Here is a 57,671-nt window from a genome sequence, read left to right as displayed (position 1 = left end):
TCGAGATCGTAGACGACGGAACCCCCGTCGTCGTCGCCGGGTTCCCCGGCGGACGCTCGTGTCATCTTGGTACGCCGTTTGGGGGTGGCCGCGTATAACCCTTGTCAAGACGTGATGCTGGTTCGGTCCGAGAACGGACCCATGCCGCTTCCGAACGGACCCATACTGCTTCCGGAACGTTTAGCAACCGCAGGCCCGGAAAGGGTACTATGGGGCTGCTCGACGCGCTGTTTCGCTCGAACGAAATCCTCGGCATCGCCGAGGAAACCCTCGAGTTCGCCATCGAATCTTCGGAGGCGAGCCATCCGTCCGAGTACATGGGGTTCCTTCGCGGAACCGAGGCACGCCGACTCGGAATGGAACGGGACGGACTCGTCATCACCGACGTGCTGGTGGTGCCGGGCACCGAGTCCAACAGCGTCAGCGCGACCGTCAAGACGAGCCAAATTCCGAACGACGTGAAGGCACTCGGCAGCGTCCACTCCCATCCGAACGGCGTGATCAAACCGAGCGACGCCGACCTCGAGACGTTCGGGCGAGGGAGCGTCCACGTCATCATCGGTGCACCGTACAGACGCACCGACTGGAAGGCCTTCGACTCGCAGGGTCGGCCGACGAACCTGAACGTAATCGACGTCGACCTTCCGGACAGCGAGGACTTCTTCGACTTTACGCAAGCCGATATCGACGAGGAACTTCGAGGATGACCGCGACGAGAACGCCGGCGACGAGGACAGAACCCACGAGCGACGGACCGAACACATGACACGAACAGTTATCGCACAGGGAACGTTCGACATACTCCATCCCGGCCACGTCCACTACCTGGAGGAAGCCGCCGAGATGGGAGACCAACTGTACGTTATCGTCGCGCGTGCGACGAACGTCGATCACAAGGAAGCACCCATCTGCCCCGCCACGCAGCGACGAGACGTCGTCGGAGCGCTCGAGGCAGTCGACGAGGCTATCCTCGGCCACCGGGAGGACATCTTCGTCCCGATCGAGGAGATCGATCCGGACGTGATCGCCCTCGGCCACGACCAGTATCACGACGAGACGGCCATCGAATCCGAACTCGAGCGCCGGGGAATCGACTGTACGGTCCAGCGTGCAAGCGCTCGCGAGCCCACGGACGATCGGGAACTTCTCTCGACGCGTCTGATCGTCGACCGCGTGCTCGAGCGACGTCGGTAGCCGCCGATCCGACGTTTCGGCCCGAACCGGCGACGTAGTACTCGGCAATATTTTCCTCAAGTTGGCGGATAATAACCCCCAGAATACCGGGCGTGTGAATATAGCGGTGGATCTGCTGAGGGGGCAACCAGAGCCGGCACAAATATTGCCTCTATCTACCGGAAGTGCCAAATTTGGCTTCGTGACGGCCTGAAACCCGCAAACTTTTGAGTGGGTAGTTCGGATTAACTCGATATGAAGTCAGATTCGACTCGCAGGAAATTCCTGGTGGGAAGTGCGGCTGCTGGCGCGATCGGCATCGCTGGCTGTACCAGTGGTGAAGAGGACCCGAGCGAAGAAACCGACGACGGTACCGACGACGGTACCGGCGACGAGCCCGAACCCGAAGACGACGGCGAAGAGACCGAACCCGAGGAGGAACCGGAGGACGAACCCGAACGGTACGAAATCTGGGCGCTCGATCAGGGGCGGGACAACATTCACCTCTACGAGCCCGGCGAAGGAGACGGCGAGTTCGACAACACCGACACGATCGACCTCAACGAACTCGAGGGCGTCCCCGAGGACGGCGTCGTCCCGCACATGATCGATTACAGCTCCGACTATGAGTACGCCGCCATCGCCTGTACTGGCGGCGCGCGGACGCTCGTCTTCCGAACCGAGGATCACGAACTCGTCGGTAACGTCGAAACCGGTCCGGCGTCGCACTTCGCCGGCTTCTCGCCCGACGACGAGTACATCCACGTCGACGTTATCGGCGACGAAAAGATCGTTCGCCTCGACGCCGATCTCGAGGCCGAGGAGTTCGAGATCGACGACTACATCGAGATTCACGAAAACGAGACGGTCGCCGACGCCGGTATCGACTCGGGAGCGCCGATCTGTCACCAGTACGCCCAGGACGGCCGTTCGCTGCACACGATCGGCCCGAGTTACCACGACGGTGCGCTCGTGATCGTCGACCACGAGGACTTCTCGGTCGACCGCGCGTACTCCGGCGACGAACTGCCGACCAACTGCGGCACGATGCCCCACCCGTCCGACGAGAAGTTCTATCTCACCGCCGGCCTCCCCTCGAGCGACGGGGAGGGCGTCGGGGACTACTACGTCTACGACACCGCCGAGGACGAGGTCGTCGTCGACGGCGCGAGCACCGAGGGCAACGACGCACACGGCTTCTGGTTCACTCCGGACGGCGAGGAACTGTGGGTCCTCAACCGCGAGACCAACGACGGCGTCGTCCTCGACCCCGAGACGGACGACGTCATCACGGAGATCGACGCCTACGGTCCCGACCAGTCCGACGACCCGAGCGAACGAGACGCCCCGGACATCATGTGGTCCTCGCCGGACGGCGAGTACATGTTCGTCACGCTCCGTGGTCCATCGCCACAGTCGGGTGACCCCCACGCCGCGACCGGCGTGACGCCCGGCTTCTCCGTCCTCGACGTCGAAACGCGGGATATCGTCACCGTCGTCGAACCCGACCCGATCGCGGACTACTCCGAAGACGACCTCGAAGACGACGACGTCTCGACGCCCGACTTCCACGGCATCGGCGTCCGACCGATCGACGACTTCGACACCGGGATCCCGACCTCGCCGCCGTTCTAACCCGAACTCTCGAGGGCGACCGGCGGCGGCAGTCGGAGCGATTCGACCGCGTGTCCCGTTTCGACGAAGTGTTCAATCGCCGTTTCCGACGCCTCCTGTTCCGTGTAGCCGTTGTCCGTACTGATCTTCCACCCGCACTCGAGGCAGTAGATATACATTCGTCTCGACTGGCAGTCAGTGGTAGCTGCGGGAAAGTCTCGTGCAGGACATCGAAGGGGAGTGCGATCGAAACGTAGATTCCGGCCCATCGAAGCCCATCGCCGTCGTCCATAATTCGACGCCGTGTATCTGCGAAATCGTCAAAGCCGCCGACCTCGAGTTCGTCGGAGCCGGACGACCGCGCCGTGAAACGTCAGCGCTTCCATACGGTTTACTGTACGTCGTTACCGGAGCGCCCGGGCTCCGTCTCGCGGTCGCTCCGGTACACAGGTACAGCAATCCGTATCAGTTTCACCGGGTCGGCTCGTCCCGAACGGCACCGGGGTTGGTCACTGCGCCGTTGGCCGCGGAGTCGAACGCCCGGCCGTACTTCGCCAGGACGCCGCTGTCGTAGGCGGGTTCGGGATCGTACTCCTCGAGTCGGGCCTCGATCTCTTCGTCGGTCAGGTCCACCGACAGCTCGAGTGCGTCGATGTCGATGGTCACGGTGTCGCCGTCCTCGAGGGCGGCGATCGGGCCGCCGACGTACGCTTCGGGGGCGACGTGACCGATGGAAAATCCGCGGGTCGCACCGGAGAATCGCCCGTCCGTGAACAACGCGACGTCCTCGGCGTGTCCCTGCCCGGCGACGGCCGACGTAACTCCGAGCATCTCGCGCATTCCGGGTCCGCCACGGGGGCCTTCGTTACGGATACAGAGGACGTCACCGGCATCGACGTGGCCCTCCTGAACGTAGGCCATCGCGTCTTTTTCCTCCTCGAAGACCCTGACCGGCCCCTCGTGATGAAGGTGATCCTCGCCGGTGATCTTGATGACAGCGCCGTCGGGTGCGAGGTTGCCCGTAAGGATGCGGATCGCGCCACGCTCGTGGATCGGATCGTCCACCGTGTGCAGGAAGTCCGCCTCGAGGTCGGCGATTCGCGGCGGATCGATCCGTTCGATCGCCTCGGCCATCGTCTCCCCGGTGACGGTCAGCGCGTCGCCGGCGAGCAGGTCCGCCTCGAGGAGTTCTCGAAGAACGACCGGGACGCCGCCGACTTCGTGGAGGTCGTTCATCACTCTCTCGCCGCCGGGCTGGAGGTCGGCGATCTTCGGGGTCCGTGCGCTGACGTCGTTAAAGTCCTCGATATCGAGGTCGACACCTGCCTCCGCGGCCATCGCCAGGAGGTGAAGCACGGCGTTCGTCGAGCCGCCGACGGCCACCTGGAGCGCGATGGCGTTCTCGAAGGAGGCTCGCGAGAGGAAATCGGAAGGGGTGCGTCGCTCCTGGACGATCTCGACGGCGAGTTCGCCACTCTCGCGGGCGATCTCGTACCGGTCTTCGTCCTCGGCGGGCGGGGAGGCCGAACCGAGCGGTGCGAATCCGATCGCCTCGGAGATAGAAGACATCGTGTTCGCGGTGAACATCCCGCCACACGAGCCCGCGCCCGGGCAGGCGTTTCGCTCCATCTCGTCGAGTTCGTCGTTGCTCATCTCGCCTTCCGCGACGGCACCGACGCCCTCGAAGACGTTCTGGATGGTGATCTCCCGTCCGCCGTGCTCGCCCGGCATGATCGAACCGCCGTAGAGGAAGACACTTGGCAGGTCCGACCGGATGGCCGCCATCATCATTCCCGGCATATTTTTGTCACAGCCGCCGATGGTCACCAGTCCGTCCATGCGCTCGCCGAACGCGACCAGTTCCACGGAGTCGGCGATGACTTCACGCGAGATCAACGAGGCTTTCATTCCCTCGGTCCCCATCGAAATCGCGTCGGAGATCGTTATCGTTCCGAACTCGATCGGCATGCCGCCGTTCTCGTCGACCCCCTCGAGCGCGGCCTCGGCGACGTCGTCCAGGTGAACGTTACACGGCGTGATGTCGGCTGCCGGGTTCGCCACGCCGATCATCGGGGACGACAGATCGTCGTCGTCGAACCCCATCGCACGGAACATCGCACGGTGGGGGGCTTTCTCCGCACCCTGTGTCACCTCGCGACTCGGGAGTCGTTCGTCTTTACCGTAATCGAACTCGTCGCTGCTCATAGTCGGATCTTGCGTCGGGCCACCATAAGTCACCCTTTCCCGGTCGATGGCTCCGGACCGGAGCAAAGTGGCGAACATGTTCCCCTTCGTGGCCGGGATAGTCGTTCGTCGGATACCGCGGTCTATTGCGAAATTTATACTAAAGCGGCGCTAATTCTCGCGGTCTTATCGTTTCCCGAGCAAGAAAGCTTATACCGGAACACCCGGGTCATCGAATTATGGCACGCGACGATCCGGTACACAGCCAGACAGCATCGAACGAAGACGATCCCTTACCGAACCTCGTAACCGTCGTGGGACGCGGTGTTCCCTCGTCGTTCGAGATCGCCGTCGACGGCGAACTCGAGATGGTCGCCGACGACCCGCTCGAGGACGCGACGATCGTTTCGAAACAGGTCGCCGAAGGGACGATCGACGTCGGCGTGAGGCGATTCCGATTCTCCGGACAGATGGCGAACGTCAACCTCGTGGACTGGAACGGCGTTCCCGCCCCCGAGTCTCCGAGTACGCCAACCGTCCACGTCGAGTACGGCGCTGCTAATCGGTAGTTCTTGCAGGCCGTCGAGCTCCGTGCTGGAGCAGACGACGGGCGCTCAGACGGGCGACTGTCCGTCAGTGTTGCTGTCGCTTGGAGTCGTATCTCATCGGTGCCAGTGCGGAGCGAACCCGATCCCGACAGTCGTTGCCAGCGTCGAAACCCCCTTCCCTCGAGCGACCCAATCGACGATAGCAATGCCGTCGGTCACCGTCAGCGCGGGTGCGCGCCTCCACGTCGGGTTCCAGAACCTCTCGCTCGCCAGGAGACGACTGTACGGCGGCATCGGAATCGGGCTCGAGGAACCTCGAGTGACGGTCAGTGCCCATCCTGCGGACGAAATCAGCACCGACGACCCACTCGTCCACGAGTATGCGACTCGGGCCACCGAGATACTCGCCATTCCCGGCGTCGAGGTCAGCCTCGATGAGCGCCTGCCACGACACGTCGGGCTCGGGAGCGGAACGCAACTCGCGCTATCGGTCCTCGCCGCGACGGCGCGTGCATACGACGTCGACCCCCGAATCCGTGAGTACGCCCCCGCGATGGGCCGGGGCGGCCGTAGCGGCGTCGGCGTCGGAACATTCGAAGACGGCGGCTTCGTCGTCGACGCCGGCCACCCCACCACTCGCTTTACGACCGAACCGCCGGCCGAAGGTGACTGGACGGTTCCGCCCGTGGTCTCGCGACACGCCCTTCCGCCGGAGTGGCGATTCCTCGTCGTCGTTCCCGACGCTGAACCGGGTCGGAGCGGCGAGGGCGAAGACGAGAGTATGCGAGCCGTCGTCGAGCGGGCGGATCCCGCGGTCGCCGACGAGATCGCCGGCGTCGTGACACGGAAGCTGCTTCCGGCGGCTGCAGAGGGTCGGCTCGACGAGTTCGGCGACGCAGTCGCCGAGATCGGCCACAAAAACGGCAGCTGGTACACCGACGCACAGGGCGGGATCTTTCGACCCCCTGCCGGCAAACTCGTCGAATCCCTCGAGTCCTGTCACGTCCTCTCGGGTGTCGGTCAGTCGTCGTGGGGGCCGGTCGTCTACGGCGTGACCGACGGTAACCACGCCGACGAAGCGGCGACGGCAGCCGAAGACGCGCTCGACGAACACGACCTCGACGGTCGCGTCGTCCTCTCGAGCGCCGCGATCGACGGGGCTCGAGTCCGAACCGAAGGCCACGGGAAAGCGACTACCGAAGCCCGAACAGATTGAAACGATGACGTGTTCGGAAATGATTAACTCGATTCCGTATTAGGGTAGGTTTAGGTAGGTGGGTCTCGAACACACGATCGATGCCCGAAGTCACGATCTCGGAACGCCTGTACGAAAAACTCGAGGAACAGACCGACGATAGCGTCGAGGACGCGCTGTGGGAGCTTATGTATCACTCCCACCGCGACTACTAACTCCCGGTAGTCGACCGCCGACGGCAGTCGCCGTCCGAGCTCGAAACCCGCTTTGCAGGGGGTTGTCGAACGTATCGATCGCGACCGTTTTCCCGAAACTCCCTTCGAAAGACGACACCGCCCCGGTTCCCGCGTCAACGAGTTACCGCCACCGAACGAGCGATAAGCCCTACGACCGATCGATTACACTGTCGCGAACCGACTCGCTTCCATCGCGCGAGAGTTCACTGCGGGATCCCCTCGATCAGATCCCGCGTGGCCTCCCTCGAGAACGCCTTGAGGGTTTCCGAACTGACGTTGCCCTCTTCGGTGACCGAGAGGATCGCCTGTGTGGCGGTTTCGTCGTCGGGGAACTCGCTGATGGTGATCGTATCGTACCGCCCCATCAGCATGTGAAACTCCCGCAGTTCGCCGCCCATCTCGGCGAACTGGTCTTCTATCCGGTCGATCCGCTTCGGACTCTCCCTGATGGTCTGTGCGCCACGCTGGGTGTACTGCCACAGAGTCACATATGTTGGCATAGCAAGACGACCTGCCCACGACGGTCGTTATAAAACTCACAGGCGGGATCAGAGGTGTGGGATATTGCGTATCGTCGATCCGGGTTCTCTTCGGACTCGAGTCGGCAGTTATTGCTCGCGTCGCAAGGGCTGGCGCTCGCCGTAGGTGAGCGTCCGCCAGACCCACTCGACGGGGCCGAATCGGTACCGGTTCAGCCAGGCGACCGACAGCGGCACCTGGATCGCCCAGATCAGGACCACCACGCCGAGCAACTCGAGTCTACTCAGTTGTGCGAACAGGCCGAGACCGTGGCCGTAAAAAATCGTCGTCGCGAGCACCGTTTGCAGGAGGTAATTCGAGAAGGCGGTTCGTCCGACGGCAGAGAGCGCATCGGTGACGTATCCACCGGCCGCAGTCCGACAGATGAGCATGATCCCCGAGACGTACGCGAGCGCGAGCAACAGCGCCCCCCAGTAGTTGAACTGACTGGCGAGCAACAGCACGCGGCCGGTCTCCCAGTCGACCAGTTCGCGATAGGCGACACCGGAGAGGATCAACGCGAGCCCCGACAGCGCGCCGACGACGAACAGCCGTCGATAGAACTGCGTGCTCCGCTCGTTCGAGAGGACGCCCCACTTGTAAAGCGCCATTCCGACGACCATCAGCCCTCCGAACTGCCAGAACGACTCGAACGCGAAGCCGAACGTCTGTGCCATGAAGACGACCGACGCGCGGTGTTCGATCTGGTCGAACCAGCTACCCTGGTAGGCGGCAATCTCCTCGTCTACGGCACCCCCCTCTGCGCCGTATCCCGCGAGTAACTGGGATTCGATCTCGGCCTGTGCGTTCGCGTCTACCATCACGTAGCCGGCCCCCGCTGCGAGGTAGATTAGCGACGGGAGCGCGAACATGACCAGCCCGAGCGCGAGCAGCCGTTTCGGCCGCCAGTTGCGCACGAACACGAGGATGAATCCACAGAGAGCGTACGCGACCAGAATGTCGCCGTACCACAGCAGATAGGCGTGTCCGAGTCCGATCGCGAGCAGCCAGAACCCGCGTCGGAAGTGCAATCGAAGCGCGGGTTGGCCCTTCCGCTCTTTCGACTCGACGAACAGGACGATACCGGCTCCGAACAGAAACGTAAACAACGTGACGAACTTCCGCTCGAAGAAGACGTGGCTGAGGAACCAGGCGACGTAATTCCCACCCGAGAGATCCCCGAACTGCGTCGGATCGAGCCAGCCGATCGTCGGCAGCGCGAACAGCCAGATGTTGATGACGAGGATCCCGAGCAGGGCAAATCCCCTGAGGACGTCGAGGCTCAGTATGCGGTCGGCGGGATCGGTCGGTCCCGCCCGATCCGTAGACTCGAGATCGGTCGTATTCGTCTCGGTCGCGTTCGGAGTGGTCCCATCAGCAGTGGAGGGTGATTCGGATGTCATACGTGGCTCTGAAGGCTGCGTGTGCTCTCTCTCGCACCCTATCAGTTAAAAAGCGCGAAAGTATTTCTAGCCGACAGATAGTGGCTGTCGAATCGAAAGCTCCTCGAGGCGGCCGACTACGGCTCCTCAAAGCCGGAATATCACCGTGTACGGTGTCCGGACCAACTATTCGTTTCTCCGCTCAGTCGTACTTCCGAAAGCCGATATCCCGAGCCATCTCTCGAAACGACTGTCGACACAGCCAGATATCGTACTTGCCGATCAGACCCTGTTCGCGACCAGTGTCTCTGCAGACGTGTCGGGTCCCGGTTCGCGAACTGTCGGCGCTGGCAGCGGCGGTCGATTCGTTCGAATCGTCGCCCGACTCACGCGCTGTCACGCCAACTCCTCCGCTCGCCGTCTCAATGACGGTTCGATCGTCGTATCATCACCGAGTTCCTCGAGAGCCGCGTCGGCGTTGCAGTCGGCTAACCCGTTGAGGGCGTGACGACGGAACTCACCGCGGAGTCCGCCCATACGGACGAGAATCGCGAGGTTCGTCGTCTCGTCTCCCTGGACGAGTGCGTCGATGGCTCCGTAGCGTTGCATCCGTGAAACGTTTTTCTTGACTGCCGTTTGGAACGTCGTGGACATCGTTCGATAGATTTCGTTGATTACCCGTCGATCTCTTCGAATGGCTCGAGCGTCGGAAACCGGTCGCCGATTACCTCCCAGTCGACGGTTCGTCGGTGAGCAGGCAGTGACCGATGTGACCCGGGGAGGACCGTCGCGGGGATGGCCGTCTCACCCTCACGGTACCAACATAGAGTCCCAATGTAATATATATTATTATCTAATCCAAAGTTTTTATTATACTCGGGAGATTGTCTTCGAACGCCGAAGCGACGTATTTCGTATGAAGACACGCGATTCAACACAGAAATTCGGCTGTATCATCGTCGGGGGCGGGATCCACGGGACGTACCTCGCCCAGCGTCTCCTCGAGGACGCACCGTTCGACAGGTCTGACGTGCTAATCGTCGATCCCCGCGATCGATTGCTGGCGTCGTTTCGTGAGAAGGCAAGCGCCTGCGGGATGGAGTCCCTCCGGTCGGCGTTCGTTCACCACATTGGAACCGAGCCGTTCGATCTCGAGAGCTTTGCCGAAGCGAACGATCGTGAAGACGAACTCGTTTCGACGGTCGACTACCCGTCGCGGCCGTCCCTCGATCTCTTTCTGGACTACTCGGCGTCCGTCATCGAACGGAAGGACCTCGAGTCGCTTCACCGACGGGCCGCCGTCGACGCGATTTGTGAACTCCCCGCCGGGACGGGTCTCCGGCTCGAGACCACCGATGGTCCCCTCGAGGCCGATCACTGCGTCATGGCGATCGGACACGGCGGTCGGTATCGCTGGCCGGACTGGGCGACCGGTCTCGACGGGGTCGAACACGTCTGGGAGGGGTTCGACCCGGACGCGCCTGTAGATCGAACCATCGTCGTCGGCGGCGGAATCACGGCCGCCCAACTCGCGTGTGAGTTGAGCGAAACGCAGTCGGTGGCAATGCTCTCACGGCACGCACTCGAGTGGGAGGTGTCCGAAGCGGATCCGCCGTGGATCAACTGGTCGCATATCGAACGGAACCTCCACGTCCACCCGCCGGGATCGAAGGAGCGGTACGAGATGATTTCGAAGGCACGAAACACTGCAACGGTTCCACCGTACCTCTACGACGAACTCGAGAAGCGAATCGACGAGGGGGCGCTCACGCTCGCACAGGGTTCGGTCGAGTCGGCGACGACCGAAGACGAGTCGGTTCGACTCTCTCTGGACCACGGGCTGGAGTTACTGGCCGATCGCGTCGTCCTCGCGACCGGATTCGAACCGGTGTTCGAGCACCCGTTCGTCGATCGAGTCGCCGACGAACTCGAGCTGTCTCGAGGCTATCGAGGGATGCCCGTTCTCGACGACGACACGCTGGCCTGGGAGCGTGAGGACGGGCGTTTCGTTCCGCTGTACGTCTCCGGGGCACTCGCGCTCGAATCGGCCGGGCCGTACGCGCCGAACGTTCCGGGAGCCAGGCGCGCCGGTGATCGGATCACCGCCGCCATTACACGGCGGCGTCCTGGGACGAACAGTCCGACCAAATCGACCCGCGGTACGGAAGTGTCCGATTGATCCGGCGGACGACTGTCAGTCAGTGCCGGCGTATCCGCAACCGGGGATGCGCTGTCGCCGGCTGACCGGTACGGGCGTGTTCTCGGCTGGACGGTACCCCGTCGATCGACGTTCGCTACGTCGGGATCGAACCGTTCGGTTTCGAGTCTCTGACACGGGATCAAAGAGAAAGCCCGCGACCCAGTCGCGGGTGGATATCAGTCTTGGGGACGGTACTCGACTCCAGTCAGGTCCATGTTCCGCGGCGGTTGCGGGTCGTACCCGTCGACGCTCGCCCGGGAGCCGTGTAGGTGGGAGTTGTAGGTGAGATAACAAAGCGGTGCGTCCTCGGTGACGGTCCGCTGGATCTCGGCGTATATCTCCCGACGTTCGGACGGATCGAGCGTCTGCCGCCCCTCCATGACGAGGTCGTCGATCCGCTCGTTGTCGTATCCGCTCGAGAGGTCGGTATCCGAAGAGTGGAAGTACCGTATCATCGTGTCGATGTCGCCACCCATGTTCGACGACCACGACTCCATGCTGAAATCGAACTCGCCGGCCTCTTTGGCCTCGCCGAGGGGCTGATACTCCGTGACGCGGATATCGATATCGAAGCCGACAGCCGCGAGTTGCTGCTGGATCGCCTCGGCAAGCCTGTCGAACTCGTGGGCCGTGTACGTCCAGAGTTTCACCTCCCGATCGTCGTCCCAGTCTGATTCGTCCAGCAACGCCTCCGCTCGTTCTGGGTCGTGACTGTAGCCATCGACGTCGCCGGCCGCCCAGCGATCGAGCGATGGGGGAATGGGACCGTCAGTGGCCGCCGTTGGAATTCCTTCCAGGAGGTCGACGATCGCCGACCGATCGGTCGCGTAACTGACCGCCTGCCGGACGCGGCGGTCGTCGAACGGCGGGGACGTGGTGTTGAACACCAGAAATCGCACGGAGTAGGTTTCGTGGACGTGGGGCTCGAGGTCGTCGTCGGCTTCGAGTGTCTCGAGTGACGATGCGGGCAGCCGGTGGGCGATCTCCGCGTCGCCGTTCTCGAGGCGAAACGATCGCGTCTGGTTGTCGGTCACAACGTTGTACACCACGCGTTCGACGCTCGGCTCCCGGCCGTGGTAATCGTCGAACCGGGACACGGTCAACGAGTCGCCCGGCTCCCAGGCCTCGAATTCGAACGGGCCAGTACCGATCGGCTCGACGACGTCGCCGTCCTCTATCGAGGCGCGGCTGATGATCGCCGCGTCGACGCGGGTCAGGTACGCCAGCATCGGTGCGAACGGCTCCGTCGTGTTGATCGCAACCCGCTCGTCGTCGAGTTCCTCGACCGACTCGAACGGAACTGCCGCGAGATTCGCCGACGCGTCGAACGACCGCTCGAGCGACCAGACGACGTCCTCGGCCGTCACGGGATCGCCGTCGTGAAAGGTCGCCTCCGAGTCGAGATCGAAGGTCCACGTCGTATCGTCTGTCGGTTCCCAACTGGTTGCGAGTGCCGGTTCGAAGTTGGCATCGGCCGTCACGTCGACCAGCGGTTCGAACAGTTGAATACCCGCATCGAGATCCACTGCCGGATCGAGGGAATCGAGATAATTCCAGTGGAGTGCGACCTCGAGCGTGTCATCGGCGTCGCTACCGCTGAGACAGCCTGCGAGCGTGAGTGCGCCAGCGCCGGCTAAACTGGTCAGGGCCTGTCGTCGGCTCAGGTGCATACTTACTGTATCCTCTCCCCCATATTAATAATCCAATGATATAGATTAATAGAACTTATTACCTGTCGGTTATTATCTATGGTGGTATGCGAAAACGAACGCTTTCACGGCGGGCACTGATCGGAGCGTCGGGCACGGTTGGCACTGTGGCGATCGCTGGTTGCCTCGGGAGTGACGAAACCACGGACACGTTCCGTGTGGGTTCTCCGTGGACGCCGGATTCGCTCGATCCGCTCACTGCCGGTTCGTTTCTCAAACGAATCGGTATTACCGAGACGCTCGCCAGTACGAACTACGATACCGAGGTCGCGCCGGGGCTTGCGGCCTCGTGGGAGACTGACGACGCAATCACGTGGACCTTCGACCTCGAGTCGGACGTCACCTTCCACGATGGATCGATACTCGACGCCGACGTCGTCACCGCCTCGCTCCGGCGCGTCGTCGACAGTTCGGAGTTGTCCGAGGTGCCGATTTCGGAGGTCGATCCGGTGGCCGACGACCGGGTCGAAATCGAGCTCGAACGGCCGTTTGCACCCCTGCCGGCGCACTTGACCCGGCCCGAAACGGCGATCGTACGGCCCGACTCGATCGACGGCGAGGAGGTCGTCGAACCGATCGCTACGGGACCGTTCGCCTTCGACAGTTGGACGCCGGAGACGAGCGTGACCGCGGTCAAACACGACGACTACCACGGAACTGAACCCACCCTCGAGACCGTCGTCTACGAGGGGATTCACGAGGCCGAGACGCGTCTGCTCAACCTCCAGAACGGCGATCTCGACATGGCACGGCTCCTCTCCCCGTCCCAGATCGAGACGCTCGAAGCCGACGACGATCTTACCGCACACACGTATCCGATCCCCCGATCGCGGTACGTCGTCTTCGACGTCGACTCCGAACCGTTCGACGACGTACGCGTTCGCCGAGCAGTGCTCCACGCGATCGACCGCGAGGAACTGACCGAAACCGTGCTCGAAGGCGTGACTGACGTCGCACGCGGTCCGTTTCCCGAATCGGTCACCCACTGGGCCAACGAGGGCCTCGAGCCGTACGACCACGACCCAGACACCGCAACGGCGCTGCTTTCTGACGCTGCCTGGGAACTCGACGATGACGTGCGCGAACGGGATGGAACGTCGGTTTCGATCGACCTGTGGACCTACTCCTCCCGACCGGTATTACCACAGATCGCGACCGTCCTGCAGGACCAGCTCGGAGCGGTCGGGATCGACGTCGACGTGACCACGATGGAAACCGGCGCAATCACCGAGCGAACCCAGACCGAGGATTTCGACGCGTTCATCTGGTCGAATTCGGTCCTCTGGTACCCGGATCCCGACCGCCTCGCCGATTTCTTCCACTCGACTGAGCAGGTCATGCACAGCGGTTACGACAATGCGGAGGTCGATCGACTCCTCGAGACCGCCAGAGAAACGCTCGATCCAGACGAACGGAAACGGCTGTACGACGAGGTACAGACGATCACGCACGAGGAGTTACCGATCGCGTTTCTCACCGATTACACGAACGTTCACGGGCTGGCAGCGAACGTCGAGGGGTACGACCCCCATCCGATCGAGTCGACGTACGGGCTGCAACACGTCACCACGTGAGCCAGGACGCCCGATCGGAATCTGCTGGCGTTCCCGAGTGCCGTCACGAGAACGTGTCCGGTGAGATGTGCTCGAGCGGTTCGGAATCGTCGTCCGAGTCGGCCGCGATCTCGCTGGCGAAGTGACACCGAGATCGTGCGTCATCGACGGCCTCCATCGATGGTGTCTCGCTCCGACACTCGGGTTCGGCGAGCGGGCAGCGCATATGGAAGCGACAGCCACTCGGCGGATCGACCGCGCTCGGGACCGATCCCGGTAATGAAGCCGCCGGGGTATCACCGGAGACCGACGGGATTGCGTCGAGGAGAGCGTTGGTATACGGGTGACTGGGTCGGTCGAACAGGGTCTCGGTCGGCCCACGTTCCATCACTTGGCCAGCATACATCACCAGGACCTCGTCGGCGACGTGACCAACGACCGAGAGGTCGTGGGAGACGACGACGTAAGTGAGGCCCAACTGTTCTTGCAGGTCGAGCAGCAGATTGAGGATCTTCGCACGGTTCGAGACGTCCAGCGCGCTGACGGGCTCGTCGAGGACCACCACAGCGGGTTCGAGCGCGAGCGCGCGGGCGATCGCGACCCGCTGGAGCTGCCCGCCGGAGAGCTGGTGGCGACGCCGGTCGGCGTGTGTCGGCGAGAGATCGACCAACTCGAGTAGTTCGTCGACCCGGTCGGTCCGTCGATCGGCGTCCCAGCCGGATTCGAATAGTGGCTCGGCGATCACGTCTCGGACCGTCGCACGCGGATTGATACTGCCGCGGGTGTGCTGGAAGACGACACCCACCTTGGCCAGTTGTTCGGCGGAGCGATCGGCGACAGTTCCAACGGGGTTGCCGTCGAGTTCGACTCGACCACTCGTCGGTGCTTCCAGACCCACGAGCATGTCGACGACTGTCGATTTTCCGCTCCCGCTCTCACCGACGATCCCCAGCGTCTGGCCGCGCTCGACCGAAACGCTGACGTCCTCGACCGCATCGAGGTACCGCCGATTTCCGCGGAGCCTGTCGACCCACGAGTCGGTGGTCTCGAACCGCTTCGAGAGGTTCCTGGCCGCGAGGATTGCCGCTGTGCCGTCGCCGGTTCGCGATGCGCTGGCGACTCGCCGTTCGCGTTCGTTCCCAGGCGGACGATCGGATCCGGCATGGCCATCGGTCGGTTCCGATCGAGTAGAGCGGTTCGCGCCGTCCATCACGTGTGCATCCGGGACGGTCTCGAGTTCACCACAGACGACCCGGTGGTCGGGTCCAGGATCGACGATCGGGGGATCGGACGTCCGACACGCGGCCGTCGCGTAGTCACACCGCGAGGCGAACGGGCAACCGATCTCGTCGAACCGATCGGGGACCGTTCCTTCGATCGTCGAGAGTCGGGTCTGTGGTTCGGCGTCGTCGATCAGACACTCCAGAAGATCACGCGTGTAAGGGTGTTCGGGCGCGGTGAGTACCTGCTCGGTCGGGCCGCTCTCCATCACCTGGCCGCCGTAGAGGACGACGACGCGGTCACAGCGCTCGGCGACGATCCCGAGGTCGTGGGTGACGAGTAAGACGGCCGTCTCCCCGGTCGCTGCCAGCGAGTCCAGTCGCTCGAGAATCGTCGCCTGAGTCGTCGTGTCCAGGGCCGTCGTGGGTTCGTCGGCGATCAGCAGGTCGGGGTCGCCGGCCAGGGCGATCGCGAGCATCGCTCGCTGGGCCATTCCACCGGAGAACTCGTGGGGATAGTCTCCCGCGCGGCTGCCGGGATCGGCGATGTCGACCTGCTCCATCAGTTCGATCGCCCGCTCGCGGTGGTCGCGCCACGCCTGGCGGTCGCTCACGAAGGGAACGTGCATGAAATCCGTCAGACGCTGGCGGTCGACGTCGTGGATTCGGAGGGCTTCGGCGATCTGCTCGCCGACGTCGAAGACGGGATTCAGGGTCGCCGTCGGATCCTGGAATACCATGCCGATCCGATCACCACGGTGTTGCCTGCGGATCCGATCGTCGACGTCGGTCAGATCGGTTCCGTCGAACCGGATCGAGCCGCCGACGATCTCGCCTGGGGATTCGAGACCCACGATCGAGCGGGCCGTGACGGACTTTCCGGAACCGCTCTCGCCGACGAGCCCGACGACCTCTCCTGGATCGACGGTGAAGCTTGCACCATCGACGGCGCGGACCGGTTCGACAGCAGTGTCGAAATGGGTCTCGAGATTTTCGACCGACAGCAATGGGGTGTCACGAGATACCATCGGTCACACCTCCTCGACGCGGGCTTGTTGCTTCGGATCGAGAGCGTCCCGAAGTCCGTCGCCGAGCAAGTTGAACCCGAGCACGGTGAGCATGATTGCGACGCCCGGCGCGTTGACGATCCACCAGGCCGATCGAACGTACTGGCGACCGCCGGCCAGCATCGTGCCCCATTCCGGCGTCGGCGGTTGGGCACCGAGTCCGATAAACGAGAGCCCAGCCGTCGCGAGGACGACTGTGCCGAGGTTCAGCGTCGCGATCACGATGACCGGATTGACGACGCCCGGGAGGAGGTGTCGTCTGAACAGGCGCAGTCGGGGCGTCCCGACGAGTCTAGCCACGTCGACGTACTTCCGCTCTTTGATCGTCAGGACGCTGCCACGCACGACGCGTGCGTAGGTAGTCCACCCAACGACGGCCAGCGCGATCATCACGTTCCGCAGGCTCGGTCCGAGGATGCCGGCGACGACCAGCGCCAGCACGAGCCCCGGGAACGCGAGCTGGACGTCCACGAGCCGCATGAACAACTCGTCGACCCAGCCGCCCGCGTATCCCGCGACCATCCCGACGGTCGTGCCGATGAGGACCCGCAGGGCAGTTACGAGGATGGCGATTCCGAGCGAGACACGTGCGCCGTAAACGAGCCGAGTAGCGACATCGCGGCCGAGCTGATCGGTTCCTAGCGGATGGGCGAGCGACGGCCCTTGCAGCCGGTTCGAGAGGTCTTGGGCAGCCGGCTCGTAGGGAACGATCAACGGGCCGACGATCGCCACGAATCCGAGAACGGCGACGATGAGGGCTCCGACCAACGTCAACCGGTTTGACCGTAGTTCGCTCACTGCCGTCCGGGCGATTGTCGTCAGCCGCTTCGACTCGAGTCGACTCAGCACACCAGCGACTGTACTCACGCGTGCTCACCTCCGAACTGGACCCGTGGGTCGAGCACGCGGTACGAGAGATCGACGAGCAAGTTCGTCACCACGAAGAGCACGGCGACGATGAGAACGACTCCCTGGACGACCGGGAAGTCCCGCGCGAAGATCGCGTCGACCAACATCATTCCTAGCCCCGGGCGCTGGAAGACGATCTCGATGACGACGGCGCCGTTCAGGACGAACCCGAACTGGAGACCGACCACCGTCACGACCGGGATCAAGGCGTTTCGCAGGGCGTGTTTATAGACGACGATGCGTTCGGCCGTCCCCTTCGCGCGGGCGGCGTCGACGTACTCTGCATCCAGAACATCGAGCATCGAGGTCCGGACGAGTCGGGTAACGATCGCGGCCATCCCGGTGCCCAGCGCGATTGCCGGTAACACCAGATGCGAGAGCCCGCCGGTCCCGGAAACGGGTGCGAGCCCGAGGTGGAGCGCAAAGACGATAATCAGGAGGTAGCCGAGCCAGAAGTTCGGCATCGAAACGCCGACGAGGGCAAACAGTTGACTGGCCTGGTCGATCCACGTCCCTCTGTAAACGGCACTGGCGACGCCGGTCGGGATCGCGATGACGAGTGCAACGGCCATCGCGGCAATCGCGAGTTCGATCGTTGCGGGGAGGGCGTCGACGATCATCGTCGATACCGGGCGGCCGGTGCGATAGGACTCGCCGAGATCCCGCTGGACGACGTCGGTGATCCAGTGCCAGTATCTGATCGGGAACGGATCGTCGAAGCCGTGTTCAGCACGGAAGGCGGCGACGGCTTCGGCCGATGGCTGCTGGCCGGTCTGGTGATAGAGGACTGCCCGGGCCGGATCACCCGGCGTGAGATACATCATGCCGAAGGTGAGCACCGAGACGCAGGCCAGTACGGCTGTCGAGGTACCGATCCGGTAGGCCAGATACTCGGCTGAAATCATGAGTATCCGGCGTCACCCCGTCGGCCAGTGGCTGCGTTCACTCGTTCGAGACCAACTATCGTACACCCAATATCCTCCGCTCATCGATCCAGGTCGACGTTCTCGAGATGGAACCCGTACTCGGTCGGATGCTGATCGTACCCCTCCAGATCGGTCGTCTGTGCGACGATCATCTCGTAGTACGTGAGGTAGGTGATCGGAACCTCCTCCATCGTAATCCGCTGGACTTCATCGTACAGTTCCTTCCGGCGCTCCGGGTCGCCGACGGCACGGCGGCCCTCCTCGAGCAGTTCGTCGACGCGCTCGTTGTCGTAGCCGTGGTGGAGCCCACCCTCGGTGGAGTGATAGACGTAGTGGAGACGATCCGGGTCGGCAGGCCAGCCGTAGACGTTCGCCGACCAGATGACGACGTCTGCCGCTTCGGCTGCGCGCTCGTGAATCGCCGACACTTCGATGACCTCGACGTCGACGTCGAAACCCACCTCACCGAGTTGGTCCTGGAGCACTGTCGCGATATCCGGCAACGCCGGCCGGTTCGGATAGGTTACGACCCGGATCTCGAGGGGTTCACCGTCGCGACGTCGGACTCCGTCTTCGGTCGCTTCCCACCCGGCGTCGGCGAGCAGGGAGCGCGCCTGCTCGAGGTCGTGCTCGTAGGGCTCGAGGTCGTCGGCCTCCCACTCGACGACGGAGGGGTAGGGACCGACGGCGGTGTCGGCGATCCCTTCGAGAAGGTCGTTAGCGATACTCTCCCGATCGATCGCGAAGCTGGCGGCCTGCCTCACTCGTTCGTCGTCAAACGGGGCAAATCTGGTGTTGAACTGGGCACAGCGCATCCGTGGGATCTCGTAGACGTCGACCCTGACGTCGTCCCGATCATCGAATCGATCGATCGCCGAGGACGGGAGGACCCGGCCCATTTCGGCGTCGCCGTTCTCGACGGCCAGCGCGCGAGTTTGGTTGTCCGGGATCGAATCGTAGACGACTCCTTCCACCGCGGGAACGGTGCCGTGGTAGTCGTCGAATCGGCTGAGTGCGATCTCTTCTTCCGGAACCAATTCGTCGAACTGAAACGGGCCCGTCGCGTGGGGCGTCACGACGTCCCCGTCCTCGTACGAATCCGGGCCCAGGATCGCAGCTTCGCGCATCGCGGCGTACGCTGGCAGCGGTGCGAACGGTTCCTCCGTTACGATTTCGAGTTCGTACTCGTCCGTTGCCCGCACGGTTTCGAACGGGACGTCAGCGAGCGAACTCGAGGTGAACGCTCGCTCCAGCGATGGAATCGCCGCCTCGGCGTCGAAGTGGGTCCCGTCGTGGAACGTGGCGTCGTTCCGGAGCGAAAACGTCCAGGTGACGTCGTCGTCGGCGACCGACCAGGATTCTGCAAGGGCGGGTGCGAGTTCGGCCTCGAAGTCGACCCTGACGAGACACTCGGTGAGGCCGATCCGCTGGAGGATCGTTCCGTTGTTGAGCGGATCGACCGACGAGATGGTGTTTCGCGACGCAACGCGGACGACCTCGTCCTCGCCGCTATCGGTGAACGCAGTACAGCCCGCGAGCCCGGCAATCGCTCCCCCAGCGGCGAGTTGCGTCAGTCTCCTGCGGGAAAGGGCTGTACGTGACGACTCGTCGGTAGCGGCCGATCGGTTTGGTCTTACCACAGTTATTAGAAATAAATCGTAATTTAATAAGTGTTGTTATCCTATCTTGTCGAGTTAATATGGGCCACACTGTCGACCTGCCGCTCGCCGTCCGGCTCTGCACACACCGAATAGCCACCGTCTGAGACGGCCCGGCGTGAGTCGATCAAGTCCGGGTGTATCGATCGACTCGACGCTTCTCGCCGTCAAGTTCGGACTCGAGGAAGCCGACGATCAGCTCCCCGGCACGTCTCGCACCGATCACGTTCCGAGCGAACGGGCCGAGAACCTGCTGGGCGGCGACGCCCGAAACCGCGATCCGCGATGGAGTTCCGTCGTCGCGCACCCACCGGAGCGTGTCGTCGTCCAGACTGGGCGCTCCGCGATAGCCCGCCTGCAGCGTCGATTTTCGCCGTAGCTGACGGAACAGCGCTCCGTCGTACGGCGATCCGAACCCCGTCGCACAGATCAGTTCGTCGAGGCAGAACGCGCTGCCGTCGCGACAGGTGACGACGACCGTTCCGCCGGCTTCGGTCGCGACCGCGATCTCCGAGCGCTCGAGTTCGACCCGCTCGCGCTCGAGCGCCCGCTTCAGTCGGCGAAACGCGTACGGGGGAATCGTTCCGTCGTACCGAGCCTCGGCGACCAACTCCGCCCGAGCGCGCGACGCCGGTGGGTGTGCGTGGAGCCGCTCGGTAACCCCCGAGAAGTGCATCCAGTCGGTGCTCGCCTCGAGCGTCTCCACGCGAAACGGGCTGCGGGCGAACAGAACCACGTCGCGTCCCGGCTGAGCGAGCGTCGTCGCGAGCTGTGCGGCGGTGATTCCGCCGCCGACGATGCCGACGCTCGCCGTTTCGTCGACCGCGTCGGGGTCGAACCCCTCCCAGACGTGGCTCACCGAATCCGTCGAGACGAGCTCCGTCGCCCACTCCGGGTACGCAACCGAACGGCCGTACCCGACGGCGAGGAGACACCACCGGGAGCTGACGGGTCCGTCGGTCGTCTCGATCTCGACGCAGTTGTGACGATCGACGAGATCCGTGACTCGAGCGTCCAACCGGATCGACTCGAGATCGTACCGATCGCAGAGTCGCCCGGCGTGATCGAAAAACAGCGACGCCGTCGGTCGCTCTGCGCCCACCGTCGTCGAACGAAGTTCGTCCTCGCGCCCGTGCGTTCGGGCGAAATTACGAAGCGAGAACGGGTCGGTGCCGACGTGATGGACGAACGGTGATCTGAACTCGACCATTCCGCACTGGCGACACTTCCGGCGAAACGACTCGAGGAGTCCAGGGGGGTCGACGATACGCAACTCGCTCCGATCCACCAGGCCGCGCTTTAGCAGGCGAACGGCCAGGTGGACGCCGTGAACGCCTCCGCCGACGATCGTGACGAGCGCGTCTGTAGCCGTCTCGCCAGTCCCCGTCCTACGACCCATCGATGGGGGAATCTCGCCCGACTCGAGGTGATGCGGCCGTCATCGACCGTTCACGCCAGCCGTCGGCGCGCCAGCACGTGTCCGTCGTGACACTTGCAGTTACACTCGAAGTAGGCCGCGTGAAATCCGGCAGTTTCGAACGAGTCGACGACCGAGTCGACGTCGGCTCGCTCCGTGACTTCGACGTTGACGATCGAGCGTTCGCCGCACTCGAGCGCCTCGAGCGCACGCTCGGCGGGCTGTCGCTCGGGCTGGAGCGCCTCGATGAGTATCGCTTCGACGGTCCACTCCGAAAGCGACGGGACGCGATCGGCTGCGGTCGCCGTCGAGACGGCCTCGTCGTCGTAGAAATATTCCGCGAGCTCCGGTCCGTCGAACGTCCGAAGTCGATCCCTCTCCGACTCGCGAAACCGGTTGACAACGAGGAAACAGTCGACGTCGTGTCGGTTCGCGCGGCGCTCGTACCTCGCGACGCTCTCGAGCGTTTCCGGCGTCGCGACGATAAACGCCGCGTCCAGCCGTTCGGCTCGCGCACCGATCGCCTCGGCGTCCGGCGGACAGTCGTCGACCGTCCACTCGAGTCCGAGCGCGCCGTCGGTGCCCTCGTCGCGATCGTTCACTAACTGGGCCGCCTCGCCGGTGACGTGTACGCGCGTTCGCTCGGACAGTCTAGCGGCGACGAGGGCGGCGATCGTCGTCTTTCCAGCACCCGCATCGCCGACGAATGCGACGTGACGCGTTCCAGACTCGGGCTCGCTCTCGGTAACTTCGGTCTCCGTTGACGTCGTGGACACAGCTAGTACTAACTGATATCTCTAAGATAATCAAAATTACTATTACTGGTTTGCTTTTTAATATCACTCTAAAAACACGAGGTGCCGGTGAGCGAGCGCGGGCTATAGTAACAACTGAAACGGTTTACACACCGATCGCATAACTCACGGGTCACTTCGTTCCCCGCTCGCCATATCGCGGTTCTCGTTCGTTACACTCACTCGCGGGTCGTTCCTCCCCGCTCGCCATTCCGCGGTTCTCGCTCACTCCGTTCGCTCCGAACCGCGTGCACTCCGAACCGCGCCCTCGTCATGCGATCGGGTGTGCAGTGACGTTCAGTGGCTACTGTAGACTTCGTCGTCGAACCACTCCCGCATCCACGCGCGGCCGTGCTCCTCGCGCGAACGGCGTTCCTCGTGTGAAATCTCCTCGACGCCGACCGGAATCTCCTTATCGTATCCTTCGTAGTAGCCCGCCGGAGCGACCCAGTCGTTGTAAAACGGCGGGATCAGTTCGGAGATCAGGTTCAGCGCGACTCGAGCCCCGTCGCCGGCGCTCACGAGGGCCTGATGGGGGGTGCCGGTAATCCGACCGGCGGCGTAGAGTCCCTCGACGTTCGTCCGGCCCTCCGAATCGGTGACAATCTCGTAAACGGGCCCGCCTTCCTCCTGCTCGGTTTCGACCCCGAGTTCCTCGAGGTAGTCGCTTTTCGACCACGACGCGGCGAGAACCGTCCGGGTGGGGATTCGCTCCCCGTCGACGAACACCTCGAACCCGTCCTCGCACCGTCGAACCGTCTCGACGGTCGCCGATCGGACGAGACACTCGGTCCGTGCGACGTGTTCGCCCATGAGCTCGAGGAGCTCCCGCGGTGCGATTCCCGGCGGAAAGCCGAGGTAGTTTTCGACGTAGGCGCACTTCTGGAGCGTCGAGCGTCCGTTCTCGAGTTGCAGCGTTTGCAGGCCAGCGCGAGCGCAGAACAGACTCGCCGCACACCCGGCGGGTCCGCCGCCGATCACGACGGCGTGATAGCCCTCGTCGGCCGGCGGATCGATCGCGGGCTCGTTCGCCGTTTCTCGCGCCGATTCCGGTGCGGTACAGTTCGTTTCGTCCGTCGATCGTGTGTCGGTCCCAGTCGGTTCAGTCGGATTCGTCGGTGGCATGTGTCGTGTGTGTCCGTGTGTCGGCGGTGGTCTTCGTCCGGGAGTCGGCGGACGACCCGCCGAGCGTCGCGTCGATCAGCGTTCGCGTCTCGGCGTGCGTCGGTTCGGAGAGCAGTTCGCTCGTCGGACCCTCGTCGACGACCCGACCGTCGGCGAGAACGAGCGTTCGGTCGGCCAGCCGTCTCGCGATATCGAAGTCGTGCGTCACGACGAGCATCGACCGGCCGTTCCGTCGGCCGAGCCGTTCGAACAGCGAGCAGAGACGGTGGGTCGTCACCGTATCGAGCGCGCTCGTCGCCTCGTCGAGCACCAGCAGATCCGGCTCCAGCGCGAGCGCGCGAGCCACGGCGATCCGTTGTGCCTCGCCGCCGGACAGTTCTCGCGGATATCGGTCGCCGTACCCCTCGAGGCCCACGTGCTCGAGCAGTTCGCCGACCCGTCGGTCGCGACGCGCTGGGTTCCAGCCGGCCCCCTCGAGTGGTTCGGCGACGCTCTCGGCGACGGTTCGTCGCGGATCGAGACTCGATCGTGGCGACTGGAAGACGTAGCCGACCGCCGCCCGTTGTGCCGGTCGTCGCTCCGCGACCGGACCGACGGGTTCGCCGCGTATCCGAACCGATCCAGCGGAAGGGGCCTCGAGCCCGGCGATCAGCCGGGCGGCCGTCGTCTTGCCGGCGCCGGAGCGACCGACGAGGGCGACGCACTCGCCCTCGCGAACGGCGACCGACGCATCGACGAGCGCGTCCGTCGTCGGTTCGCGCCCGAGGAGGGCGGCGACGAACGACCCCTCGCGGTAGCGCTTGGTCACGGTCTCGAGTTCGGCGACGACCGCGTCGTCGGCGTCCGGGGCCGACGACGTCCCGCCGTCGACGGCCCGCGGGGTCGACCGACGAGCGTCGACGAGCGTCGAGGTGTACGGATGCGTCGGGTTCGAGAGCAACCGATCGGTTGCACCCCGGTCGACGAGTTCGCCCTCGCGCATGACGACGGTTCGATCGCAGCAGTGCTCGACGACGTCGAGGTCGTGGGTGATCAACAGGACGGCGAGATCGCGTTCGCCCATCACTCGCTCGAGGGTCTCCAGCACGTGCGCCTGGGTAACCGCGTCGAGGGAACTCGTGGGCTCGTCGAGCACCAGGACGTCGGGGTCGCCGGCGAGAGCGACCGCCAGCAGCGCGCGCTGGTTCTGCCCGCCCGAACACTCGTGGGGGTACCGATCCGCGAACGCCGGGTCGAGCCCGACGTCCTCGAGCAGACGATTCACGCGCGATTCGTGTCGTCGCCGCCACCGCCGTCGTGTCCCGTCGATGCTCTCGACGATCTGCTCGCCGAGGGTGTACGCGGGGTGGAGGGCGTCGTCGGCGCTCTGGAACGCGAGTCCGACCCGTCGTCTGCGGATCCGTCGGCGCGTCCGCTCGTCGGCGCCGATCAGTTCCGTGTCGCCGATTCGAATCGATCCCGACGCCGCACCGCCGAGGCCGACGAGCGCGAGCCCGAGCGTCGACTTTCCGGCACCGGATTCTCCCACGAGACCGACGAGTTCGCCCCGCTCGAGGAACAACGAGGCGTTTCGAACGGCAGCCGTTTCCCCGTAGCGGACGGTGAGGTTCTCGACGGCGACCGTCGTCCGTTCGTCGCGACGCTCGATCGCGGCCGAGCCGTGTCCGGCGGTCGTCATCGGTTCACCTCCGTCGGATCCGTATCGAGCGCGTCGCGGAGTCCGTCGCCGAGCAGGTTGAACCCGACGACGAGGGCGGCGATCGCGATCCCCGGAACGTTGACCAGCCACGGCGCCGATCGAAGGTAGTCGGCGCCGTCGGCGACCATCGCACCCCACTCCGGTGTCGGCGGCTGCGCGCCCAGCCCGAGAAAGGAGAGGCCGGCTGCGGCGAGGACGACGCCGCCGAGATCGAGCGTCGCGAGCACCACCACGGGGCCGGCGACGTTCGGCACGAAGTGGGTCCAGACCAGTCGCACGCGGGAGATCCCCGCGAGCTTCGCGGCGTCGACGAACGGCTCCTCGCGGACGGACAGGACCGAACTCCTGACGACGCGAGCGTAGCTGCCCCAGCCGACGACCGCCAGCGCCAGCAGGACGTTTCGGAGGCTCGGTCCGAGGACGCCGGCGATGACGAGCGCCAGGACGATGCCGGGAAACGCGAGGAGGAAGTCGACCACGCGCATCAACGCCTCGTCGACGAGTCCGCCGAACAGCCCGGCCACCAGTCCGACGACGAAGCCGATGACGAGCCTGACGAGGGTGATCGCTACGGCGACGGCGAGGGTGATTCTGGCGCCGTGGACCAGCCTCGTCAGGACGTCGCGGCCGAGGGGGTCCGTTCCGAACGGGTGGGCCGCCGACGGCGGCTGGAGCCGATTCGACAGGGCTCCGGCGTTCGGATCGCCGACCAGCGCCGGACCGACGACGGCGACGATCGCGACGACCGCGACGACGATCCCGCCGGCCAGGCTCGCGGGATTGCGTCGGAGCGCCCTCCGGACGCTCGCCCGTGCGACGGGTTCGACACGACCCGGATCGTCGATCGCGCTCATGCGCTCGCCTCCAGATCGATGCGCGGATCGAGGTACCGATACGAGAGGTCGACGAGGAGGTTCGTCACCACGAACAGGACGGCGGTCACCATCACCACGCCCTGGACGACCGGGAAGTCCCGCGCGAAGACCGCGTCGACCAGGAGGGATCCCAGCCCCGGCCGATCGAAGACGACCTCGACGATGACCGCGCCGTTCAGCACGTACGCGAACTGGAGGCCGACGACGGTGACGACCGGGATGAGGGCGCTGCGCAGCGCGTGTCGACAGATGACGACCCGCTCGCGCAACCCCTTCGATCGCGCCGTTCGGACGTACGGCTCCTCGAGCGTCTCGAGCAGCGACGCACGCAACAGCCGGGTGATGACTGCGGCCAGTCCGGTCCCCAGCGTCACCGCCGGCAGGACGAGCTGGGTAACGCTTCCTGCTCCGGACGTCGGAACGGCGCTGAACGGAACCGCGATCACGAGTATCAACAGGTATCCCAGCCAGAAGTTGGGAACCGAGACGCCGAAGAGCGCTCCGGCCTGACTGACGTAATCGAGGGGGGTTCGCCGATACACCGCGCTGGCGATACCCGCCGGAACGGAGATGGCTACCGCGACGACCGTGGCGGCGACGGCGAGTTCTATCGTCGCCGGGAGGTGAGCCGCGATCAGCTCGTGAACCGTCCGGCCGTGAAAGTACGACTGACCGAGATCGCCGGTGACGGCGTCACCGAGCCAGCTGACGTACTGTACGTGAAACGGTTCGTCGAGGCCGTGTTCGGCGCGAAACTGGGCGACCTGCTCGTCGGACGGTTGGGAGTGAAGTTGCTCGCGGAGGATCGTCTCCGCGGGGTCGCCGGGCGCGACCGTCACCAGCGCGTAGGTGACGAGACTCACCGCACCGAGGACGACGACCGAACTCGCGAAGCGTTTCAACAGGTACCGGTACATGTCCGTTACGTCGTGAGCGTGGTCCAGTCGGTCATGTGCGGAATCGCGTGAAGCTCGGGACCGTCGACGTCCGCGCCGGTTCCGATGACGTACTCTTTGTAGTAGATTGGAATCGTCACTCCATCGTCCATCACACGCCGTTGCACCTCGCGGTAGGCCTCGTGTTTGACGTCCTCGTCGAAGGCCGTGTCTCCCCGTTCGATGAGTTCGTCGACCTCCTCGCCGGGGTTGACGACGCCGGTTCCCTCGCTTTCGTACTGGTCAGCGTTGTCTCCACCTTCGGAGTGGTACATCACGAACACGAGGTAGTCGGCTGCGCCGTTTATCGAGCCGAGTTCGACGAACGCGAGATCCGCCTCGCCGCCGGTGTACTCGGAGAAAAACGCCGCCGACTCGACCTGTTCGATCGCGACGTCGATCCCGAGTTCGTCGTACCGGCGTTGCATCTCCTGTGCGATGAGTTGTTGCTCGGACTGGTTCCCATCGATGATGAACCGGAGCTCCTCCCCGTCGTACGCCGACGCCTCGAGGTACTCCCGCGCCCGGTCCGTATCCGTGTGCGCTGACAGTTCGTCGTGAGCCGACCACGGTATCCGCTTCGAGAACGGCGACCGTGCCGGTTCACCGACCCCGTCGAGCACCTCCGCGACGAGTTCCTGCTGGTCGACCCCGTACTGCAGAGCCTTTCTGAGATCCCGATCGCTCGTCGCCTCCCGGTAGCGGTTTACCATCACCATCCCGGTTCGCGGCTCGGTTTCGGTCCGGACCTCGAGGTCGTCGTTCGCGGCGAGTTCCTCGTAACTCCCTCGCGGGAGGTCGAGCGCGACGTCGGTCTCGCCCGACTCGAGACGTAGCGACCGCGTTTGGGGGTCGGAGACACCTTCGAAGACGAGACTCGGTTCCGGGACCGTTTCCCGATACTCGTCGAACCGGACTGCCTCGACGGGCTGGTCGGGAGTGACGCCTTCCGCGACGTACGGGCCGGTCCCGACCGGCTCGTCCGCCTCGGGGTGTTGCAGGCTCATCAGCGGATGCGCGAGGTTTCCGGGGGTCGCCGGCTCCGGCTGTGTCGTCTCGATCTCGAGTTCGTACTCGTCGACGGCCCTGAAACTGTCCGGCGTGAGGCGGGTGAAGCCGATGGGGCGAGCCTCGAGGATCGCCGACAGCGCATCGGCCGCGAGCGACGCGGTCAACTCGCTGCCGTCGTGAAAGGTCACGTCGTCCTGCAGGGAAAACCGCCACGTCGTCTCGTCGAACGCCTCCCAGTCGCTTGCGAGTTGGGGCTCGACAGTTTGGAGGTCCGGGGGAGCGGCCGTCAGTGTTTCGTGAAACGGCGTGTGGTAGGGAACGACGCCTCCGTAGGCCTCCCAGTCACCCTCGGTTGGTTCGCTCCCCAAGCTGATGCGGACCGTCTCATCCGCTGTGTCGCGTGCCGAGAGACACCCGGCAATCGAGGCAATTCCAGCACCGGCTACCCCCGAAATCAGCTGTCGACGGGACATCGAGGCAGCGTCCGACTCGTCTCCGTAAACTCCGGTCGTTGGTCGATGGATCATCTAAGATATACTGGCTCCTGTTGCTAACCTATCTCCATATATTAATAAATAATACGAATTCCGTCTCATAGGGTAATAACTTCCGAAATACTATCGGTGTCGGTACACGCCGATGCATCTGCAAAACGCGTGGGTGATACGACTGTCGTCTCGTATGATATTTCGCGACACACGTTTGTTCGGAGACCGCCATAGGGTTCGACATGAGCACCGGGACCCCAGCGACCACCCCGAACTACCGTGAACTCGAGGACGACGAGTTCGAACGGCGGGTCGACGACCTCCGGAGCCGGTACGCAGACTGTGACCTCTGTGCCTACGATTGTGGCGTCGATCGGACGGCAGGGGACGTCGGCACCTGCCAGGTCGACGACACCGCGTACGTCTCCACGTACTTCCCCCACTTCGGCGAGGAAGAACCTCTGAAGGGCCACAACGGGAGCGGCACGATCTTCCTCGCGAACTGTAACATGAAGTGCGTCTTCTGCCAGAACTTCGAAACCAGCCACGAGGCCGAAGGCGAACCCGCAACGGCCGCTGAAATCGCCGAAATGGCCCTGGAACTCGAGGCGCGGGGCTGTCACAACGTCAACTTCGTCTCGCCGACTCACCACTCACCGCATCTGGTCGAAGCGGTCAAGATCGCACGGGATCGCGGTCTCGAGTTACCGATCGTCTGGAACTGCGGCGGCTACGAGCGCGTCGAGATCCTCGAGCGGTTGGCGGGAATCGTCGACATCTACATGCCCGACGTCAAATGGGGCGACGACGCCGCGGCGGCGAAGTACTCGAAGGCACCCGGCTACTGGTCGAACGTCACCGACTCGCTACGGGAGATGCACCACCAGGTCGGCGACCTCGAGATCGACGACACCGGGCTCGCGACCGGGGGGCTGCTCGTACGCCACCTGGTCATGCCAAACCACGTCGAGAGCGCGAAGCGAGTGCTCGAGTTCGTTGCCGACGAGATTTCGGAGGAGACGTTCGTCGACGTGATGGCCCAGTACCAGCCCTACTACAAGGCCAGAACGGAGGCATTCTACGAGGAGATCGGCCGGCCGATAACCGAAGCCGAGTACCGGGAAGTGGTCGACCACGCGCGAGATATCGGCCTCGAGAACCTCTACCTCGACCAATCGATGCTCGAACGCGGTGGCTCGCTGGGGCTGTTTTGAGCGACGAGGGGCTGATCGAGCGAACCGTGATCACCATTATCACCCAGGCGTCTCAAATCGGTACCCGATGAACGAGGAGCGGGAGTTACCGACGGTGCTGTTCGATCCGGAACTGAACAGGACGATCAACGAGGCCCTCCCCGAATTCGTCGTCGATGCCTTCGGGATTCTGACAATCCTCGGGGACGGTGCGACCCTCGTGACCATCGCCGCCCTATTGTACTGGTTCGGGGGGGAAGCGAATCGACACGATCGGGCGATGGTGCTCGCGGTCGCCGTGACGACGCTCGCCCTCGTCGCCGGCCTGAAAGGGATCCTCGAGATTCCCCGGCCGCTGTACGTCGCCGACCCGGCGTTCGAGTTTGCACCGTCGTCGTATCCGGGCTGGAGTACGCCGAGCGCTCACGCCATGGGTGCCGCGGCAGTTTACGGAGCGCTTGCCGCCGTCATGGATACGGGGACGCGCAGGCAACGGTACGCCGTTGCCGCCTTTCTCATCGTCACGATCCCGTTCTCACGGGTCGTGATCGGCGTCCACTATCTCGGCGACGTCATCATCGGTGCGACACTGGGACTCCTGCTCGTTGCGATCGCGCTGCGGATCACGAAACGATCGATCACGCCGATGTTTGCTCTCTCGCTGGCGATCGCCGTCGCCGCATTCGGTCTCGGATCCGAAGAGTTCACGACGATGGCGATCGGGGCCTCGCTCGGCGGGCTCGTCACCTGGCCGCTCCTCGAGGACCGGGAGGCCGATCCACTGGGGGCGTCCGTCCTGGTGCTCGGATTGCTCGTGCTCCCGCTTTTAATCGTCGTGAGACTCCTCGAGTTACTGATCAGCGTCGAGGGCGGTTTCGTGATCGGCGGGACGACCTCGGTGAGTCTCGCAGCGATTATCGAAACCGTCGGGTTCGCGCTGGCGTTCGGCGGTGCGATCGCCGTTCCGTTCGTCGCTGCCCGGTTCAACGAGACGGACGCCGTCCGACGACTCCAGACTGTCCTGCCGTTTCGCGGTCGCCGCGTCGAACCGGACGCGGCCGGTGACGAGCCGAGTGCGGACGACCGGGGCGAGTTCTGATCCGTCGGTCGCTCGAGGGTTGCCTCGCGGCGGAAGTAGTGGCGCCCCAGTCCTGAACTGATGAGCGAAATCAAGCCGTGGGACCCGACTTCGCTCGTCAGTCGATGCCCGGAGCGGTAGTAGTGGGTTGGACCAGGTGCGAATCTCGCCGAGGCGTTCCGGGTCGCTCACTTCCTTCGCTTCCCGGGTTGGGACTCGTCCGGTCAAATCTGACGTAACGACTTCTCAGCGTTCCTCGTCACATTGTGTGGCTGAAAGTGAGCAGTTTTGAACTGCGGACTTCCTCCGCGGTTCGGTCTCATAGGGATTATCGTCGGAGTTCATATTTTCCCGCTGAAGAACCGAGACACAGCGCCGAAGGCCCGGTTTCGAAACCCCCGGTAGGCTACGACAATCGCTATCAGAACACGCACTGCTCCGTCGATCGAATGATTCTGTGTCACCACTCCAGCGACAGGACGATACCCGCGACGCCGCCGATAACGACGGGAAACCAGTATGCGACGACGCGATAGAGAATGGCGACGGTAATCGCGGTCGCACCGGAGACGGGCGCGAGGATGGACAGTACGACCGCAACGACTGCCTCGACGCCGCCGAGTCCGCCTGGGGTGGGAACCAGAAATCCGATCTTCGAGAGCGCGACCGCGACAATAACCACTGTGAGCGACACGTCCGCGCCGATCGACAGCGCGGTTACGTAAAGCGGGAGCGCAAAGAGAAACCACGCCGCGTGACTGTACGCGAGCACGATTACGATCGACGTGCGGTCCGTCGAGATGAGATCCACCGCTCCGTAGAAGTCGTCGAACCGATCCAGAACGTGTTCGGGATCGAACAGCCGCGCGCTCGCTGGACGGAGGATCGTGACCGCACGATGGATCGGCGAGAGAGCAGCCGCAGTTATCGCTTTCACGGCGTCGCGACGGTACCACACCAGGGCGACGCCGATCAGAAGCGAGCCGGTGGCCGCGAAGAAGGCGGCCAGGTACGTTAGAATCGTTTCGGTGACGGTCCACCCGGCGAGGAGGAACAGAAAACCAACACTGCCGAACGTAAAGTACGGGAGATAGTTGACGACGATGCTCGCCAGAACTGCGGCTAATCCGTCCTCGTAGTCGATTCCCGTGCGATGTTCGATGACGTATGCGATCCCCGGTGGCGCGGCGAACTGGCCGTACGGAGCGACGTACTTCGCGAAGCGCGCGAAGAGATACACTCCCAGGATCGGCGGAAACGCCCCGTCGTATCCGACGGCGTCGAGCAGGCGAAACCAGATTCGCCCTCGTATCACCAGACAGCCCGTCATTAACGCAAAACCGGCGGCGTAGACTGTCAGGTTCGTCTTGGCGGCCGTCCTGTAAACTTCTTCCAATCCGGTTACGACGACTAAAACCCCGAGTAGGGCGACCGCAATGAGAAGCGCCGCAACGACGCGGATAGGGTGGGGCTGATCCATCTCGCTCCCGTGGCTGTGAATCTCCGGAGCAGGAACGTCGGCGGTCCGGAAGGGTATCCGGAGAATGGACACGGATTCCCAAAACGATGATCCCCACGTGTTCCGGGGTGTCTCCGGTAAGCCGACAATTCCTGCACGAGCGATCTTGTCTCGAATGCGATGATCTATCAACAGTATGGCGACGTCGTTTGCTTGCCATTCGCAGCAAAATTAGTGACCGGAACGGATTCGAATAACGGGCGTGTCACTTCCTTTCGAACTCGGTATTTGTGCGATTACAACCACTGAACCCAACAATGGTGCCCCACAATCCGGAACAGCATTTGCTATAGTATCCACTGGACGCCACTGCACACCTGACCGCACGACGAGGGCGCGGTTCGGCGCGTACGCGGTTCGGAGCGGACGCGGTTCGGAGCGAGTGAACCGAGCGAGAACCGCGGAACAGCGAACGGGGAGGAACGACCCGTGAGCGAGTGGAACGAGCGAGAACCGCGGAACAGCGAACGGGGAACGAAGTGACCCGTGAGCTGTGCGATCAGTGTGTCAATAGTTCCAGTGACTACTATAGTGAGGTGCTACGCGTCGGCTAGCGTGAACGAGAACGTCGCACCCTCACCGGGGTCAGACTCGACCCAGATCTCGCCGCCGTGACGTTCGACGATCCGTTCACACAGCGCGAGTCCGATGCCGGTTCCATCGTACTCCTCGCGGGTGTGCAGTCGGTTGAAAACCTCGAAGACACGATCGGCGTCACCGGGGTCGATACCGACTCCCTCGTCGTGTACCGAGATAATCCACTCACCGCTCGCTTTCTCGGCCGAGATGTGAACGCACGGTGGCTCGTCCCCGCTGTACTCGATCGCGTTGTCCAGCAGATTCTGGAACACCTGTCGGAGTTGACTGGCGTCGCCCTCTACTCGCGGGAGCGACTCGGACGTAATGTCGGCATCACTTTCTTCGATCCGTAACTGAAGGTCCGTGATGACCTCGTCGAGTATCGTATCGAGATCGGTCGGTTCGAGCGGATCGCCTGCGGTCTCGATCCGTGAGTACTGGAGCAACCCATCGATCATCTCACGCATTCGGTCGGCTCCATCGACGGCAAACGCAACGAACTCCTCGGCGTCCTCGTCGAACCCGTCACCGTATCGACGCTCGAGCAGTTGCAGGTAACTCGAGACCATCCGAAGTGGTTCCTGGAGGTCGTGAGAGGCGGCGTAGGCGAACTGTTCGAGCCGCTCGTTCGACGCCTCCAGGTCGTCGACTAACTGTTCGAGTCGCTGCTGGTACTGATGGCGTTCGATCGCCTCCGCGAGAATGTTCGCAATACTCTGGACGAAACTCACGTCCTCCTCGGAGTACTCCCGGCGCTCAGTGTCGTGGGTTCCGAGGATACCCCACGGCTCGTCGAACGGTCCGATGATGGTGCTAATGCCGCTCCGGACGTCGTGGCTCGTCAACAACTCGGGGCCGCTAAACCGGGTTTCCGTCTCGAGGTTTTCGACGACGATCGGGTGATCGTTCGCCAGCGTGTACGCGGCCTGGGAGTCCGCTTCGATCGAGGAGACGGTTGCCTCGCCGACGATCCCGTCGTGCCAGCCGACGCCCTGACGGAGCAGGAGTTCCTCGGCGGCTGGATCGAGGTCGAGTACTTTACAATACTCGTTCTCGAGGACGTCTGCTACCTGACACGAGGCTCGGTCCATGAGCTCGTCCAGGTCGTCAGTTTCGAGCGCGAATTGCCCGAGATCGGCCACGATCTGTTGCTGGTTGGCACGGCGCTCGAGTTCACGTTCGCGCTCTTTTTGCTCGGTAATGTCGGCGATGATCCCTTCAATATCGACGAAGTTGGCCTCGTCATCGAAGACACCACGTCCGGAGCTCCTGACCCACCGAACTTCGTCGTCAGCGGTCTTGATCTGGTAGGTCACAGAGAACGATTCTCCGTTGGCGACAGCCTCCTGAATGTCCTCCGTCAACCGCTCGTGATTCTCCTGGATCATCACATCCTTGCCCCACGAGACGTCACCGGATTCGATCGTTTCGGCTTTGTAGCCGGTTATATCCCGACAGGCGTCGCTGACGAACTCCATCGGCCAGTTCGGCTCGTTGCGACACCGATACACCATCCCGGGAACGTTGTCGATCAGCGTCGAGAGCTGACGTTTGCGCTCTTTTCGCTCCGTGATATCGTTTTGAACGGCGACGAAGCGGTCGATCTCACCGTTGTCATCGGTCACCGGAGCGATCGTCTGCTCGGCGTAGTACAACGCACCGTCCTGTCGCCGGTCGACGATCTCTTCTTCCCACACGTCGCCGGAACCAACCGTCTCCCAGAGCGTTTCGTAGTAGTCGTCGGTGTGTTTTCCCGACTGGAGGATGCTCGGTGTCTCTCCCACCGCCTCCTCGGCCGTGTATCCGGTGATCTCTTCGAACGCCGGGTTGACGTAGGTGATCTCGCCCTCGGGATCGGTCATGTAGATCGCGTGACCGGTGGCCTCGACCGCACGCTTGAACCGTGTGAGTTCCCGCTCGCGTTGGACCTCCTGGGTGATTTCGCGGAAATAGACCGACAACCCCGTCTCTGATGGATAGATAGCGTTGTAGAACCACCCGTTTGCCGGCTCGTAGTAATCCTCGAACAGTACGGGCTCCTGGGTTTCGAGGGCTTCGTGCAGTGCGTCTTCGAACGGGTCAGTGAGGAAGACTTCGTCGCGGATATCCGCACTGACGGCGGATTCGTCTACTCCCAGCGTTTCCATTGCCTGCTCGTTCAGGTACCTGAACCGGAGATCGTCGTCGAGGGCGTAGAAGCCGTCCGAGATGCGCTCGAAGATGTCGTCGAGTTCGGTTTCGAGTTCGTCGCGCTGGCGTTTCAGCCGTTCCGTTTGCGCCTCAAGGCGACGTTCGTACTCCCGCTGGTCGGTCATGTCCCGGGTGACTTTCGTATACCCCTCGAGCGTGCCGGCGTCGTCCCGGATCGCGGAGATCGTTACGGTTGCCCAGAACGTCGATCCATCGGCTCTGACCCGCCATCCTTCGTCTTCGACCGCCCCGTGTTGGGCAGCTTCTCTAAGGTTCGCTTCTGGGTTGCCAGCCGCGCGATCGTCGTCAGTATAGAACGTCGAGAAGTGTTTTCCAACGATCTCGTCGGCAGCGTATCCCTTGATCTGTTCGGCACCAGAGTTCCACGTCTGTACATGCCCCTCGGGATCGAGCATGAAAATAGCGTACTCTTCAGTCGCGTCGATAAGCGACTGGAACTGGTCGTCAGAGGTGTTCGGTTCCGTCGTGGCCTGCCGTTGCTCCGCGACTGGCTGCCACCAGACGCGTCCATTGCCACCGACTTTCTTGGTTTCGAGCCGACCGTGATCGACGAGACGTTCCAGGCGTTCGTAGGTGCTTCGACGGCCGAGGTTGATCTGTTCGGCTACCTCGGTTGTCGTCATGGGCGCTCTTCCCTCCTCGAAGAGAGCAAGGGTTTCTCGAAGGACGTCCGTCAACGGTGTGCCGGTCACTACTTCAGATACTCACGGTACCGACAGATAAGCCCCCCGCTGTTGGGGGTGTTCGTGTGGAATATTTACTCGAGTCAGGGAGATCGTTACACCGAGTCTGAACGCGCTGGCCTACCGACGAACTGATCGAACTGAGTATAGTAACAACTGCAACGATTTACACACCGATCGTCGAGACGTCTGGCGATCAGGTGTGACATGACGTGCAGTGGCCACATATACTTCTCCGTCACTCGAGTTGATAGTAGACGAGGAACTGATTCCCGCAGTATCGACAATTGGCCCATACCTTTCCGTTAGCATCCTCTTCCTGTGTGACAATCTTACTGGCCTGTGGGACTATTGCAGTAGCCACGTCGTCACATTCAGAACAGTTGATGTTTTTTCCTGTCGGAGGGTTATTCATACCCTCCTCTTCGGACGGAGGCACAAATGGATTTCTGTACTCCGTATAAGAACTCTACCAAAATAATTTCCACTATCTTCTGTTTTATCCCCCTTAGTTGTGGAAAATCGAAATTAGTGCCGCGATCGGGGACTGGCTGGCTCTCCTGAACGGGACGTGTTTTACGAAATCAGGCCGATGGCACGGCTCGTGTCCTCGGAAACCAAAGATTTCCGGGATGCCGAAAACACGCAGCGTTTTCGAGCACGGTTCCAGTGGGACGACCACGAGTGGTCGGGGAAACCACACCCCACGAAAGTCCCAGAGAAGTGCGCACTAATCCGCAAGTTGCCTCCGTGGTCGTTCGAGGCGGCTTGCCGTCTCGTGATGACGAGAGAGCATCCCTCTCTCGAACCAAATCGGCATCGCCCGAACTCCCAACGGAGGAATCTTCGCGCGTTAACGCGGGGTGGACGTCAATCTATGGCATCCACGCTGCCTTACAGTCGGAATCGCAAAACGAGTGAACGAGCATTTGCCCGTCGTCGATTGTCGTTTCGACTACCGGGGGCCAGTCAGTAAGATCGAGTTCTGCGCCGCAATGGGCACAATATTTCCAAAACTCGTTCCCGTGATTAGCCATCCACGACCTCTACAGTAGTCTGATCACCGGTGGATACGCGGACTTGATAGCCACAGTACTGGAATTCGATCGTCAGTTCGCTCGTCCAATCCCGAACGAGTAAACACAGGGAATCTGGGTCGATCGCTGTGTACAACGGCTGTAACTCGTATACCGACACCCCTTCGATATCAGCGACGGCGCTGACGAGAGCCTCGATTATCCGCTCGAGGTCGTGTCGAGTGGATACGAAGGTCGACCTGTGGAGTGCGTTTTTCACACCGGATCGTGACCATCCGTGTATAAAAACCCCACGTAATTGGCATGGAGTTTTCCCACAATTGATTATAGGGAGTAGAATATCGAACTGGAAAACAAACACTCTGCAATTGTCCACAACAATTAACCCGCCATTTAAGCAATGGGGGTGGTGTATTCGACAATTCCGTGTAGGTAGATACTGGTCCGGAAATGTCGAGGCCAGGGTCGGAAAACCGTGGATAACCGACAGAATCAAAGGTACCGGCCATGACGTTCGGCTGTGACATCGGACCAGCTCGACGAGGTAGACCGGCATTTACTCAATCTGCTTCAGGAGAACGCCCGGCACAGGGCGATCGATTTAGCCGAGGAAATCGGTGTCTCCGACAATACCATCCACAACCGAATGGAACGCCTGGAAGAGGACGGGCTCATCACCGGGTACACGACTGCCGTCGATTACGATCTGACGGGGCTGCGGTTGTTTTTCCACTTCACCTGTACAGCGCGCATTAGCAACCGCTCTACCGTCGCCAAAGAGGCGCTGGCCCTCCCGCAAGTCGTCGAAGTGACGGAGTTGATGACGGGCCACGAAAACATCCACATCAAAGCGGTCGGAGCCGAAGACGAGAACATCACCGCTGTCGCCGAGGAACTCGACGACCTTGCGCTCGAAATCAACGACGAGAACCTCATTCGCGCCGAACGCAAGCATCCGCTTGATTACGTCGAAGTCATGAAACTGGTCGACGAAGCAGAGTGAGCGTCGCATACGGATTCCTGTACCGATGTACCGGCCCACCCGCGACCCCGGGATCGCGGGTGTACCGACAACGACCGACAGTGAACCGTATCAGGACTGATACGGACCGATGTAGATCGGTACCGGTGATTGCTCGGCCGGGTCGCCGATCACCGGTATAGTAACAACTGCAACGATTGACACACCGATCGCACAGCTCACGGGTCACTTCGTTCCCCGTTCGCTGTTCCGCGGTTCTCGCTCGGTTCACTCGCTCACGGGTCGTTCCTCCCCGTTCGCTGTTCCGCGGTTCTCGCTCGGTTCACTCGCTCACGGGTCGTTCCTCCCCGTTCGCTGTTCCGCGGTTCTCGCTCGGTTCACTCGCTCCGAACCGCGTCCGCTCCGAACCGCGTCCGCTCCGAACCGCGTCCGCTCCGAACCGCGTACGCGCCGAACCGCGCCCTCGTCGTGCGATCAGGTGTGCGGTGACGTCCAGTGGCTACTATAAACCGCGACAGCAATCCGGACGAGGCAACGAGGTGTATGCCGTGCAGTGTGTGTGGGTGTCGGCTGTCGTGGTTAATTACTCACTGAGACGACATGCATTAGCAATGACCGAGGGTTTATCCCGTTTAGCGACAACACCGGAGGCATGAGTAATCGGCCGGAGTCGCCAGGATCGGGCTTCTGGAAGGAGGGCGACGATGCCGCCGCTCGTCGTCGCTTTCAGGCGTTCGTCAACACGATCGACGACGGCCTCTACCAACTCGATCCCGACAGACAGTTCGTCGCAGTCAACGACGTGCTCTGCGAGACGACCGGTTATACGCGCGAAGAACTCGTCGGCTCACACGTGTCTCTTCTCGTGAACGAGGCGGACATCGACCGGATCGAACGCGAAGTTCGGACGCAACCGGCAACTGACGGGACTGACGTTCCCACGTTCAGTCTCACGGTAGAGAGATCCGACGGGGACCGCGTTCCATGCGAACTACGAGTCAACGTCCTCGAGGAAGCAGGCGAGTTCGACGGCACGATCGGCGTCGTACGGGACGTCTCCGATCACGCAAGGCGGCAGGAACCCACGTCCTCGGCCCGCGAAACGTACGAGGCGATCACGAGCGTCCTCAACGAGGCCAATATCGGCGTCTTCGTCCTCGACGACGAGCTTACCGTGGCGTTCGCCGACGAAACAATCGAGGAGTACTTCGGTATCGACCGTGACGCCTTGATCGGCCGCGACAAACGGCGTGCACTCGACGGCATCAAAACGCGAATTGCCGATTCTGAAACGTTCGAAGAGACCGTCCAGGCGACCTACGACGACAACAGCTACATCGAACGGTTCGAGTGTCGCGTAACCGCCGACGAAGCGTCGGGGCGAGCCCAACGGTGGCTGGAACACTGGAGCAAGCCCATCGAATCTGGTCGCTACGCTGGCGGTCGCGTAGAGTTCTACTACGACATCACTGATCGGAAACGTTCGAAGGGCGCACTCGAGCAAAGCGAAGCGGAGTTCGCCTCCCTTGTCGACGCCGTCGAGGAGTACGCGATCTTTCGGCTCGACACCAACGGCCACGTCGTCTCCTGGAACGAGGGCGCGAAGAAAATCAAAGGCTACGACCGCGAGGAGATCCTCGGCGAGCACTTCTCGACGTTCTACACTGACGCCGACCGCGCTGGAACCGTCCCAGAGGAAAACCTCAGGAAGGCCGCCGAGGCCGACTACGTCGAGGACGAGGGGTGGCGCGTCCGGAACGACGGCACCTGGTTCTGGGCGAACGTCACGATCACGGCCATCCGCGACGATGACGGTACGTTACAGGGGTACGCGAAAGTTACCCGCGACATGACCGATCGGCGCGAACGCGAACAACGCTTGCAAGAAGAGCGCGATCTGGTCACGCAGATTCTGGAGACGAGCCCGATCGGCATTACGGTCGTAAATCCCGACGGTTCGACGGAACGGGCGAACCAACGGATGGCCGAGATACTGGGCTTTTCGAAGGAAGCCATGGGGTCGTACACCGCCGGCCAACTCGATATGTACGATTCTAACGGCGAGTTCCTCCCGACCGAAGAGCGACCGGCCAGTCGAGCACTCGAAACGGGCGAGCCGGTCACGAACGCGGAGATCCGAATCAACGCTCCGAATGGGCAGTCACGGTGGCTGTCGATCAACGCAGCTCCAGTGATCGGTGACGACGAGGACATCCGCCACGTCGTCGTCGCTGCCGCGGACATCACGCAACTGAAGATCCAGGCCGAACGACTCGAACGACAGCGCGACGATCTGCGAACGGAACTCGATGAGATGTTCGAGCGAATCGACGACGCCTTCTACGCGGTTGATACCGACTGGCAGTTGACGTACGTCAACGACGCGCTGGCTGACCTCGTCGGGACGCCACGGAAAGAGCTCGTCGGGATGAATCTCTGGGAGGTGTTTCCCGAACTGGCCGACACGGAGTTCGCCGAATTCGATCGAGAGGCGATGGAGACCGGCGAGACGATCGAGTACGAACTGTACTACGAACCCAAAGACGCCTGGTTTCAGGTTGCAGTGTACCCCTCGGAGACGGGCCAATCCGTCTACCTGAAGGATATTACGGAGCGAAAGGAAGCCCGGACGAGACTCCAGCGACGGGCGAGACAGCAAGAAACGGTCGCTCAACTCGGCCAGCTCGCCCTCAAAACGGACGATCTGGACGAACTCATGGCCGCAGCCTCGCGGCGCATCGCGGACGTCCTCGACATCGAGTACTGCACGGTTCTCGATCTCGATCAGCAAGCGGACGAACTGTCGTTCCGCCAGGGCGTCGGCTGGCGAGACGGGACGATCGGGGAAGCGACGGTCGCAGCGACCGACGACTCTCAGGCGGGATACACCCTAATTTCCGAGGAGCCGGTTGTCGTTGACGACTTCGATACAGAGACCCGATTTAGCGGCTCCGAATTGTTGGCGAGCCACGACGTCCGGAGCGCCATCAGCACCATCATCGGACCGGACGACGAGCCGTGGGGTATTCTCGGATTGCACGACGTCGACAACCGGGAGTTCACCGAAGAGGACGTCAACTTCGTCCAGAGCGTCGCCAACATTCTCGCGGAAGCGATCGAGCGCACCGAGTATCAGACCGAACTCGAGGCGACGATCGAACGCCTGGAAGAGTCGAACGAGCGGCTCGAACAGTTCGCCTACGCCGCCTCTCACGACCTCCAGGAACCACTCCGGATGGTCTCGAGTTACCTCCAGCTGATCGACCAGCGGTACGGTGACGAACTCGACGAGGATGGTCAGGAGTTCCTCGAGTTCGCAGTAGACGGAGCCGACCGTATGCGGAACATGGTACAGGGGTTGCTGACGTACTCGCGAGTCGATACCCAGGGCGACCCGCTCGAACCGATCGATGCCGAGGAAGCCGTCGAAGACGCGATCGCCGACCTCGAAGTGAAGATTGCCGAGACCGATGCCGAGATAACGGTCGAGTCGTTGCCGAGTGTCCAGGCCGATCCCGACCAACTCCGTCAGGTGTTCCAGAATTTGATCGCGAACGCCCTCTCGTATTCCGGTGACGAACCACCCCGCGTTCACGTCTCGGCCGAACGCGCCGGTCCGAAGTGGCTCATTTCCGTGACGGACAAAGGGATCGGGATCGCGCCGGAGGACCAGGAACGAATTTTCGACGTGTTCAATCAGGGGCATTCCAGAGAAGAGGACACCGGCACCGGGATCGGGCTTGCGATCTGCCAGCGCATCGTCGAGCGTCACGACGGCGACATCTGGGTCGAGTCGGAACCCGGAAGTGAAACGACGTTTTCGTTCACGCTCTCCGGTGTACCGGCCGGCGAGAGCTAATCACCCCCCACCCGCATCTCCGTTTGTCCAAGGTCCCCATCGCGGAGGAAAAAATACCTTCGTGCGGAATCACCCGTGATACGATGTCCCAGAATCAGTGGCTCGAGGTCGTAGAGGGCCTCGATGGTCCGATTCTCGAGAGCGTCGATAGCAATCGCTGAAACGATTCTTCCCGCTCGCACTCAAACGGTTACTGTACGTCATCGCCGGCGCACTCGCGACCCGGCCAGCGGGTGTGGCGGTACATCAGTACAGTAATCCGTACCAAGCGGCCCACCACCAGTGCTGCCCGTTGATTCTCGAGTCGAAGTGCGATGACGGAAAACGACTACTGTAATTCACAGACGGGTCTGGGGTGCGGGACAGATTCGCTATGTTCGTTACCGAATTCAAAATCGGTCTTCACTAACTGGGTTCGAAAAACACCGATTCAGTAGGCTCAGAGTGAGAACCGTGGACCTTCAAGACCGTGTGCAAAGTAGTGGGTTGGGGCAGATTTGAACTGCTAAAAAGACTGACACAAGCCGCGTGTCAGTCTTTTTAACGTTCGTCTCGCTTCGCTCGACTCACTGCCGACTTCCATCAAGGAGGTATACGGTAGCGGACTCGGGCTAAACCCGCAGGGCGGTCGTGACCGCTCCCCTCGCCGCGGGCAGACACAACCATGCCATCAGTGCCAGAAGCTATTGAGAGCTACCTCACAACACGTGAGAGCGAACTCAGTGACTCGTCAGTACAGAACCATCGCTACCAACTCAAACAGTTCCACGGGTGGACTCGGGGCGAGGAACTCGACGGCGTCGCGTCACTCGATCCGATCGACGTTATGCGGTTCCGACGCTACCGGTCGAACGATCTCAACTCGAATACGATGTACAACCAACTGTCAGTCCTCCGCCTGTTTCTGAGGTTTGCACATCGAATGGGGTGGGTCGGTGAAGAGTTACCAGAGTCGATCGTGTTGCCGAAGAGGGACGGAAGCGCTCGGGACCGGTCGATCGACCCGGACCGCGTCGCCGGTCTCCTCGACCAACTCGACACATACCAGTACGCGTCGCGCGAACACGTGATCCTTAGCCTGTTGTGGACCGCGGGGCTTCGGATCGGAGCACTCCGAGCGCTCGATGCCCGCCGGGACGTACACCCCCGGGACCGGTTTATCGACCTCGTCGATCGCCCGGAGACCGGAACCCCCCTCAAGAACGGCGCGGGGTCAGAGAGGGAAGTAAATCTGCACGGCTGGGTCGCCCAGGTCATCGATGACTATCTCGCGGATCGGCGCATCGATACCGTCTGTGAGTACGGGCGTGAACCGCTCATAACGTCAGACAGCGGGCGGTACTCGCGGACTTCAGTTCGACGGACCGTCTACAGTTTGACTGACTGCGGCGGGCTCACCGGCAGTTGTGACTGCTCGGACCGATCCTCGATGTGCGATCGGTCAGTGTCCCCGCACGATATCCGTCGATCCTCGATCTCGGCGTGGCTCGATGACGGGCAAAGCCCGGATTTACTGGCTCAGCGGTTCGATGTATCGACTGATACGATGGACAAACATTACGACATCCGCAGTGAGTCGGATAAGAGAGAGTTGCGGCGCGACGCGTTCGACCTGTAAGTTCACTCAGGGTAACGGTTTCGCGTGTTTTCAGGAGTGGAAATCCCCCATATCGTCTTCCAACTCTTCGAGTTCTGCATCAAGTTCCTCGTCAGTGCGGCCCTCACCGATTTGTTTCTCGGGTTCCTCGGGGGTATCGCGCGCAACCCGAGCTAAACCGGTTAACGGCTTGTCCGTGGGATCGTCCATGTCGTGGATATCCATTGTACTCCCGTGGATTTCAATCCAGTAATCGAAATATGCGAATTCGATGACTTCGGCCGTGTCTGCGACTGCATCGAGGGCATCAGGATCGATCGTCTCCGCCAGCGGGGGTAGTTCTTCAACATCTGTGCCTTCCTTCTCTGCGATGCGTTGAATTATTGTTGTTGAGATACTCATTGTTAGACCCTTGGGGGGTCCGGCCGGGAGCGCTCAACAGCACATCTATATCGCTCGACTCACAATCATCGATCGCTCCCATACGGGAGCCGGCAGCACAGGGGAGAGCGGGCCTGCAAGCTGCGCTCCCCTGCGCTGGCGCACTTTGCGTGCGCGGTTGAGGGTTTCTGTTCGGATTTAAAGAGTGTTCGGGATATCGACGTTCCCGGTGAGCCTCAATCCTCCACACCCGGTAACTCCGCCTGCTCACTCTCTCCCGGACCGACCCGCGACCCGTCTTCCCGTTCCCGACGCTCGCGGCGTTCGCGGCGAGCCTCAATCCTCTGCTGGATGCACCCGGGGCAGGAACCGCATACATGCTCAGCTACTTCGCCCTCCGAGATACCACCGTAGTTGCAGATCTCCCGAATCAGTTCGCCGGTGGCCCGCCACTCCTGCTCTTCAACCTTCACTATGAATCCGCGTTCCCGCAGCTTGCACAGCATCGACCGGTCCAAGTCAACATCGGACCACGACCACCGGCACTCCGGGTCCGGCACTGACCCGGCCAGTGACGCAGCGTTCACCGACATCCACTTAGCGTCTGTATAGTCTAACCCGCCAACTCGATTATCCGCGCTCACGCCTGATCACCTCCCGTCCACTGCATCTTTCCGTACAGGTCTCTGGCGAGTTTGTACGTCGAGTACTCCAACTGGCCGGACTCGTTGTAGTCCAAGTCTTGCACCTCGCAGACACCCTTGAGAGCGATCGTCGGCGGTCGCTCATCGTCCAGATCGGCGTACTTGTCGCGCGCCGCGAGACACACTTTGAGCGCATCCACCGGGTCATCGAGCACGTCCGCGGCATCACCGCAGTCCCTGATACCTTCCATCACAGCGATCAACTGCAACGCTCCGCCCCCGTCGTCGTGCGCCCAGCACTTCCAGCCATCGTGCCGGTCTACGGTGAAGTTCGTGGAGTCTTCATCTGGCGTCGATGTTCCTCCATGGACAGGGTGCGGGCCACGACCGTTGCTCTCGTGAGTGCTGAACGGTGGTTGGTGTGCAATCGGTTCCGGGTCAAGGTCGTAGTACGCCGACCGCGAAGACCCGTTCTCACCGCTCCGAACCCGGGACTTGCGCCGGTCAAACAGCTGTTCCGCCTGCTCTTCATCAGTGAGCATCTCCTCCTCATCCAGCAAATCATCAATCACTGCACCAACCTCGTCTTGATTGTGCGGGACCGCGACCGGTGTCTCGTTAATATGCAGCCAGGTTGTCCCCATTACGCACCCGTTCGCCGGGTACCCGTACACTTCGACGTGCCCGGTATCGAGCTCTTTCAGCACCGTCTTCCCATCCACCTTGCTGGGAACCTGCCCGCGGACGAACACATGCGCTCCTGTCTTCGATGAACTCACCTCGGCATACCCGTCCAGCGACTGGATGATATCCCAGGCTTCACGCGTCATCCGCCCTGTTCCGTCGCCTTGCGGTTCGATCACGTCATCCAGATCAACGAACACGAGTCCCGGTTCGGGGGAGAAGTCGGCGTGTGGAACGATGCACATCGGCCACAGTTCCGTCGGGTCTTCGTCATCATCCCACCACCAGTCATCATCAACGTGCCCGTCGATACAGTGCGCCACATCGCCGTACCGCGCACCGGCGCGGGCATCCATCGACACGGCGTCTCGCCCCCAGGCACACGTTCCGGCGTACCCGTTCTTCGTCATCGGCGCTCGCGGCTGTTTAGTCTCCATGTCCCAGAGGAACCAACTCCGGGCTTCGTTCCCGAACTCGATCAGGTCCTGCGGGATCACCCTGTCCGCGTCTCGAACGTCGTCCGGTAGGTCGAGCACGACGTGCTCGTCGGTGATTTCCAGCACTTCTACCGGTGACTCGATCCCGGTGTCGTCGTCGGGGAACCGGTCTGGGAGACTGTGTGTGGTCATCGGGTCTCCCCTCCGTCTGTGGCGACTGCGTGCCCTGAGCGGGATGCGGCGATTTGCGGGAGATTCTGCGGGAGATGGGGTTGCATCCAGTCGAACCCGCCGAACATCAGGTGAAGCCGCTCGCTCGCACGGGTGAGCGCCACGTACCAGGTGCGGGCTTCATTCTCTTTCGTTCGCTGCGAGCGCTCCATTTCCCGTGAGATCCGGGATGTGATGCCGTCGTACAGCACTACATCGGTCGCCTCTGACCCCTTCGACGCGTGGATTGTGAGCACCCGCGTCTTACTGAGTCCACTGCACAACCCGTCGTTCCGCGAGAGCGCTCGACGCAGCGCCTCCAAGTCGTGATCCTCCAGTTCACCGGCCTTGATCAGGTTCGACACCGACGCCGAAGCGCCGGTGAAGCGCTCCCAGAACGTCGGGGATACGTACTCATCGTTCAGATCTTCAACGCGCATCGGTGTCTCGTCGTCTCGGATCCGGGAGACGAGCCTGTCCCGCCGGTCACTGTCGATTTCCAGCGTTCGCACTGGAGTGTGTTCCAACAACGTTGCTGCTTCCTCTGGAATGAGTCGGATCCGCCCCGGATCCTTCTGTGTCCCGTCGCCGTTGCTGCCGTACCGCTCGATCCCGTGGTGGGTGTCGTGCGCGTAGTCGCGCGGCACACGGTCGAGCTTCCGCATCGCATCGTACAGTGAGACGCGGCGATCGTCCCAGCCGCCGACATCATCCTGCGCATCGTGGATGATGCCAGCCTTGTCGAGCGCCCGGCTGACACCGATTGCTTGCTGCTGCGTCCGGACCAGGATCAGCATCGACCGGTCGGCTTCTCCGTCGATGTGTTCGACCCAGATGGCCGCGGGGCTCCCGGGGATCGATTCGCCCGGCAGCTGCGTCCACTCTCCGGTGTGCGAGTCGTGCGCGAATATCGGGGAATTGTACGGGATGATCTTCCCGTGCCCGTCACGCTCGACCGGTGGTGCGGGGAATTCGGTGCTCAGCATCCGTGACGCGGCGTGCCAGTGCTCTTCAGGCACTCGCCAAGATTTGCCGAGTAGTACCTCGGGCAGGTGGTCGAGTCGCTGTGTGAAGAACCGCGGATCCGCGCCCGCGTAACTGTTGACTACCTGTAACGGATCACCGGCTACGATCACCGTGTCTGCCGCTTCGATCCACCGCTCGGAGACCTTAGCCATGAGCGGCGTGACGTCGTGATACTCGTCAATCACGACGACGTCCGTTGGGGGTAGTTCCCCGACGACCCCGGCTTCGAGCAGCTCGTGGAAGTCTAAGAACCCGTGATCATCCTTCCAATCCTGGTATTCGCCCCAGAGTGTCGGCACACTGACCCCGGGCCATTTGTCCTTCAAATTGTCGTACTGCGGGGCTTTCCGTACGTCTGACCGGTCCGCAGGATCCAAGAGATTGTTTCGCAGCCAACTGAACGTGTCCAGCAGCAGTTCTCCGCGGGCATCTTCCCACGGCAGCCCGGCTTTGTACTGAATTCCCAGTTCCTTCGCGCAGAACACGTACTTTTCGCGGCCGGTTACTGCCGGGCCGAGACGTCCGCCGTCGTTCTTGAAATCACCGTCGAGCACGTTGTTAGCGCGGTTGCAGGCGGCGTGAATCGTCGTCCAGTACTTCAGATCCACATCTTCGCTCAGCACTCCCCATTTCTTCAGTCGGGTCTCGACTTCATTAGCGAGCGCTCGGCGGTATGTGACGAGCGTAATGTCCTCTTCCGGATCGAGATCTTCCTCTTCGATGAGATAGGCGAGGCGGAGGGCTTGCTGCGTGGTTTTCCCGGTTCCCGGCGGCCCGTTCAGTCGGACGGATTCGGTCGGCGGGTGTGTGCCGCCACCGGCGATCTTCGCATCTTCCAGCTCTTCGGGGACGGCTGCTTGCAGCCACTCCGGCAGGTCCATGTGCTCGACGTTCGGGGCGTCGTACCGGTCCGTCACTGTCCGTCACCTCCGTTCTCACCGTCGTCTTCGTCGGGATCGCCGCCGTACTCGCCCATCCGACCGATCGGGTCATCGTCATCCTCGTCATCGTGATCCGCGGCATCTAGATCCCGCTCGACGCGATCAATCGCATCCTCAGGCTCCTCGATGTACTCGTCGGGCTCCGGCCAGAACTCGGCGTCCAGCCGCCACACGGTCTGCATTTGCCCGTTGACTGTGTGCTGCCGGGACACTTGATCACCCGGCAGCCCGTCCGAATCTCCGCCGCGCGCGGCGATTTCGAGTTGCAGCGGCCGGTCCTCTATTTCGTGCCGATTCGTGATCGCCGCCACATCTTCCCGCATCACCCAGATTTCATCGTATTCCGGCGGCTCATCATCGACCCACACACCGCCGAAGTCAACCGCATCACCGGCGTCGGCGTACGCTGTGGCGGTCTTGACCGTGTTCCAGAGCGCGTTCACGGCAGCGGTTCGCTGGCCGGTTTCCGGATTCTCTATTTCCAGCGGCTCGATGAGCTGACCTACCCATTCTGGCCATGCTTGCCCCGGATCGGCCATCTCCGGGTATTTACCTGTCGCTGTGGTGTATCGCTCCCACAGTTTCTGCTGATCGAACAGGACTCCGCGGGCGACCGTCAGCTCCAACCCGTCATCGAATTTCAACGTGTACGTGGCTTCTTCGTCGCTGCTTTGATCCGTCGTAACGGTCTTCACAACTTCTTCTAGCCGGTATTCGATCAACGCGGGGAATACGTCCGGATCGCCGGCATCGAGTGTCTGCCGGCGTTCTTCCTTCTCGATTACGTTGGAAAATTCGGTGCGGACTTGCCCGACGCGGACTGAGTCGTGCTCGTCCGCCAGATCCGTCAGGAACGCGTCCGCCATCGGCTGCACTTGATCTGTCTCGGCGTCGGAGAGTCCAGCTACGACTTCGGCCATGTCGGCGGCGGCGTTCAGGGCGAGTTGCATCGCTTGCCCGCCGTGCTCGGCGTCGCGGATCTCGCCTTCGTATTCGCTGAAGACCTGACTCAATTCGATTGTGGGGTCTGTCTCACCGTCACTATCGGCGTCGTCCTTCAGTTCGATTCCGTCTTCATCTATCCCTCCCGGGTCGTTGGGAGTGTCGTCGGCGCTCATGCCGAGACACCTCCTGCTTGTGTTTTGCGGTGCTGTGCAGCAGTTTTATAGATTCGCGGGTTGTAGTTTCGCGTGGGTTCCATAGGTGTCGTCACCTCACGGCCCTGATGGGACTCGTTCGTGGCGTCGGCCGCGCTCGTACCGCGACCGGCGTCGTTTCTCTGCTGGATCACTGCGTGAGTGATCCGTGAGTCCGAATCCATCGGGGGGACACACATGCCTATGGACCGGTAGTATATAAAGATAATTCTATACCTTATTTCACAAAACCGTATTCCACGGAACCGATCTGACGAGATATGTTAATTAGAGAGAGTAGAGAACAAGGCAAAGAACAGGTGAAAATATATACGGCGATGCGCTAACACACAATCATGCAACTCTCAGACATCGACTTCGACATCCTCGAACTCTGCACCCAAAGACAAACCCCCGCAAATCTCTCCGCACACCTCGATAAATCAAAAAGCTACATGGCCAGCGAACTGTCGAAACTCCGGGAATACGACCTAGCCGAGCAAGTCGGCCCCGCCGAACGCTCCGGGATGAGCACCACGACTGACCTTGGCGAATTCGTACTCAGCAAACGCAGCATCTACGAACACGCACAGGCAGAATTATTCGAACAACTCGTGGACACCGCTGTTGAGTACGCAGGCACGCTGTCTCAAGAGACGGATGACGAGATCACCCCGGACGAGATCATTATCAGCAGCAACGAGGGCTACGAGATGCTCGACACACTCGATCGGACTGGTCGATCAACTCCACGCGAAATCGCAGACCCAGAAGGGCGGAACTTGTTCGCTGTGAGAGGGGTCCTGTATGAACTACTGTTCTTCGGGCTCGTGGATCGGGAGATATCCGAAGACGGGGAAGAGTACCGGATCACTGAGCTCGGTCACAGGGTCTTAGAGGAGACAAGCGGGACCGGGTCTGCGCTCGACATCAACCGCGAATGGCTCGGGATCCCGAAACGGGACGGGGAGTCCGCACAAGAAGTGCTCGGAAACGAGTGACTGGATTCTGTTTCGCGCGCGATAAGTATAAGGGGTCATTTGAGATTTCGACAGCGCTATTCTTGTCAACCACCTCACCATACATACCTACCACAATAGTAAGAGGTATGTATAGACAGAATTTGACAAAACTCGCTCTCTCCGATTTCGAAATGACCCCTAGTACAAGTACGGAAACTGAGATAAATACTCTCCTCGAACCGATCGGCTGAACCACAGAAAACAGACTCACTCCGCGAGCGACTCCTCACGCCCTGTCCGCTCCGCCGCTCGCTCATACACACCTCGCCGCTGCACGATCCGCCACGCCGTCGAGTACGCGACTCCAGTCTCCTTTTCAATCTCTCGATAGCTGAGCCCTTCGTCACGGAGAGCGAGCACAGCCCGCACGTTCTCCCACTCCTCACCGTGGTTCGGCGTAAGTCGTTGCCCGTGCTCGCCTTTCACACCAAATCCGAGCCCGTACGGCGCTGCGCCGTGCCAGTACCCGTTTTCTAACCGGTCTTCAGTGATTTCTTCAGCTTTCTCGATTTCCTTGAGTTTCTCCTCGTGAGCTGCGGCAGCTTGGAGGATCTCGATCGCAGCGTGCATCGGATCAGCTAGGTCGAGTTGCCCGTCCTGCCACGTGTGCAACTCTATGTTGTGTTCGCGGAAGTCCGGGATGAGACGCATCACCTCGTCAATATCCCGAGCGATTCGTCGCTTGTCGTTCATCACGAGTACATCGAGCGTGTCGTCGTTTCGGATTCGTTGCTTGAGTTCCTGGTATTCCTTGCGGGACCCGTCCCAACCAGAGGCTTGTTGGCCGTCATCGCAGATTCGTTCGAGTGACAGATCGTGCTCGTTGCAGTATTCCCGGATGTGCTGCTTCTGATTGCCGATGCTTGTATCGCTCGTCTGGCTGAGGCGAGTGTATCCGACTGCTGTTTGCGCGTTGTGTGCGTGTGCGTTCGTTTTCCGTCATGGGTCGTCGTTTCTGGAGTCTCGTTCGTTGTTCGCGGTAGTTCCGGAGTTGATCCCGTTTGGTGTTCTCTCCGCCGGATCCAGCGTAGTAGCAGCATGTGCCCCGCGTAAGTAAGTGTGCACATCCTAGAGATGATGGCTGCGTTTTGCAGCGGGTTCCCGGGTTCGATCACTCCTTTACAGTCTGTGTGTACAGTTAAGACTGCTCGCTCGTTACTCGTCATCGTCTATTTCGGGTGCCGTGTCCGGTTCTTTGTGGATGCTCGCCAATTCGTGCCGGAAGTCGATGCGTGCGGTTAGCAGGTGTCCGCAACTGGGGGAGCGTGCGACAACCCCCTTCTTTGGTGTGTTGAGATCAGTGTTTACGATGTCGGCGTTCCAGTGACGGCACTCCTCACTCATCGTCATCACCATCAACTGTTTTGAATGAGACAGTTACCTCTCCGGTCTCGTTGATCCGCCAATTCACTTCCACATTTTCATCGACCGGGACTCCTTTGATATTGAGTATCTCCTGCGGCACTGTTGTGGCGTAGCTGTTCTGTGATCGTTGCCAGAGTTTCCGGATGAAGCTAAACCCATTTCCTTGTGTCATACTGTGTGGGGTATCGTATGTAATATGCACATAAAGGGGAAGTCCCGGTATTCTGTGTTTCAGGTCCCCCAGCACCTGAAACACCTAATCCAGATCTTGTACACACTCACCCCATACTCGAATTGAGTACAAGGTAAGAGACGTTCGAGCAACACAAGGGAAGAGGATTATCTAAAGATCAGGAAAGACGTCGAGCTCTCGGGCTTCCCTCGTAATCTCTCGCCGGAACTCATACGGATCAAGCGGGAGTGTAAATCGTTCATCGCTGAACCCATACCCGGCAAACACCGGTACACCATCAATCTCCACTTGAATGTACCCGTTTTCAGTGCTAGTTAGCTCCACAGTGTGTTCCTCGGACCGTGCTGCTTCGCAGATTGGTCCTGAGAGATCAATGCTGTCTGATGCGGTCATACGAGACTGTAAACTCTCGGATTGTAAAACTGACTTCCCGGAATTCTTGAATGTGGGAAAAGCATGTACGCGTATGACCAGCGGGATACAGGACTCAATTGAGCAGATCACTGAGAGCAGGGATACGATCGATGACCTACTGGTAGCGATGTACCGGTTGCAGGATATGGATGAGGATACGAGAGATGTTGAGATCAAGCTACAGACTCTGATAGAACGGGAGTTGCAGCAGATCGATAACGCGACTGATGACATCTCCACCGAGATGGGGCAGGGTTAGTGAAATACTATGTAATGGCAGTTATAACACTTGCAGCATGATTTCGACGGATGTGCTTGTTGCCGGTCTCACACTCATTTCTGTTCTCATCCTACTCTCAAACGTCCTCCTGACGTACATCAACTTCAAAAGTTCAACGTTCGGTGATGCAGCGACTCGTGAGCAAATCATGCGTGACCGGTACGAATCAATGAGTGCAGAAAAAGATCTGATTCCGCATCGAGAAGTCATTGTTTCTGAACCTCGTGTTCGAGACTTTGGATTCAAAGAATGGGTTAAATCATTGCGTCCTGGCGGTGACTACCCAGGGTACACGCACTTCAATGTCTCTATTCGCCACACGAACTGGCCGGATGACTTGATCAAACTCGCACAGATGGAAGACAAATACCGCCCAACTTTTCACTATCCGACCGCTGACGATCTGCGCGAAAACGAGAAACTCCAAGAAATGGGTGTTGTGCAAGTTGAAACGATCCGGGAACCACAATGGGAAGGGAATGGGAAATTCATCATCGTTCCGATCATCACGCACAGAGTCTATATCGGGTCTGCTGACCCAGACGATGTCGAAGTGGTGATGGAGAATGTTCGGAGTGTAATCCGTGAAATGGAGAAAGACGAGACGCTAGTTGAATTCAACGAACCGATCAAAACACGTGCTGATTTGAAAACGGTCCAACGATCGCCCTGAAATGATTGTTGAGGAAGTTAATTATAGACAAACTCAGTCCTGTGAGAAAGATTTTAAACAGGTTTGCGACGATTTCCAGTTGTTCGCTGAGTTATTCCCTGAGATTGTACGTCGGTCACCGCACACTGGACCAATACACCGTACTCCTCAGGAATGTCATACCGGTCGAGGATTGCCCGCACAGAGTCCAGTCCGTGGTGCTCGACGTGACGGTGGATCAGCCGAGGGATTGCGCGGTGAATCCATTTCGCGTCCCGGCCGGGTCGTGCGCCGTCGCTGTGCAAGTAGGAGTGACAGTCCCGGCAGAGTTCAACGCCAGGTGCGTCCACTGGTTCGTCAGGATCTGGGTACTGCCAGTGGTGGAAGTCGAGCTCGGTTCGGGTCTGGCAAACCGGGCATTGCTTCATGTGTTGGTCCTCCGTTTTGATATGGAATGGCCGGTAGCAGCAACTCGCGGGGATCAGGATCTACGCCGGTGACTCCGTCTCTGCTGTGATCGTCACGGCTGGGTACTGCGGGATGATCCCCAAGTTAATTACTACGTCCATTACTTCGCTTGTATTCGCTTCGCTCGGGACAGTGATGTGGTGCCGTACGATCCGCCACACGTCGAGTCCATGACCGCCCCACACGTCTGTCGTTGTCTCACCGTCCATTTCCCTGATTTTCGCGTCTGCGTTCGGATGATCGAGCAAGTGCTCTACGATCGTGTCGCGCACACCCTCCGCCTCTTCCTGGTAGTCACGTTCGATTTCGTCTGCGTTCGCTCGGATCTCTCTCAGCAGGTCTGCGTCGGCCGATGACGGCCACTCAACGTCACCGTTCTCGATTTCGTTGATGAAGCGGTTGAGTTCGCTGCGGTTGATTGTTGTGTTGCACTGTACGTTCACGCATCGGGGGTTAAGGTCGGTTTCTTGCATTGTTTGAGGGGCCCGCCGCGGAATCGAACCGCGGGGCGCGGGGCGCGGCCGCCTGGCCGGGCCTGAGTCCGGGTCCCGGTCGATCACTCGGTCTTGACACCTTCAACCCGTTTCTGCTCGTGACTCTCTATATCGCAGAGCAAGAGCTCTTCCCGATCCTTCGTCTCCACAACCTCGAATAGATCCTCTGCCACCAGTTTGCTGTTGTGCAATCCCCCGAACTCGTGGGTTTGTCGTTTGATTGTGATTTCCTTCTCTGTTCCGTCCTCTAAGAATACCTTCACTTCGTCTCCGGGTTCAGTCTCGTTCAAATCCTTCATGTCCTCCGTAATCGGCCGGGATTGGATTTTCTCTTGTTCGAGTTCCACTGGGGATCGGAATTCACTGAATTCTGGTGTTTCCTGTGACATTTTACTTCTCCTCGATTGAAACCGTAACCTCGGTCAGTTCGCCCGTCTCGATTTGCTCTTCGAGGTATTCTGCGCACACTGCGAATTGTCTCGTCTCCGATGCTACCATCGGCCGACCGGTGGGCCGTGTCCGGATCACCTTGTAGCCTACCCCCTCTCCGATTGATTGAGCAATTCCGATGATCCTGATCAGGTAGTCCAGGTCCTCGTAATGGAGGTGATCCCCGATTCGCTCCTCGTCGGCTGGTTCTTCTCCGGCGAATATGTAGTCGCCTTCCTCGAATTCCGATACCGGTTTCTGCTTGATTTCCTCGAATTCGTCTATTTTCTTAATCTCAACCTCGTGGTATCCGGGTGCAAGATTCTGTTCTCGTGCCATTGCATTCCCATGTAGTGCCCGGAAGTATATAAAAATAATTTTGACCTGTGTTTTAAAACACAGAATAAGATTATAGCCGGTGCCTGGAATTATACGGCCTTCCATGCACACCACACAAGCAACAGAGATTCGGCATGCTCTGAGCTACAAACCACCAACTAAGTAACAAATGTTGGTAGAATTAGTGACGTTCTCTCACTCGATACCTGAGAGCTATCAGAATCAGTACTGATCGAAGAGGGAGACCATCGTAACTAATCTGCGGACAATATTAGTGAGGCCAGCAATATGTTCCACGTATGTAACAGTTAGATTCGGAGGAAATTGAGCACTGGAGTGAAGAATACGCCGCTAATTATGATGGCAAATTACGAGAGATCGAACAGACGCTAAATGAAGTTCTTGCAGAACAGCACTACATCACGCAGGACCAGCTAGAACAGATTATCATCTGGAAATTGGATGCCCAACCGGGACGGCGAGATAAGAACATCGAGAAGATGAACGCGGTTCCAGATCAGTTCATCCGCCAGTTGAGCGGTGCCGCGCTCCTATTGGATGATCCTAAAACAGAATTGGACACGCTAACGTGCATACCTGGAATCGGTAACGCCACCGCAACGTTGGTGCTGGCTTTCTATGATCCGGCGAACTACGCCATTGGTGATCGGTACATCGTCGATGCACTCCTTGGTGAAGGTCACGGGATGAGGCTCACCGACTATCCAAAGATTCTCAAGGAACTCCTGATCGAAATCCTGGTGGATTCGATATTCGGACCGTTGAGAGGGCATACTATCAGAAATATCGGCACGAGCAGAACGTAGGTCGGTGGTAGCGCCTTCGTTAAGTGATATATATCTGTCTGTTCAAATATTCATAGTGTGCTAGTTTTCACCAATATGGAACAGAGACACTGTTGAAACCCTATTATTCATATGTGTTTTAGTCTGAGACAATTGTTCACTGAGGCCTATGGCTGTACGACTAGTTTTGTATGACCATCCGTTAGCGGCCTTTCTGTAGAATATTATTGCAGGGTTGCCACCACACGCGTCCGGGACCAACTTTCTTCGTTCGGAATTCGCCAAGGGCTTCAAGATCTTGAAGATAATTGCGAGCGGTATTGCGGTGAATATCGGATTGGAGTTGTTCAGCGATCTGTGGGGCTGTAAATGGCTCGTACTTGTCAGCGTTATCTTCAAAGATTGCTAATACGTCGTCTTTTTATGTTATACTGGCACATACGTCGAGAAGAATACGCTGCTATGAGTGATTGTAGAGGCTCAGCCAATCCGCCACAAAGTACGAAAGTCGTTGAGGCCGTTGCCGACGAACTGGATGTTGACCCGACGGATTTGGAGATTCCCCTTACTGAAGTGATTGATTCGGATGCCTTAGACGCTCTTTTAAAGGGCCAGGACCGCTCCAGTTCGATTCGCTTTTCGTACTATGGCTATCAAGTCGTCGTGAAGGGGAATGGTCAAGTTGTTCTTACCGAAAACACTTAAGCAGCTCTTTTTATTTCTCTACCAAAACCGACAATTAAACCATTCATCAAGTATATCGCTTGTATTGACTTCAGTCAGGCCAGGTTGTGTCATCAACTTATGATTTTAACAGAGCCGAGACAGTATATATTCAGCCCATGTACGAACTAATCATGTGATCTGTGTGCACGTCCTGCAACAATCTTACAAGATAACATAATATATCTCCGTTTAGTCACCTCAAACAGACATCCATGAGGAGATATTGGATTGGTCATCACAATGGTCTCACTACGCTCGGAACAATAGGGAATGGAGCGATCTCAGGCTATGTCGGGTCCGATTCGGTGAATCCCGATGATCAACGTATCCTCTGTGGCAACCAGATCGAAGGATTGAACGGACAATACCCATCTGTGACTGGTGAATGTGTGATGATGTGCCGGTAAGTGACTACATCGGGGCGACCGGGACGTGATGCCAATGTTCGAGCACACGCCAACACGACGAGATGTACTGCATACAACCGCTACTCTCTCAGTTGCAGCGGGTACACTCCCAATTGCCGCTGCAGAGGAGAGTGAGGGTGGCGAGTTTGTACCTGGAGAGCGGATCTGGAGTTATTCGGCTGATGGTGCAGTTGAGTCGGGACCAACCGTCGTAAACAAGACAGTATATTTCGGATGCCATGACGGCACCGTCTACGCTATTGATGCTGAGAATGGTGATCGTGAATGGGTATTCGAGACAGACGACCCGCCAGCAGATCAGCGATACGATCACGCTGGTGTGTGGGGCGAACCGAAGGTGATCGACGGCACGGTCTTTATCGGTGCACTCGACAATCACCTGTACGCCCTTGATGCTGATACCGGGGAAGAGGAATGGCGATTTGACACGGGAAAATTCGTCTGGGGATCACCAGCCGTTTCGAACGGGACTGTATACGTTCCATCACGGAACCACTGGGTATTTGCAGTCGATGCTGAGTCTGGTGAGGAACAATGGCGTGGGAATGTTGAGCACCCAGCTGGTGGGGGTGTTTCAGTTGTTGATGGTCGCGTACACGTTGGTTCGTATGGTGAGGTGAATCTCCACACGTTCGATGCAGAGTCCGGTGAGTTACTCTGGAAGAAGGAAATGAATGCCGAGCAGTGTGCTGCCCCAGCCGTCTACGATGAGACGGTGTATACGATGTTCGCCGGAGAACCACTGTACGCGTTCGATGCCGAAACGGGCGAGGAGCAGTGGCGGTTCGGTGAAGAGATTGGCTTCGGTATTAACGAAGTTCCGACAGTATGGAGCGGGACTGTATACCTCCCGAACTCTAGTGGCCTGTACGCTGTTGATGCCGATACCGGGGAACTACAGTGGGATTTCGATGGTCGGTTCGTGAAGATGTCACCAACCATCGCTGATGGAGTGCTATTCCTCGGCAGCCACAGTGAGACGTACTTATTCGCCATTGATGCAACTACTGGCGAAGAGCTGTGGCGGTCGCAGGTCTACGCGAATATCCATTCTAACCCGACGGTCGTTGATGGCGTCGCGTTTTTTGGATCTCATGATGGGTATATGCACGCGGTATCCGTCTTTAGCTAAGCGTGAAACCACGTGACAGCGACAGCTTATCGTGGATACTTTTCGGAAGGAATGAGGAGGTATCGAGTGTGCACAACGAAACCTCCTCATCTCGGATTATGCGTCGGCTCACTACATTGTTTCCCTCCGAGTTCCTCGAAGAGCACGCCGAGGAACTCGGCGTGGTCGAACGCGACCGCAAGCTCCAGATTCCCGCATTCGTCTGGGCATTCGTGTTCGGTTTCGCCGCAGGCGAAAGCCGAACACTCGCTGGCTTCAGACGCAGCTACAACTCGACAGCTGATGAGAC

General features: G+C 60.7%; 51 protein-coding genes and 3 pseudogenes (1 of these 54 running past the window's edge). 20 read left to right on the top strand and 34 right to left on the bottom strand.

What is annotated here, in order from left to right:
- A protein-coding gene (locus EA473_RS06235) for a DHH family phosphoesterase (protein WP_124194807.1) crosses the window boundary here: on the bottom strand, positions 1–65 show its 5' portion. It extends 1,840 nt beyond the left edge of the window; the window shows 65 of its 1,905 coding nt (coding positions 1–65); the start codon lies at positions 63–65; the stop codon falls past the left edge of the window.
- A 144-nt stretch (positions 66–209) separates the two neighbouring features.
- Between EA473_RS06235 and EA473_RS06230 the strand changes: the two genes are divergently transcribed.
- The 3 genes from EA473_RS06230 (at position 210) to EA473_RS06220 (ending at position 2,808) form a co-directional block, all read left to right on the top strand.
- Positions 210–707, top strand: coding sequence for a Mov34/MPN/PAD-1 family protein (locus tag EA473_RS06230; RefSeq protein ID WP_124194806.1), 498 nt, complete (start codon positions 210–212; stop codon positions 705–707).
- 55 nt (positions 708–762) lie between these two features.
- Positions 763–1,194, top strand: a complete 432-nt coding sequence (locus tag EA473_RS06225; protein ID WP_124194805.1) for an adenylyltransferase/cytidyltransferase family protein — start codon at positions 763–765, stop codon at positions 1,192–1,194.
- 234 nt (positions 1,195–1,428) lie between these two features.
- Positions 1,429–2,808: a cell surface protein gene (locus tag EA473_RS06220; RefSeq protein WP_124194804.1), complete on the top strand. Its 1,380-nt coding sequence runs from the start codon at positions 1,429–1,431 to the stop codon at positions 2,806–2,808.
- Here the strand turns inward: EA473_RS06220 and EA473_RS22205 are convergent.
- The gene (locus EA473_RS22205) at positions 2,805–2,966 is read right to left on the bottom strand and encodes a hypothetical protein (RefSeq protein ID WP_165875216.1); all 162 of its coding nucleotides are present in this window, start codon (positions 2,964–2,966) and stop codon (positions 2,805–2,807) included. The two genes, EA473_RS06220 and EA473_RS22205, sit on opposite strands and share 4 nt — an antisense overlap.
- Positions 2,967–3,258: 292 nt before the next feature.
- The gene (gene ilvD / locus EA473_RS06215; RefSeq protein ID WP_124194803.1) at positions 3,259–4,992 is read right to left on the bottom strand and encodes a dihydroxy-acid dehydratase; all 1,734 of its coding nucleotides are present in this window, start codon (positions 4,990–4,992) and stop codon (positions 3,259–3,261) included.
- Between the two features lie 218 nt (positions 4,993–5,210).
- On the opposite strand from ilvD, the gene EA473_RS06210 reads away from it, so the two are divergent.
- Together EA473_RS06210 and EA473_RS06205 are read left to right on the top strand one after the other, a co-directional pair.
- Positions 5,211–5,540: a hypothetical protein gene (locus tag EA473_RS06210; protein WP_124194802.1), complete on the top strand. Its 330-nt coding sequence runs from the start codon at positions 5,211–5,213 to the stop codon at positions 5,538–5,540.
- Between the two features lie 184 nt (positions 5,541–5,724).
- Positions 5,725–6,735, top strand: a complete 1,011-nt coding sequence (locus EA473_RS06205; protein WP_124194801.1) for a beta-ribofuranosylaminobenzene 5'-phosphate synthase family protein — start codon at positions 5,725–5,727, stop codon at positions 6,733–6,735.
- Positions 6,736–7,153: 418 nt separating this feature from the next.
- Here the strand turns inward: EA473_RS06205 and EA473_RS06200 are convergent, their stop codons facing one another.
- The 4 genes from EA473_RS06200 to EA473_RS06185 all read right to left on the bottom strand — a co-directional run bounded on the left by EA473_RS06200 (position 7,154) and on the right by EA473_RS06185 (position 9,505).
- Positions 7,154–7,450, bottom strand: a complete 297-nt coding sequence (locus tag EA473_RS06200; RefSeq protein WP_124194800.1) for a GYD domain-containing protein — start codon at positions 7,448–7,450, stop codon at positions 7,154–7,156.
- A gap of 108 nt (positions 7,451–7,558) precedes the next feature.
- Entirely contained in the window at positions 7,559–8,872 is a 1,314-nt protein-coding gene (locus EA473_RS06195; protein WP_124194799.1) for a DUF418 domain-containing protein, read from the bottom strand.
- Between the two features lie 181 nt (positions 8,873–9,053).
- A complete protein-coding gene (locus EA473_RS06190) occupies positions 9,054–9,251 on the bottom strand; it encodes a 30S ribosomal protein S14 (protein ID WP_124194798.1) in 198 nt (65 codons plus the stop codon).
- Positions 9,248–9,505 (bottom strand): hypothetical protein, encoded by a 258-nt coding sequence (locus EA473_RS06185; RefSeq protein ID WP_124194797.1) that lies wholly within the window; start codon positions 9,503–9,505, stop codon positions 9,248–9,250. Before EA473_RS06185 ends, EA473_RS06190 begins: the two co-directional genes overlap by 4 nt.
- 262 nt (positions 9,506–9,767) lie before the next feature.
- On the opposite strand from EA473_RS06185, the gene EA473_RS06180 reads away from it, so the two are divergent.
- The gene (locus EA473_RS06180; RefSeq protein WP_124194796.1) at positions 9,768–11,030 is read left to right on the top strand and encodes an FAD/NAD(P)-binding protein; all 1,263 of its coding nucleotides are present in this window, start codon (positions 9,768–9,770) and stop codon (positions 11,028–11,030) included.
- Between the two features lie 197 nt (positions 11,031–11,227).
- On the opposite strand, the gene EA473_RS06175 is transcribed toward EA473_RS06180, so the two are convergent.
- On the bottom strand, positions 11,228–12,721 hold the full coding sequence (locus EA473_RS06175; protein WP_124194795.1) for an ABC transporter substrate-binding protein: 1,494 nt from the start codon (positions 12,719–12,721) through the stop codon (positions 11,228–11,230).
- 86 nt (positions 12,722–12,807) lie between these two features.
- Between EA473_RS06175 and EA473_RS06170 the strand changes: the two genes are divergently transcribed.
- A complete protein-coding gene (locus tag EA473_RS06170) occupies positions 12,808–14,334 on the top strand; it encodes an ABC transporter substrate-binding protein (protein ID WP_124194794.1) in 1,527 nt (508 codons plus the stop codon).
- Positions 14,335–14,377: 43 nt separating this feature from the next.
- On the opposite strand, the gene EA473_RS06165 is transcribed toward EA473_RS06170, so the two are convergent.
- From EA473_RS06165 to EA473_RS06115, 11 genes are all read right to left on the bottom strand, one after another.
- Positions 14,378–16,561, bottom strand: a complete 2,184-nt coding sequence (locus EA473_RS06165) for a dipeptide ABC transporter ATP-binding protein (RefSeq protein ID WP_124194793.1) — start codon at positions 16,559–16,561, stop codon at positions 14,378–14,380.
- Between the two features lie 3 nt (positions 16,562–16,564).
- The gene (gene nikC, locus EA473_RS06160) at positions 16,565–17,422 is read right to left on the bottom strand and encodes a nickel transporter permease (RefSeq protein WP_243645205.1); all 858 of its coding nucleotides are present in this window, start codon (positions 17,420–17,422) and stop codon (positions 16,565–16,567) included.
- 41 nt (positions 17,423–17,463) lie between these two features.
- Positions 17,464–18,414 (bottom strand): nickel ABC transporter permease, encoded by a 951-nt coding sequence (nikB, locus tag EA473_RS06155; RefSeq protein ID WP_124194791.1) that lies wholly within the window; start codon positions 18,412–18,414, stop codon positions 17,464–17,466.
- Positions 18,415–18,494: 80 nt separating this feature from the next.
- The gene (locus EA473_RS06150) at positions 18,495–20,075 is read right to left on the bottom strand and encodes an ABC transporter substrate-binding protein (RefSeq protein ID WP_165875215.1); all 1,581 of its coding nucleotides are present in this window, start codon (positions 20,073–20,075) and stop codon (positions 18,495–18,497) included.
- Positions 20,076–20,220: 145 nt separating this feature from the next.
- A complete protein-coding gene (locus EA473_RS06145; protein WP_124194789.1) occupies positions 20,221–21,492 on the bottom strand; it encodes an FAD/NAD(P)-binding protein in 1,272 nt (423 codons plus the stop codon).
- A gap of 50 nt (positions 21,493–21,542) precedes the next feature.
- Positions 21,543–22,286 carry an ATP-binding protein gene (locus EA473_RS06140; protein WP_124194788.1) on the bottom strand — a complete coding sequence of 248 codons (744 nt, stop codon included), beginning with the start codon at positions 22,284–22,286 and terminating at the stop codon, positions 21,543–21,545.
- Positions 22,287–22,601: 315 nt separating this feature from the next.
- Entirely contained in the window at positions 22,602–23,429 is an 828-nt protein-coding gene (locus EA473_RS06135) for an NAD(P)/FAD-dependent oxidoreductase (RefSeq protein ID WP_124194787.1), read from the bottom strand.
- Positions 23,407–25,107: an ABC transporter ATP-binding protein gene (locus EA473_RS06130; RefSeq protein ID WP_124194786.1), complete on the bottom strand. Its 1,701-nt coding sequence runs from the start codon at positions 25,105–25,107 to the stop codon at positions 23,407–23,409. Before EA473_RS06130 ends, EA473_RS06135 begins: the two co-directional genes overlap by 23 nt.
- A complete protein-coding gene (gene nikC, locus EA473_RS06125; RefSeq protein ID WP_124194785.1) occupies positions 25,104–25,982 on the bottom strand; it encodes a nickel transporter permease in 879 nt (292 codons plus the stop codon). The genes EA473_RS06130 and nikC (EA473_RS06125) overlap by 4 nt, the downstream gene beginning before the upstream one ends.
- Positions 25,979–26,920 carry a nickel ABC transporter permease gene (gene nikB, locus EA473_RS06120; RefSeq protein WP_124194784.1) on the bottom strand — a complete coding sequence of 314 codons (942 nt, stop codon included), beginning with the start codon at positions 26,918–26,920 and terminating at the stop codon, positions 25,979–25,981. Before nikB (EA473_RS06120) ends, nikC (EA473_RS06125) begins: the two co-directional genes overlap by 4 nt.
- Positions 26,921–26,925: 5 nt before the next feature.
- Positions 26,926–28,422, bottom strand: coding sequence for an ABC transporter substrate-binding protein (locus tag EA473_RS06115; RefSeq protein ID WP_165875214.1), 1,497 nt, complete (start codon positions 28,420–28,422; stop codon positions 26,926–26,928).
- Positions 28,423–28,679: 257 nt separating this feature from the next.
- Between EA473_RS06115 and EA473_RS06110 the strand changes: the two genes are divergently transcribed.
- Positions 28,680–29,651, top strand: a complete 972-nt coding sequence (locus tag EA473_RS06110) for a radical SAM protein (RefSeq protein WP_124194782.1) — start codon at positions 28,680–28,682, stop codon at positions 29,649–29,651.
- A 67-nt stretch (positions 29,652–29,718) separates the two neighbouring features.
- Entirely contained in the window at positions 29,719–30,729 is a 1,011-nt protein-coding gene (locus EA473_RS06105; RefSeq protein WP_124194781.1) for a phosphatase PAP2 family protein, read from the top strand.
- Between the two features lie 439 nt (positions 30,730–31,168).
- Here the strand turns inward: EA473_RS06105 and EA473_RS06100 are convergent, their stop codons facing one another.
- Positions 31,169–32,260 (bottom strand): lysylphosphatidylglycerol synthase transmembrane domain-containing protein, encoded by a 1,092-nt coding sequence (locus tag EA473_RS06100; protein ID WP_165875213.1) that lies wholly within the window; start codon positions 32,258–32,260, stop codon positions 31,169–31,171.
- Positions 32,261–32,766: 506 nt separating this feature from the next.
- The gene (locus EA473_RS06095; protein WP_124194779.1) at positions 32,767–35,640 is read right to left on the bottom strand and encodes a PAS domain-containing sensor histidine kinase; all 2,874 of its coding nucleotides are present in this window, start codon (positions 35,638–35,640) and stop codon (positions 32,767–32,769) included.
- Between the two features lie 640 nt (positions 35,641–36,280).
- Here EA473_RS06095 and EA473_RS23210 point away from each other — a divergent pair.
- Positions 36,281–36,621 (top strand): annotated as a pseudogene (locus EA473_RS23210) (hypothetical protein); the annotation flags it as partial.
- Here EA473_RS23210 and EA473_RS23365 read toward each other — a convergent pair.
- Together EA473_RS23365 and EA473_RS23205 are read right to left on the bottom strand one after the other, a co-directional pair.
- The gene (locus tag EA473_RS23365; RefSeq protein ID WP_449289212.1) at positions 36,576–36,737 is read right to left on the bottom strand and encodes a DUF7576 family protein; all 162 of its coding nucleotides are present in this window, start codon (positions 36,735–36,737) and stop codon (positions 36,576–36,578) included. The pseudogene EA473_RS23210 and the gene EA473_RS23365 sit on opposite strands and share 46 nt — an antisense overlap.
- Positions 36,730–37,293 (bottom strand): HalOD1 output domain-containing protein, encoded by a 564-nt coding sequence (locus EA473_RS23205; protein WP_394341300.1) that lies wholly within the window; start codon positions 37,291–37,293, stop codon positions 36,730–36,732. Before EA473_RS23205 ends, EA473_RS23365 begins: the two co-directional genes overlap by 8 nt.
- On the opposite strand from EA473_RS23205, the gene EA473_RS06090 reads away from it, so the two are divergent.
- The 3 genes from EA473_RS06090 (at position 37,258) to EA473_RS06080 (ending at position 43,196) form a co-directional block, all read left to right on the top strand.
- The gene (locus EA473_RS06090) at positions 37,258–37,740 is read left to right on the top strand and encodes an Lrp/AsnC family transcriptional regulator (protein ID WP_124194778.1); all 483 of its coding nucleotides are present in this window, start codon (positions 37,258–37,260) and stop codon (positions 37,738–37,740) included. The genes EA473_RS23205 and EA473_RS06090 overlap by 36 nt on opposite strands.
- 631 nt (positions 37,741–38,371) lie before the next feature.
- A complete protein-coding gene (locus tag EA473_RS06085) occupies positions 38,372–41,578 on the top strand; it encodes a PAS domain S-box protein (RefSeq protein ID WP_124194777.1) in 3,207 nt (1,068 codons plus the stop codon).
- Between the two features lie 664 nt (positions 41,579–42,242).
- Positions 42,243–43,196, top strand: coding sequence for a tyrosine-type recombinase/integrase (locus EA473_RS06080; RefSeq protein ID WP_124194776.1), 954 nt, complete (start codon positions 42,243–42,245; stop codon positions 43,194–43,196).
- Positions 43,197–43,226: 30 nt separating this feature from the next.
- Here the strand turns inward: EA473_RS06080 and EA473_RS22195 are convergent, their stop codons facing one another.
- The 5 genes from EA473_RS22195 to EA473_RS06055 all read right to left on the bottom strand — a co-directional run bounded on the left by EA473_RS22195 (position 43,227) and on the right by EA473_RS06055 (position 48,448).
- The gene (locus EA473_RS22195; protein WP_243645198.1) at positions 43,227–43,577 is read right to left on the bottom strand and encodes a HalOD1 output domain-containing protein; all 351 of its coding nucleotides are present in this window, start codon (positions 43,575–43,577) and stop codon (positions 43,227–43,229) included.
- A 215-nt stretch (positions 43,578–43,792) separates the two neighbouring features.
- A complete protein-coding gene (locus tag EA473_RS06070) occupies positions 43,793–44,200 on the bottom strand; it encodes a hypothetical protein (RefSeq protein WP_124194775.1) in 408 nt (135 codons plus the stop codon).
- Positions 44,197–45,513 (bottom strand): hypothetical protein, encoded by a 1,317-nt coding sequence (locus EA473_RS06065; RefSeq protein WP_124194774.1) that lies wholly within the window; start codon positions 45,511–45,513, stop codon positions 44,197–44,199. Before EA473_RS06065 ends, EA473_RS06070 begins: the two co-directional genes overlap by 4 nt.
- A complete protein-coding gene (locus EA473_RS06060) occupies positions 45,510–47,474 on the bottom strand; it encodes a UvrD-helicase domain-containing protein (protein ID WP_124194773.1) in 1,965 nt (654 codons plus the stop codon). The genes EA473_RS06065 and EA473_RS06060 overlap by 4 nt, the downstream gene beginning before the upstream one ends.
- Positions 47,471–48,448 (bottom strand): hypothetical protein, encoded by a 978-nt coding sequence (locus tag EA473_RS06055; protein WP_124194772.1) that lies wholly within the window; start codon positions 48,446–48,448, stop codon positions 47,471–47,473. The genes EA473_RS06060 and EA473_RS06055 overlap by 4 nt, the downstream gene beginning before the upstream one ends.
- Positions 48,449–48,990: 542 nt before the next feature.
- Between EA473_RS06055 and EA473_RS06050 the strand changes: the two genes are divergently transcribed.
- On the top strand, positions 48,991–49,635 hold the full coding sequence (locus EA473_RS06050; protein WP_124194771.1) for a phage repressor protein: 645 nt from the start codon (positions 48,991–48,993) through the stop codon (positions 49,633–49,635).
- A gap of 228 nt (positions 49,636–49,863) precedes the next feature.
- On the opposite strand, the pseudogene EA473_RS06045 reads toward EA473_RS06050, so the two are convergent.
- The 3 genes and pseudogenes from EA473_RS06045 to EA473_RS06035 all read right to left on the bottom strand — a co-directional run.
- Positions 49,864–50,547, bottom strand: a pseudogene (locus EA473_RS06045) (recombinase family protein); the annotation flags it as partial.
- Positions 50,548–50,992: 445 nt separating this feature from the next.
- Entirely contained in the window at positions 50,993–51,193 is a 201-nt protein-coding gene (locus EA473_RS06040) for a hypothetical protein (protein ID WP_124194769.1), read from the bottom strand.
- A 171-nt stretch (positions 51,194–51,364) separates the two neighbouring features.
- A complete protein-coding gene (locus EA473_RS06035) occupies positions 51,365–51,607 on the bottom strand; it encodes a hypothetical protein (RefSeq protein WP_124194768.1) in 243 nt (80 codons plus the stop codon).
- Positions 51,608–51,680: 73 nt separating this feature from the next.
- On the opposite strand from EA473_RS06035, the gene EA473_RS06030 reads away from it, so the two are divergent.
- Both EA473_RS06030 and EA473_RS06025 read left to right on the top strand, forming a co-directional pair.
- Positions 51,681–51,887, top strand: coding sequence for a hypothetical protein (locus EA473_RS06030; protein ID WP_124194767.1), 207 nt, complete (start codon positions 51,681–51,683; stop codon positions 51,885–51,887).
- Positions 51,888–51,924: 37 nt separating this feature from the next.
- Entirely contained in the window at positions 51,925–52,581 is a 657-nt protein-coding gene (locus EA473_RS06025) for a hypothetical protein (RefSeq protein ID WP_124194766.1), read from the top strand.
- 467 nt (positions 52,582–53,048) lie between these two features.
- Here the strand turns inward: EA473_RS06025 and EA473_RS06020 are convergent, their stop codons facing one another.
- The 3 genes from EA473_RS06020 to EA473_RS06010 all read right to left on the bottom strand — a co-directional run bounded on the left by EA473_RS06020 (position 53,049) and on the right by EA473_RS06010 (position 54,290).
- Entirely contained in the window at positions 53,049–53,501 is a 453-nt protein-coding gene (locus tag EA473_RS06020) for a hypothetical protein (RefSeq protein WP_124194765.1), read from the bottom strand.
- An 83-nt stretch (positions 53,502–53,584) separates the two neighbouring features.
- Entirely contained in the window at positions 53,585–53,911 is a 327-nt protein-coding gene (locus tag EA473_RS06015) for a hypothetical protein (protein ID WP_124194764.1), read from the bottom strand.
- Between the two features lies 1 nt (position 53,912).
- Positions 53,913–54,290, bottom strand: a complete 378-nt coding sequence (locus EA473_RS06010) for a hypothetical protein (protein WP_124194763.1) — start codon at positions 54,288–54,290, stop codon at positions 53,913–53,915.
- 500 nt (positions 54,291–54,790) lie between these two features.
- On the opposite strand from EA473_RS06010, the gene EA473_RS22535 reads away from it, so the two are divergent.
- The 4 genes and pseudogenes from EA473_RS22535 to EA473_RS05985 all read left to right on the top strand — a co-directional run.
- Positions 54,791–55,117 (top strand): hypothetical protein, encoded by a 327-nt coding sequence (locus EA473_RS22535; protein ID WP_207890148.1) that lies wholly within the window; start codon positions 54,791–54,793, stop codon positions 55,115–55,117.
- 348 nt (positions 55,118–55,465) lie between these two features.
- Positions 55,466–55,801: a HalOD1 output domain-containing protein gene (locus EA473_RS05995; RefSeq protein WP_341538985.1), complete on the top strand. Its 336-nt coding sequence runs from the start codon at positions 55,466–55,468 to the stop codon at positions 55,799–55,801.
- A 462-nt stretch (positions 55,802–56,263) separates the two neighbouring features.
- Positions 56,264–57,382, top strand: coding sequence for an outer membrane protein assembly factor BamB family protein (locus tag EA473_RS05990; protein WP_165875211.1), 1,119 nt, complete (start codon positions 56,264–56,266; stop codon positions 57,380–57,382).
- 98 nt (positions 57,383–57,480) lie between these two features.
- Positions 57,481–57,671 (top strand): annotated as a pseudogene (locus EA473_RS05985) (IS4 family transposase); the annotation flags it as partial.

This window comes from Natrarchaeobius chitinivorans (assembly GCF_003841505.1).
Classification (GTDB): Archaea; Halobacteriota; Halobacteria; order Halobacteriales; family Natrialbaceae; genus Natrarchaeobius; species Natrarchaeobius chitinivorans.
The sequence above is the reverse complement of the archived record's forward strand: the minus strand, read 5'-3'. Positions and strand labels throughout refer to the sequence as shown.

What these genes read in the sequence shown, in the direction of transcription:
- EA473_RS22535 (WP_207890148.1), top strand. Translation starts at nt 54,791, where the DNA reads ATGAACGCGGTTCCAGATCAGTTCATCCGCCAGTTGAGCGGTGCCGCG.
- EA473_RS06030 (WP_124194767.1), top strand. Translation starts at nt 51,681, where the DNA reads ATGACCAGCGGGATACAGGACTCAATTGAGCAGATCACTGAGAGCAGG.
- nikB (WP_124194791.1), bottom strand. Translation starts at nt 18,414, where the DNA reads ATGATTTCAGCCGAGTATCTGGCCTACCGGATCGGTACCTCGACAGCC.
- EA473_RS06115 (WP_165875214.1), bottom strand. Translation starts at nt 28,422, where the DNA reads ATGTCCCGTCGACAGCTGATTTCGGGGGTAGCCGGTGCTGGAATTGCC.
- EA473_RS06220 (WP_124194804.1), top strand. Translation starts at nt 1,429, where the DNA reads ATGAAGTCAGATTCGACTCGCAGGAAATTCCTGGTGGGAAGTGCGGCT.
- EA473_RS06205 (WP_124194801.1), top strand. Translation starts at nt 5,725, where the DNA reads ATGCCGTCGGTCACCGTCAGCGCGGGTGCGCGCCTCCACGTCGGGTTC.
- EA473_RS06020 (WP_124194765.1), bottom strand. Translation starts at nt 53,501, where the DNA reads ATGCAAGAAACCGACCTTAACCCCCGATGCGTGAACGTACAGTGCAAC.
- EA473_RS06110 (WP_124194782.1), top strand. Translation starts at nt 28,680, where the DNA reads ATGAGCACCGGGACCCCAGCGACCACCCCGAACTACCGTGAACTCGAG.
- EA473_RS22195 (WP_243645198.1), bottom strand. Translation starts at nt 43,577, where the DNA reads ATGAGTATCTCAACAACAATAATTCAACGCATCGCAGAGAAGGAAGGC.
- EA473_RS06010 (WP_124194763.1), bottom strand. Translation starts at nt 54,290, where the DNA reads ATGGCACGAGAACAGAATCTTGCACCCGGATACCACGAGGTTGAGATT.
- EA473_RS06035 (WP_124194768.1), bottom strand. Translation starts at nt 51,607, where the DNA reads ATGACCGCATCAGACAGCATTGATCTCTCAGGACCAATCTGCGAAGCA.
- EA473_RS06195 (WP_124194799.1), bottom strand. Translation starts at nt 8,872, where the DNA reads ATGACATCCGAATCACCCTCCACTGCTGATGGGACCACTCCGAACGCG.
- EA473_RS05990 (WP_165875211.1), top strand. Translation starts at nt 56,264, where the DNA reads ATGTTCGAGCACACGCCAACACGACGAGATGTACTGCATACAACCGCT.
- EA473_RS06185 (WP_124194797.1), bottom strand. Translation starts at nt 9,505, where the DNA reads ATGTCCACGACGTTCCAAACGGCAGTCAAGAAAAACGTTTCACGGATG.
- EA473_RS06080 (WP_124194776.1), top strand. Translation starts at nt 42,243, where the DNA reads ATGCCATCAGTGCCAGAAGCTATTGAGAGCTACCTCACAACACGTGAG.
- EA473_RS06015 (WP_124194764.1), bottom strand. Translation starts at nt 53,911, where the DNA reads ATGTCACAGGAAACACCAGAATTCAGTGAATTCCGATCCCCAGTGGAA.
- EA473_RS06050 (WP_124194771.1), top strand. Translation starts at nt 48,991, where the DNA reads ATGCAACTCTCAGACATCGACTTCGACATCCTCGAACTCTGCACCCAA.
- EA473_RS06170 (WP_124194794.1), top strand. Translation starts at nt 12,808, where the DNA reads ATGCGAAAACGAACGCTTTCACGGCGGGCACTGATCGGAGCGTCGGGC.
- EA473_RS06225 (WP_124194805.1), top strand. Translation starts at nt 763, where the DNA reads ATGACACGAACAGTTATCGCACAGGGAACGTTCGACATACTCCATCCC.
- EA473_RS06210 (WP_124194802.1), top strand. Translation starts at nt 5,211, where the DNA reads ATGGCACGCGACGATCCGGTACACAGCCAGACAGCATCGAACGAAGAC.
- EA473_RS06025 (WP_124194766.1), top strand. Translation starts at nt 51,925, where the DNA reads ATGATTTCGACGGATGTGCTTGTTGCCGGTCTCACACTCATTTCTGTT.
- EA473_RS06055 (WP_124194772.1), bottom strand. Translation starts at nt 48,448, where the DNA reads ATGCAACTCGCCCTGAACGCCGCCGCCGACATGGCCGAAGTCGTAGCT.
- ilvD (WP_124194803.1), bottom strand. Translation starts at nt 4,992, where the DNA reads ATGAGCAGCGACGAGTTCGATTACGGTAAAGACGAACGACTCCCGAGT.
- EA473_RS06200 (WP_124194800.1), bottom strand. Translation starts at nt 7,450, where the DNA reads ATGCCAACATATGTGACTCTGTGGCAGTACACCCAGCGTGGCGCACAG.
- EA473_RS22205 (WP_165875216.1), bottom strand. Translation starts at nt 2,966, where the DNA reads ATGTATATCTACTGCCTCGAGTGCGGGTGGAAGATCAGTACGGACAAC.
- EA473_RS23205 (WP_394341300.1), bottom strand. Translation starts at nt 37,293, where the DNA reads ATGCCGGTCTACCTCGTCGAGCTGGTCCGATGTCACAGCCGAACGTCA.
- EA473_RS06180 (WP_124194796.1), top strand. Translation starts at nt 9,768, where the DNA reads ATGAAGACACGCGATTCAACACAGAAATTCGGCTGTATCATCGTCGGG.
- EA473_RS06065 (WP_124194774.1), bottom strand. Translation starts at nt 45,513, where the DNA reads ATGACCACACACAGTCTCCCAGACCGGTTCCCCGACGACGACACCGGG.
- EA473_RS06145 (WP_124194789.1), bottom strand. Translation starts at nt 21,492, where the DNA reads ATGGGTCGTAGGACGGGGACTGGCGAGACGGCTACAGACGCGCTCGTC.
- EA473_RS06165 (WP_124194793.1), bottom strand. Translation starts at nt 16,561, where the DNA reads ATGGTATCTCGTGACACCCCATTGCTGTCGGTCGAAAATCTCGAGACC.
- EA473_RS06175 (WP_124194795.1), bottom strand. Translation starts at nt 12,721, where the DNA reads ATGCACCTGAGCCGACGACAGGCCCTGACCAGTTTAGCCGGCGCTGGC.
- EA473_RS06135 (WP_124194787.1), bottom strand. Translation starts at nt 23,429, where the DNA reads ATGCCACCGACGAATCCGACTGAACCGACTGGGACCGACACACGATCG.
- EA473_RS06040 (WP_124194769.1), bottom strand. Translation starts at nt 51,193, where the DNA reads ATGACACAAGGAAATGGGTTTAGCTTCATCCGGAAACTCTGGCAACGA.
- EA473_RS06230 (WP_124194806.1), top strand. Translation starts at nt 210, where the DNA reads ATGGGGCTGCTCGACGCGCTGTTTCGCTCGAACGAAATCCTCGGCATC.
- EA473_RS06105 (WP_124194781.1), top strand. Translation starts at nt 29,719, where the DNA reads ATGAACGAGGAGCGGGAGTTACCGACGGTGCTGTTCGATCCGGAACTG.
- nikB (WP_124194784.1), bottom strand. Translation starts at nt 26,920, where the DNA reads ATGTACCGGTACCTGTTGAAACGCTTCGCGAGTTCGGTCGTCGTCCTC.
- EA473_RS06095 (WP_124194779.1), bottom strand. Translation starts at nt 35,640, where the DNA reads ATGACGACAACCGAGGTAGCCGAACAGATCAACCTCGGCCGTCGAAGC.
- EA473_RS06130 (WP_124194786.1), bottom strand. Translation starts at nt 25,107, where the DNA reads ATGACGACCGCCGGACACGGCTCGGCCGCGATCGAGCGTCGCGACGAA.
- EA473_RS23365 (WP_449289212.1), bottom strand. Translation starts at nt 36,737, where the DNA reads ATGGCTAATCACGGGAACGAGTTTTGGAAATATTGTGCCCATTGCGGC.
- nikC (WP_124194785.1), bottom strand. Translation starts at nt 25,982, where the DNA reads ATGAGCGCGATCGACGATCCGGGTCGTGTCGAACCCGTCGCACGGGCG.
- EA473_RS05995 (WP_341538985.1), top strand. Translation starts at nt 55,466, where the DNA reads ATGGCTCGTACTTGTCAGCGTTATCTTCAAAGATTGCTAATACGTCGT.
- EA473_RS06085 (WP_124194777.1), top strand. Translation starts at nt 38,372, where the DNA reads ATGAGTAATCGGCCGGAGTCGCCAGGATCGGGCTTCTGGAAGGAGGGC.